General features: G+C 66.3%; 58 protein-coding genes (2 of these 58 cut by a window edge). 34 read left to right on the top strand and 24 right to left on the bottom strand.

From position 1 onward, the window contains the following. Both EPL00_RS12120 and EPL00_RS12125 read left to right on the top strand, forming a co-directional pair. A protein-coding gene (locus tag EPL00_RS12120) for a glycosyltransferase family 4 protein (RefSeq protein WP_135854429.1) crosses the window boundary here: on the top strand, positions 1-328 show its final stretch. It extends 737 nt beyond the left edge of the window; 328 of the gene's 1065 nt are visible here — the last part of the coding sequence; its start codon lies off the left edge, out of view; it ends in the stop codon at positions 326-328. A gap of 56 nt (positions 329-384) precedes the next feature. Continuing rightward, positions 385-1836, top strand: coding sequence for a sulfatase (locus EPL00_RS12125; RefSeq protein ID WP_135854430.1), 1452 nt, complete (start codon positions 385-387; stop codon positions 1834-1836). Positions 1837-1845: 9 nt separating this feature from the next. Here the strand turns inward: EPL00_RS12125 and EPL00_RS12130 are convergent, their stop codons facing one another. Next, the gene (locus tag EPL00_RS12130; RefSeq protein WP_135854431.1) at positions 1846-2412 is read right to left on the bottom strand and encodes a glycosyltransferase family 2 protein; all 567 of its coding nucleotides are present in this window, start codon (positions 2410-2412) and stop codon (positions 1846-1848) included. A 94-nt stretch (positions 2413-2506) separates the two neighbouring features. Between EPL00_RS12130 and EPL00_RS12135 the strand changes: the two genes are divergently transcribed. The 5 genes from EPL00_RS12135 to EPL00_RS12155 all read left to right on the top strand — a co-directional run bounded on the left by EPL00_RS12135 (position 2507) and on the right by EPL00_RS12155 (position 10810). Then, positions 2507-3838, top strand: coding sequence for a sulfatase-like hydrolase/transferase (locus EPL00_RS12135; RefSeq protein ID WP_135854432.1), 1332 nt, complete (start codon positions 2507-2509; stop codon positions 3836-3838). Positions 3839-3903: 65 nt separating this feature from the next. Then, on the top strand, positions 3904-4824 hold the full coding sequence (locus tag EPL00_RS12140) for an alkaline phosphatase family protein (protein ID WP_135854433.1): 921 nt from the start codon (positions 3904-3906) through the stop codon (positions 4822-4824). Then, positions 4824-6260, top strand: a complete 1437-nt coding sequence (locus EPL00_RS12145; RefSeq protein ID WP_135854434.1) for an oligosaccharide flippase family protein — start codon at positions 4824-4826, stop codon at positions 6258-6260. The genes EPL00_RS12140 and EPL00_RS12145 overlap by 1 nt, the downstream gene beginning before the upstream one ends. A gap of 128 nt (positions 6261-6388) precedes the next feature. Then, positions 6389-9559: an oligosaccharyl transferase, archaeosortase A system-associated gene (locus EPL00_RS12150; RefSeq protein WP_135854435.1), complete on the top strand. Its 3171-nt coding sequence runs from the start codon at positions 6389-6391 to the stop codon at positions 9557-9559. A 279-nt stretch (positions 9560-9838) separates the two neighbouring features. Then, positions 9839-10810 (top strand): DUF368 domain-containing protein, encoded by a 972-nt coding sequence (locus tag EPL00_RS12155; protein WP_135854436.1) that lies wholly within the window; start codon positions 9839-9841, stop codon positions 10808-10810. A gap of 43 nt (positions 10811-10853) precedes the next feature. On the opposite strand, the gene EPL00_RS12160 is transcribed toward EPL00_RS12155, so the two are convergent. Then, complete coding sequence (locus tag EPL00_RS12160) at positions 10854-11498, bottom strand: helix-turn-helix domain-containing protein (RefSeq protein WP_135854437.1); 645 nt, start codon at positions 11496-11498, stop codon at positions 10854-10856. Positions 11499-11583: 85 nt separating this feature from the next. Here EPL00_RS12160 and EPL00_RS12165 point away from each other — a divergent pair, with 85 nt between their 5' ends. Next, positions 11584-12621, top strand: a complete 1038-nt coding sequence (locus EPL00_RS12165) for an NAD-dependent epimerase/dehydratase family protein (protein ID WP_135854438.1) — start codon at positions 11584-11586, stop codon at positions 12619-12621. Positions 12622-12635: 14 nt separating this feature from the next. Here the strand turns inward: EPL00_RS12165 and EPL00_RS12170 are convergent, their stop codons facing one another. The 4 genes from EPL00_RS12170 to glpA are packed head-to-tail and all read right to left on the bottom strand — an operon-like array spanning position 12636 to position 18291. Further along, the gene (locus EPL00_RS12170) at positions 12636-13790 is read right to left on the bottom strand and encodes a Cdc6/Cdc18 family protein (protein ID WP_135854439.1); all 1155 of its coding nucleotides are present in this window, start codon (positions 13788-13790) and stop codon (positions 12636-12638) included. A gap of 6 nt (positions 13791-13796) precedes the next feature. Beyond that, the gene (locus EPL00_RS12175; protein WP_135854440.1) at positions 13797-15167 is read right to left on the bottom strand and encodes an anaerobic glycerol-3-phosphate dehydrogenase subunit C; all 1371 of its coding nucleotides are present in this window, start codon (positions 15165-15167) and stop codon (positions 13797-13799) included. Positions 15168-15173: 6 nt separating this feature from the next. Then, complete coding sequence (gene glpB / locus EPL00_RS12180; protein WP_135854441.1) at positions 15174-16538, bottom strand: glycerol-3-phosphate dehydrogenase subunit GlpB; 1365 nt, start codon at positions 16536-16538, stop codon at positions 15174-15176. Further along, a complete protein-coding gene (glpA, locus tag EPL00_RS12185; protein ID WP_135854442.1) occupies positions 16528-18291 on the bottom strand; it encodes an anaerobic glycerol-3-phosphate dehydrogenase subunit GlpA in 1764 nt (587 codons plus the stop codon). The genes glpB and glpA overlap by 11 nt, the downstream gene beginning before the upstream one ends. Before the next feature lie 242 nt (positions 18292-18533). Here glpA and glpK point away from each other — a divergent pair, with 242 nt between their 5' ends. The 5 genes from glpK to EPL00_RS12210 all read left to right on the top strand — a co-directional run bounded on the left by glpK (position 18534) and on the right by EPL00_RS12210 (position 23588). Further along, positions 18534-20078, top strand: coding sequence for a glycerol kinase GlpK (gene glpK, locus EPL00_RS12190; protein ID WP_135854443.1), 1545 nt, complete (start codon positions 18534-18536; stop codon positions 20076-20078). A 1-nt stretch (position 20079) separates the two neighbouring features. Continuing rightward, complete coding sequence (locus EPL00_RS12195; protein WP_135854444.1) at positions 20080-21237, top strand: hypothetical protein; 1158 nt, start codon at positions 20080-20082, stop codon at positions 21235-21237. A gap of 160 nt (positions 21238-21397) precedes the next feature. Continuing rightward, complete coding sequence (locus tag EPL00_RS12200) at positions 21398-21790, top strand: ArsR/SmtB family transcription factor (RefSeq protein WP_135854445.1); 393 nt, start codon at positions 21398-21400, stop codon at positions 21788-21790. Next, positions 21787-22839 carry an ACR3 family arsenite efflux transporter gene (gene arsB / locus EPL00_RS12205; RefSeq protein ID WP_135854446.1) on the top strand — a complete coding sequence of 351 codons (1053 nt, stop codon included), beginning with the start codon at positions 21787-21789 and terminating at the stop codon, positions 22837-22839. The genes EPL00_RS12200 and arsB overlap by 4 nt, the downstream gene beginning before the upstream one ends. A gap of 74 nt (positions 22840-22913) precedes the next feature. Continuing rightward, entirely contained in the window at positions 22914-23588 is a 675-nt protein-coding gene (locus EPL00_RS12210) for an HAD-IIB family hydrolase (RefSeq protein ID WP_135854447.1), read from the top strand. Between the two features lie 274 nt (positions 23589-23862). Here EPL00_RS12210 and cutA read toward each other — a convergent pair whose 3' ends face one another. Beyond that, a complete protein-coding gene (gene cutA, locus EPL00_RS12215; protein WP_135854448.1) occupies positions 23863-24192 on the bottom strand; it encodes a divalent-cation tolerance protein CutA in 330 nt (109 codons plus the stop codon). 416 nt (positions 24193-24608) lie between these two features. Here cutA and pyrB point away from each other — a divergent pair, with 416 nt between their 5' ends. The 4 genes from pyrB to EPL00_RS12235 all read left to right on the top strand — a co-directional run bounded on the left by pyrB (position 24609) and on the right by EPL00_RS12235 (position 27860). Continuing rightward, positions 24609-25523 carry an aspartate carbamoyltransferase gene (gene pyrB, locus EPL00_RS12220; RefSeq protein ID WP_135854449.1) on the top strand — a complete coding sequence of 305 codons (915 nt, stop codon included), beginning with the start codon at positions 24609-24611 and terminating at the stop codon, positions 25521-25523. Beyond that, positions 25520-25981 carry an aspartate carbamoyltransferase regulatory subunit gene (gene pyrI / locus EPL00_RS12225; protein WP_135854450.1) on the top strand — a complete coding sequence of 154 codons (462 nt, stop codon included), beginning with the start codon at positions 25520-25522 and terminating at the stop codon, positions 25979-25981. Before pyrB ends, pyrI begins: the two co-directional genes overlap by 4 nt. 194 nt (positions 25982-26175) lie before the next feature. Beyond that, positions 26176-26922: a hypothetical protein gene (locus tag EPL00_RS12230; RefSeq protein WP_135854451.1), complete on the top strand. Its 747-nt coding sequence runs from the start codon at positions 26176-26178 to the stop codon at positions 26920-26922. Positions 26923-27038: 116 nt separating this feature from the next. Beyond that, complete coding sequence (locus EPL00_RS12235; RefSeq protein ID WP_135854452.1) at positions 27039-27860, top strand: hypothetical protein; 822 nt, start codon at positions 27039-27041, stop codon at positions 27858-27860. A 36-nt stretch (positions 27861-27896) separates the two neighbouring features. Here EPL00_RS12235 and EPL00_RS12240 read toward each other — a convergent pair whose 3' ends face one another. Beyond that, entirely contained in the window at positions 27897-28214 is a 318-nt protein-coding gene (locus EPL00_RS12240) for a HalOD1 output domain-containing protein (RefSeq protein ID WP_135854453.1), read from the bottom strand. A gap of 132 nt (positions 28215-28346) precedes the next feature. Next, a complete protein-coding gene (locus tag EPL00_RS12245; RefSeq protein ID WP_135854454.1) occupies positions 28347-28910 on the bottom strand; it encodes an NUDIX domain-containing protein in 564 nt (187 codons plus the stop codon). Positions 28911-29172: 262 nt separating this feature from the next. Here EPL00_RS12245 and EPL00_RS12250 point away from each other — a divergent pair, with 262 nt between their 5' ends. The 3 genes from EPL00_RS12250 (at position 29173) to EPL00_RS12260 (ending at position 31472) form a co-directional block, all read left to right on the top strand. Next, entirely contained in the window at positions 29173-30663 is a 1491-nt protein-coding gene (locus EPL00_RS12250; protein WP_135854455.1) for an alpha/beta hydrolase, read from the top strand. A gap of 92 nt (positions 30664-30755) precedes the next feature. After that, the gene (locus EPL00_RS12255; RefSeq protein ID WP_135854456.1) at positions 30756-30944 is read left to right on the top strand and encodes a DUF1918 domain-containing protein; all 189 of its coding nucleotides are present in this window, start codon (positions 30756-30758) and stop codon (positions 30942-30944) included. Between the two features lie 102 nt (positions 30945-31046). Then, positions 31047-31472, top strand: coding sequence for an RNA-binding protein (locus tag EPL00_RS12260; protein WP_135854457.1), 426 nt, complete (start codon positions 31047-31049; stop codon positions 31470-31472). Between the two features lie 324 nt (positions 31473-31796). Here the strand turns inward: EPL00_RS12260 and EPL00_RS12265 are convergent, their stop codons facing one another. Further along, positions 31797-32387, bottom strand: a complete 591-nt coding sequence (locus EPL00_RS12265) for a DUF2391 domain-containing protein (RefSeq protein WP_135854458.1) — start codon at positions 32385-32387, stop codon at positions 31797-31799. 144 nt (positions 32388-32531) lie between these two features. On the opposite strand from EPL00_RS12265, the gene EPL00_RS12270 reads away from it, so the two are divergent. Further along, positions 32532-33305 (top strand): SDR family oxidoreductase, encoded by a 774-nt coding sequence (locus EPL00_RS12270; protein WP_135854459.1) that lies wholly within the window; start codon positions 32532-32534, stop codon positions 33303-33305. Positions 33306-33351: 46 nt separating this feature from the next. Here the strand turns inward: EPL00_RS12270 and EPL00_RS12275 are convergent, their stop codons facing one another. Further along, positions 33352-33681: a DUF7344 domain-containing protein gene (locus EPL00_RS12275; RefSeq protein ID WP_135854460.1), complete on the bottom strand. Its 330-nt coding sequence runs from the start codon at positions 33679-33681 to the stop codon at positions 33352-33354. 231 nt (positions 33682-33912) lie between these two features. Between EPL00_RS12275 and EPL00_RS12280 the strand changes: the two genes are divergently transcribed. Further along, the gene (locus EPL00_RS12280; protein WP_135854461.1) at positions 33913-34692 is read left to right on the top strand and encodes a helix-turn-helix transcriptional regulator; all 780 of its coding nucleotides are present in this window, start codon (positions 33913-33915) and stop codon (positions 34690-34692) included. Here EPL00_RS12280 and EPL00_RS12285 read toward each other — a convergent pair whose 3' ends face one another. The 5 genes from EPL00_RS12285 to EPL00_RS12305 form a co-directional block, all read right to left on the bottom strand. Continuing rightward, positions 34693-35544, bottom strand: a complete 852-nt coding sequence (locus EPL00_RS12285; RefSeq protein ID WP_135854462.1) for an enoyl-CoA hydratase/isomerase family protein — start codon at positions 35542-35544, stop codon at positions 34693-34695. Next, a complete protein-coding gene (locus EPL00_RS12290) occupies positions 35541-36428 on the bottom strand; it encodes a 3-hydroxyacyl-CoA dehydrogenase family protein (protein WP_135854685.1) in 888 nt (295 codons plus the stop codon). The genes EPL00_RS12285 and EPL00_RS12290 overlap by 4 nt, the downstream gene beginning before the upstream one ends. 83 nt (positions 36429-36511) lie before the next feature. Further along, a complete protein-coding gene (locus EPL00_RS12295) occupies positions 36512-37192 on the bottom strand; it encodes a hypothetical protein (RefSeq protein ID WP_135854463.1) in 681 nt (226 codons plus the stop codon). Positions 37193-37326: 134 nt separating this feature from the next. Continuing rightward, positions 37327-38850 carry a zinc ribbon domain-containing protein gene (locus EPL00_RS12300; protein WP_135854464.1) on the bottom strand — a complete coding sequence of 508 codons (1524 nt, stop codon included), beginning with the start codon at positions 38848-38850 and terminating at the stop codon, positions 37327-37329. Beyond that, positions 38847-40025: a thiolase domain-containing protein gene (locus EPL00_RS12305; protein WP_135854465.1), complete on the bottom strand. Its 1179-nt coding sequence runs from the start codon at positions 40023-40025 to the stop codon at positions 38847-38849. The genes EPL00_RS12300 and EPL00_RS12305 overlap by 4 nt, the downstream gene beginning before the upstream one ends. 162 nt (positions 40026-40187) lie before the next feature. Between EPL00_RS12305 and EPL00_RS24045 the strand changes: the two genes are divergently transcribed. The 3 genes from EPL00_RS24045 to paaK all read left to right on the top strand — a co-directional run bounded on the left by EPL00_RS24045 (position 40188) and on the right by paaK (position 42834). Beyond that, complete coding sequence (locus tag EPL00_RS24045) at positions 40188-40316, top strand: hypothetical protein (RefSeq protein ID WP_274380994.1); 129 nt, start codon at positions 40188-40190, stop codon at positions 40314-40316. Between the two features lies 1 nt (position 40317). Then, positions 40318-41409: a YeiH family protein gene (locus EPL00_RS12310; protein WP_135854466.1), complete on the top strand. Its 1092-nt coding sequence runs from the start codon at positions 40318-40320 to the stop codon at positions 41407-41409. 126 nt (positions 41410-41535) lie between these two features. Then, positions 41536-42834: a phenylacetate--CoA ligase PaaK gene (gene paaK, locus EPL00_RS12315; RefSeq protein WP_135854467.1), complete on the top strand. Its 1299-nt coding sequence runs from the start codon at positions 41536-41538 to the stop codon at positions 42832-42834. A 230-nt stretch (positions 42835-43064) separates the two neighbouring features. Here the strand turns inward: paaK and EPL00_RS12320 are convergent, their stop codons facing one another. Then, a complete protein-coding gene (locus tag EPL00_RS12320) occupies positions 43065-43232 on the bottom strand; it encodes a hypothetical protein (protein WP_162224210.1) in 168 nt (55 codons plus the stop codon). 85 nt (positions 43233-43317) lie between these two features. Here EPL00_RS12320 and EPL00_RS12325 point away from each other — a divergent pair, with 85 nt between their 5' ends. After that, on the top strand, positions 43318-43872 hold the full coding sequence (locus EPL00_RS12325; protein WP_135854468.1) for a flavodoxin domain-containing protein: 555 nt from the start codon (positions 43318-43320) through the stop codon (positions 43870-43872). Here EPL00_RS12325 and EPL00_RS12330 read toward each other — a convergent pair. The 3 genes from EPL00_RS12330 to paaI form a co-directional block, all read right to left on the bottom strand. Next, on the bottom strand, positions 43869-44570 hold the full coding sequence (locus tag EPL00_RS12330) for a LiaF transmembrane domain-containing protein (protein WP_135854469.1): 702 nt from the start codon (positions 44568-44570) through the stop codon (positions 43869-43871). The two genes, EPL00_RS12325 and EPL00_RS12330, sit on opposite strands and share 4 nt — an antisense overlap. 83 nt (positions 44571-44653) lie before the next feature. Next, positions 44654-46012 carry a hypothetical protein gene (locus EPL00_RS12335; RefSeq protein WP_135854470.1) on the bottom strand — a complete coding sequence of 453 codons (1359 nt, stop codon included), beginning with the start codon at positions 46010-46012 and terminating at the stop codon, positions 44654-44656. Between the two features lie 160 nt (positions 46013-46172). Continuing rightward, positions 46173-46577, bottom strand: coding sequence for a hydroxyphenylacetyl-CoA thioesterase PaaI (gene paaI / locus EPL00_RS12340; protein ID WP_135854471.1), 405 nt, complete (start codon positions 46575-46577; stop codon positions 46173-46175). Between the two features lie 144 nt (positions 46578-46721). On the opposite strand from paaI, the gene EPL00_RS12345 reads away from it, so the two are divergent. From EPL00_RS12345 to EPL00_RS12355, 3 genes are all read left to right on the top strand, one after another. Further along, the gene (locus EPL00_RS12345; protein WP_135854472.1) at positions 46722-47192 is read left to right on the top strand and encodes a MaoC/PaaZ C-terminal domain-containing protein; all 471 of its coding nucleotides are present in this window, start codon (positions 46722-46724) and stop codon (positions 47190-47192) included. A 67-nt stretch (positions 47193-47259) separates the two neighbouring features. After that, the gene (locus tag EPL00_RS12350) at positions 47260-47976 is read left to right on the top strand and encodes a CPBP family intramembrane glutamic endopeptidase (RefSeq protein WP_135854473.1); all 717 of its coding nucleotides are present in this window, start codon (positions 47260-47262) and stop codon (positions 47974-47976) included. A gap of 90 nt (positions 47977-48066) precedes the next feature. Then, on the top strand, positions 48067-48948 hold the full coding sequence (locus EPL00_RS12355) for an amidohydrolase family protein (protein ID WP_135854474.1): 882 nt from the start codon (positions 48067-48069) through the stop codon (positions 48946-48948). A gap of 214 nt (positions 48949-49162) precedes the next feature. Here the strand turns inward: EPL00_RS12355 and EPL00_RS12360 are convergent, their stop codons facing one another. Further along, positions 49163-49561: a hypothetical protein gene (locus tag EPL00_RS12360; RefSeq protein ID WP_238398190.1), complete on the bottom strand. Its 399-nt coding sequence runs from the start codon at positions 49559-49561 to the stop codon at positions 49163-49165. 100 nt (positions 49562-49661) lie between these two features. Here EPL00_RS12360 and EPL00_RS12365 point away from each other — a divergent pair, with 100 nt between their 5' ends. Beyond that, the gene (locus tag EPL00_RS12365; protein ID WP_135854475.1) at positions 49662-50027 is read left to right on the top strand and encodes a hypothetical protein; all 366 of its coding nucleotides are present in this window, start codon (positions 49662-49664) and stop codon (positions 50025-50027) included. 20 nt (positions 50028-50047) lie between these two features. Here EPL00_RS12365 and EPL00_RS12370 read toward each other — a convergent pair whose 3' ends face one another. Continuing rightward, positions 50048-50812 (bottom strand): enoyl-CoA hydratase/isomerase family protein, encoded by a 765-nt coding sequence (locus tag EPL00_RS12370; RefSeq protein ID WP_135854476.1) that lies wholly within the window; start codon positions 50810-50812, stop codon positions 50048-50050. A gap of 126 nt (positions 50813-50938) precedes the next feature. Here EPL00_RS12370 and EPL00_RS12375 point away from each other — a divergent pair, with 126 nt between their 5' ends. The 3 genes from EPL00_RS12375 (at position 50939) to EPL00_RS12385 (ending at position 52767) form a co-directional block, all read left to right on the top strand. Next, positions 50939-51325, top strand: a complete 387-nt coding sequence (locus tag EPL00_RS12375; protein ID WP_135854477.1) for a PaaI family thioesterase — start codon at positions 50939-50941, stop codon at positions 51323-51325. Positions 51326-51349: 24 nt separating this feature from the next. Next, positions 51350-51502 carry a hypothetical protein gene (locus EPL00_RS12380; protein ID WP_162224209.1) on the top strand — a complete coding sequence of 51 codons (153 nt, stop codon included), beginning with the start codon at positions 51350-51352 and terminating at the stop codon, positions 51500-51502. Between the two features lie 440 nt (positions 51503-51942). Continuing rightward, entirely contained in the window at positions 51943-52767 is an 825-nt protein-coding gene (locus tag EPL00_RS12385) for a hypothetical protein (protein WP_135854478.1), read from the top strand. A 530-nt stretch (positions 52768-53297) separates the two neighbouring features. On the opposite strand, the gene EPL00_RS12390 is transcribed toward EPL00_RS12385, so the two are convergent. Together EPL00_RS12390 and EPL00_RS12395 are read right to left on the bottom strand one after the other, a co-directional pair. After that, complete coding sequence (locus EPL00_RS12390) at positions 53298-53477, bottom strand: hypothetical protein (protein WP_135854479.1); 180 nt, start codon at positions 53475-53477, stop codon at positions 53298-53300. Positions 53478-53518: 41 nt separating this feature from the next. Continuing rightward, positions 53519-53686 (bottom strand): hypothetical protein, encoded by a 168-nt coding sequence (locus tag EPL00_RS12395; protein ID WP_162224211.1) that lies wholly within the window; start codon positions 53684-53686, stop codon positions 53519-53521. A gap of 99 nt (positions 53687-53785) precedes the next feature. Here EPL00_RS12395 and EPL00_RS12400 point away from each other — a divergent pair, with 99 nt between their 5' ends. Then, positions 53786-53913, top strand: the 5' portion of a protein-coding gene (locus EPL00_RS12400) for a hypothetical protein (protein WP_135854480.1). The gene runs 94 nt beyond the window's last position; only the first 128 of its 222 coding nucleotides appear in the window; its start codon is at positions 53786-53788; its stop codon lies beyond the right edge, outside the window.

Consider the following 53913-nt stretch of genomic DNA (forward strand, 5'->3'; position numbering starts at 1 on the left):
CGTCGCCGAGCGCGTGACGTTTCTGGGCTACGTCGCCGACGAGCGCCTGCCGGGGCTGTACGCCGGGGCCTCGGCGTATATTCTCGTCTCGTCGTTCGAGGCGTACGGCATGACCGTCGCCGAGGCGCTAACGAGTGGGACCTCCTGCATCGTCCGGACTGGAAGCGCACTCGACGACTGGGTGTCGGACCCCGGCGTTGTCGGCGTCGAGACGGTGGACCCTTCGACAATCGCGACCGCGGTCGGCGAGGCACAGGACGCCGTTCCCAGCGGCACACGAGTCCTGACTTGGGAGACCGTCGTGGACGAAATAGAGGCTCAGTACTGAGCGTGTACGACTCGAAAGCGGCGAAGTTATACCTCCAAAGCGCAACTGGCCAAGCAATGAAGCCGAACGTCCTCCTGATAGTCCTCGACAGTGTCCGGGCGGGCAACACGAGCCTGCACGGACACGAACACGAGACAACGCCGTTTCTCGAGACGTTCGCCGAGGAGGCGACGGTCTACGAGCAGGCCCGGTCGCCCGGCACGTGGAGTCTTCCGAGCCACACCAGCATGTTCACCGGCCTTCACGTGGAAGAACACGGCGTGACGCGGGCGAAACACTCTCTCCGTCCGGGTCACACGATCTTCGAGAGTCTCCGCGACGACCACGGCTACGAGACGGGCGTCTTTTCGGAGAACACGTGGATTACCGACATGGACGTGGGGCTGAAAGATGCTTTCGACACTGTCGAGGGTGCCCGAAATCTCCCGTACCCCGACGCGGTGGACCCGAGTAACTTCGTGCTGACCGAGGGACAGGGGCAGTATCTCGCGTATCTCAAGCATTGTCTCGACAGCGATTCGACCGCACAGTCGCTGGCCAACGGCGTCGTCACGAAACTTGCGTGGGACTATCCACGTTACCTCCCTGACTCGCTCACCGCGAGTACGCCCGCAGAGGTGTACGCCGACCTTTTCCTCGACTGGGAGGACGAGCGCGACGGCCCGTGGGCCGCCTGCATCAACTTCATGGACGGCCACCTCCCCTACGAACCCGACGCCGGTCACGACGGCTGGGGCGGCGAGCAACTCCGAGACCTCCAAGAGGAGATGACCGACCAAGTGTGGGAGTTCAACGGCGGGCAACGTCCGTGGTGGCAGCGCAAGGCGCTGGAAGGGCTGTACGACGGAACCATCCACCAGATGGACAACCAAATCGGTCGCGTCGTGCAGACGTTGAAGCAACGCGACGAACTCGACGACACGCTGGTCGTCGTCACGTCCGACCACGGCGAAGGGTTCGGCGAGCCGAGTCGCGTCCGACCCGGCGCACGTGTCGCGGCCCACGGCGCTGGCATCCACGAGGCGCTTCTCCACGTCCCGCTGGTCGTTCGCGCACCCGGTCAGCGCGAGAGTGAACGCGTCGATAGCGTCGCGTCGCTCACGCAGTTCCCGGAAGCGGTTCACGCCGCACTCGACGACGAGTGGGAAGACGACGCGTTCGTCCCTGACGGACCGGTCGTGGCCTCCTCGCACGGTCTCGAAGAACCGATGGAGGAGCGCGCCAAGAAGTACTGCGGCGACCTCTGGCGGTTCAACGGCGACGCGTATGCAGTGTATCGCGACGATGAGGAGTTCGTCCGCAAGGACGTAACGTGGCGCGACGAGGCGGCGTCGGTTCTCGTTTGCGACGCGAAGGCCGCGAGCAAGACGGGTACCGACGAAGCACGCGAGAGAGTCGAAGAAGTGTACGAGACTATCGAAGACCTCGGGGTACGCGACGAGAGCGAAGGGATGGGTGACGTAGACGAGGCGACGCAGAAACGACTCGAAGACCTCGGGTACGTCTGACCGCTGACCTTAGACCGGGAGCGTTCTTCGGACTTTCTGGCTGACGATTCTCGTGGCGACCGGACCGAAGACAGTCGGATGGCGGCGAGTGAGATAAGCGAGCCACTCGAAGTGTTCCGTGGTGGACATCCCGTCGCCGGTGTCCTCGTCGTAGTGCGGAACGGCCTCGCGGTCGAGTCGGACGATGGTTCCGCCGATCTTCTCGACCCTGATAGCGAAATCAGTGTCACCGCCGTGGTGTCTCGTCTCATCGAACCCGCCGACGGCGCGCCAGAGGTCCCTGTGGAAGATCATCAATCGCCCGATTATCCACCGAAGCGGCGGAAAGTCGGCGAGTCCGGCGAGCGTCCGTTCGTCGATTCTGTCGATTGTTTCGGCGACCGTCGTGCTCGGGAAGTCGATATCGTCGTCAGCGATGACGATCCAGTCGTTGCTCGCGGCTTCTACGCCAGCGTTTCGAGCGACGTTGAGGCCGTCGTCCCGACGGACGACGACTTCAGCCTCAGACGGTACCGTGTCGGTAGTATGAATCTCGTCACGGGCGGTCGGAACGACGATAGAGATGTTGTCGTACATAAATCCTCGAAGGGTCGTTAGAGTGTTTTCGTGGGAAAACTTATAACTGAACCGCAACACACTTGCGGGTCTACTGTACACGATTCAACAACGAATGACCAACATCGCTCTCGTCGTTCTCGACACTCTGCGGAAGGATGTCTTTGACGAGTACTTCGACTGGTTACCCGGTCGACGATTCGAGCATGCGTACTCAACGAGTCATCGAACCGTTCCAGCACACGCCTCGCTGTTTACGGGCAAGTACGCGAGCGAGATCGGCGTCGGTGGTGAACACGAACACCTCGACTGCGAGGAGCAGGTCTTGGCCGAGCAGCTCCAGAGCGTCGGTTACACCACTCGCGCGTTCAGTGCTAATCCCTACGTTTCACAGCAGTTCGGCTACGACCGAGGGTTCGAACACTTTGGGGGTAGTTGGCGACTCGACTCGTTTGACGACGACGTGTTCGACTGGGGCGTATTCATCGCCAACTCGCAGGACGAAGGACCGATCCGATACGCACGCGCGCTCTGGAACTGTGTCGTCTCGGACTGCGACACCCTTCAGTCGCTCGCGCACGGCGCGACGCTGAAACTCTACGACACGGGGGTCGGACCATTCGAGATGGACGATGGAGCGAAGAACGCGCTCGACGTCGTCCGGAACACGCCGTTTGGCGACGACGAGTTCTTCTTCCTGAATCTGATGGAGGCCCACGCGCCGTACAACCCGCCGTCCGAGTTCCGGACCGTTGAGGAACCCGAGTTCGACGGCATCAGCGCGACGCTCGGAGACGACAACAACGTGGACACGGACCGTCTTCGCCAGAGTTACGAAGATAGCGTCCGGTATCTCTCGGACGTTTACCGCGACATCTTCGCGGAGCTTCGAAGCGAGTTCGACTACGTAATCACGCTCGCGGACCACGGCGAACTGCTCGGCGAACACGGCGCGTGGAACCACTGTTACGGCGTCTTCCCTGAACTCACCCATGTCCCGCTAGTGGTCTCCAGCGACGAACACGAAGTCATCCGAGACCGAACGGTAGTGAGCCTCCTCGACGTCCACAGGACGGTCCTCGACCTCGCTGGCGTGTCCGGCGACTCCCGCGGCCGCGACCTGCTGGACGACCCCGAATCGGGAGCGTTCCTCGCCGAGTACCGAGGGCTGACGCCGCGGCAACTCGACCGACTCGAAGGCGAGGGGTTCGACTACGAGACGCTCACCGCCTACGACGAACCGCTCGACGGTCTCGCGGCCCCCAAGGACTACTACGGGTACGAGACCCGTGACGGATTCATCGAGACGGGGACGTCGCGGTCTTCGAATCCGTGGGAACGGCTTGACGCGCTCAGGGACGAGTTGTCCCGCGACGAAGCAAGCGGCGCTCGCGGCGACGTCTCCGACTCGGTACTTAAGCAACTGGAAGACCTCGGATACACATGAGGTTCCGAGCGTCGCCCAAATGGAATCCATCGATATTAAAAGGGGATGCCGCATAGTACCTGCAAATGACGCTCGTCGTACTCGGACTCGACGCACTCGACGCCGCCCTCGTAGACGATTTCGGCCACGACGTGTACCGGCTCTCGACCCACGGGAAGATGGAGTCGGTCGCCTACATGTTCGACGACCGACCCCACACGGGCGAGGTATGGCCGACGGTCGCTACCGGTCTCCACCCGAGCGAACACGGTATCACCGGCGGCGGCGAGAGCAGTTGGAGCAATCCCGTCGTCGAACTCGCCTCTCGGCTCATCGACCCTCTCAATCTCAAGATGGGGACCCGAAACAAGTTGGGCGACGTCGTAGAGAACGTGACCGGTGCGAGTTGGGAACTCGCCACCGTTTCTGACCCGACGTTCTTCGACGGTCCAAACCGGGTCGTCCACAACTGGCCCGGCGTCCACCGAAACGAGGAGCTTCACCGGGTGTGGGACGTTATCGAAGACGGGATCCGGAGTGGCGAGAACAACATGCCCCGCGAGGTGTACGAGCGAAAAATAAAGGGCATCGCCGCCGAGGAGTTCGGCTGGATTCGCGAGATGCTGAATCACGACTTGTCGCTGGTCGCCTCGCACATCCACGTCCTCGACGCCTTCGGTCACGCCTACTACGACGACCGAGAGAACCTCTGTGCTGTCTACGAGTGGTGTCAGGCCCATGTGCAGGAGATTCTCGACGAGATGGATGACGACGACGAGATGCTGATTCTCAGCGACCACGGCATGGAGACGACATGGACCGACGGTCAGAACGACCCCGGAACCCACTCGTGGCGCTCGTTCTCGGCGAGTACGCTCGACACCCGACCAAAGGACGTTCACGACGTGAAGTCGTGGGTTGAGGCGCACGTTGAGGACGTGACCACCGAACAGTCGGAACTCGACCTCCCGGAGGAGCAACTTCGACAGCTTGGCTACATCGAATAATGGCGGACGCAGGCGACATGAATCTCGGGCTGGAGAGCCTGAAGGGATTCGCTGGTAAAATACTCCAAGCGGTCCTCGGCTTTGCGGGGACGATAATCTTCGCCCGCGTGCTCGGCCGGAGCGACTTCGGCGGGTTCTACTTCCTGCTGTCGCTGGTCTTCATCGCCGACCGGCCGATCAGAGGATTCGGACAGGCCGTGGAGAAGCGCTATTCCGAGGCCGGAGCGCGCAAGCGCGAAATCGCTGGCGGTGCGATACTCTTGACCGCGGCGGCGCTCGTCGTCGCTGGCGTCGTCGTCTTCGCATTGCGTGACCTACTCGTCCAGAAGACGAATCTCGAGCAGGCCCCGGTAGTATTCGTGGCATTGTTCGTCGCGTTCGGCGTCTTCTACCCGGTACAGAAGATGCTTGGGGGAGAGGGGTGGATATCGAAGCAGACGTGGAACGATACACTCCGGTCGGTGCTAACCCTGCCGCTCCAACTCCTGTTCGTGTTCGCGGGGTTCGGCGCGGCAGGGATGGGCTACGGACTCGCAGCGGCGACCCTGCTCGTCGTCCCGGTCGCGCTGTACTTCCTCCGAATCAGACCGAGCGTCCCCTCGCGCTCGACCGTCGCGTCGCTCTGGTCGTACGCTCGGTACAGCACGGTAGCCGCGTTCGTCGGCAAGGCCTACGACCGGTTCGACGTGCTTCTGCTCGGGACGCTCCTGACGACGGGCGCGGTCGGAAACTACGAGGCTGCGTACAAACTCACGGTTCCAGCGACGTTCCTCGCCAGCGTCGTCGCCTCCGGACTCGCGCCCAAGGTGTCGAACCGCCACTCGAAGGAACAAGACGTGAGTATCGACGTGACAAACGGAGTCTCGTACGCTAGCCTCCTGTCGATTCCTCTATTCTTCGGTGTGCTGGCGATTCCGAGATCGCTCGTCGTGACCGCCTACGGTTCCGAGTATGCTGGGGCGGCGGTGTTCCTCGTCGGTCTCGCGCTCTACCAGTTGCTCTACTCTCAAACTTTGATGTACCAGCACGCCCTCTCGGGGCTGGACCTCCCCGACGTCAGGATGCGAATCGACATGCTAACGCTCGCATTTAACGTCGTGGCTGGCGTCGCGTTGCTTACCACCATCGGTGCCATCGGCGTCGTTGTCGCCACTATCCTCGCCGAGAGCGCGAGGTACGCCATGTCGATGCTTTCGGTCAACAGACGCATCGACGGTCTCGACGCGTTCCCCCGGACGCTCTTCGAGCAGGTGTTCGCGGCGGGCGTGATGTTCGTCATCGTTGAGGCTGGACAGCGCGCCATCGTCCTGCGGTCGTGGGTGCAACTCGGTCTCTTGGTCGGCATTGGCGCGGTCACCTACGGCGTCGTGCTACTCGTGGTCAGCCCCGGATTGCGGTTCACGCTCTCGTCGGTCTATCGGGACGCGACGAGCTGAATCCGCCACGGACCCTCGTCGAATTCGTCGCGGGCGTCCACCAATCGTCTGTGAGCAGGCAACGGGAACGACGGAAAATCGTGCTGAGATGATAAGGCTTATGCGCGTTTTCGCATTCCTTCAACTCAATGAGCCAGCAGACTGAGCAGGTCGAGGACTCGTCCGATTCCGTCGGGTCGGTCCTCGACTCGTTCGAGGACTGGTATCACGTCCCCGTACTCGCCGCAGCGCTCTCGTTCATGCTGTGGGTGCGACTCCAGTCGTACGACAAGTTCGTCCAGAACGGTGAAGTCCTGTTCGACGGGAACGACGCGTGGTATCACCTCCGGCAGGTACAGTACACGGTGAACAACTGGCCCTCCACGATGCCGTACGACCCGTGGACCTACTTCCCGTTCGGCACCAGCGTCGGCCAGTTCGGCACGCTGTACGACCAACTCGTAGCGACTGCCGCGCTTATCGTCGGCCTCGGCGACCCCTCCCAGCAGACCATCGCGACGACCCTCCTCGTCGCGCCCGCGGTCTTCGGGACGCTCGTGGCAATCCCGACGTATCTCGTCGGCAAGCGGCTCGGCGGCCGCCCCGGCGGGCTGTTCGGGGTCGTCATCCTCGCGCTACTCCCCCGCACGTTCCTCCGGCGTGGACTCGTCGGCTTCGCCGACCACAACATCGCGGAACCGCTGTTTCAGGCGTTCGCCGTGCTGGCGATGATGGTCGCGCTGACCGTCGCCGAGCGCGAGAAACCGGTGTACGAACTCCTCGCCGACGGCGACTTCGAGGCGCTCCGAAGGCCGTTCGGCTACAGCATCCTCGCCGGTATCGCCACCGCGTTCTACCTCTGGACGTGGCCGCCGGGCGTCCTGTTGGTCGGTATCTTCGCGGTCTTCTTCGGACTGAAGCTCACCGCCGACTACGCCCGCGGCGTCAGTCCCGACCATCTCGCGTTCGTCGGCGCGGTTAGCATGACCGTGACGGGGCTCCTCATGCTGGTGCCGCTCGGCACGTTCGACTTCAGCCCGACGAAGTTCTCGCCGCTCCAGCCGCTTCTCGCGTTCGCCGTCGCGTTCGGCTGTGTCTTCATGGCGTGGCTCGCCCGCCAGTGGGACGCACGCGACCTCTCGACGGCGCTCTACCCCGCGACAGTCGGCGGCATCGTCGTCGCGGTGGTCGGCGTCGTCTACGTCGCGCTCCCGTCGCTGTACAGCCTCGTCAGCAACAACCTCGTCCGAATTATCGGGTTCAGCACTGGTGCGAAGACCCGAACCATCGGCGAGGCCCAGCCGTTCCTCTCGCGGACTCAATCGCAGTTCGGCATCGCGTGGTACGACCTCATCATTCAAGAGTACGGTCTGATGCTGTTCACAGCCGTCCTCGCGGCTGTCTGGATGCTCTGGCGGACCTACCAGTCGGACGACGACCGCGCCGAGTACCTCCTCGTGCTGGTGTGGGCCGCGTTCATCACCGCGGCGGCGTTCACGCAGGTCCGGTTCAACTACTATCTGGCGGTGCCGGTCGCGGTGCTGAACGCCTACTTGGTCGGCCAAGTGATTTCGTGGGCGAAGTTCCCGAGCTTCCAGAACGTCGGCGACATCAACGGCACGCAGGTCTTCGCAATTCTGTTCGTCATCCTGCTCGTCGTTCCGGTACTCGTCATGCCCGCCAACCTCGGTACGGCCCGGTATCCCGACACACCGACGGCGATTGAGACCGGACAGGAAAGTCCGGACGACATCACCAAGTGGAAAGGGTCGCTCGACTGGATGGAGAACAGCACGCCCGCGGAGGGCGACTACGGCAACGCGAACAACGCCGACCAACTCGACTACTACGGCACCTTCGACCAGAGCAACAGCGACTACGACTACCCCGAAGGAGCCTACGGCGTGATGTCGTGGTGGGACTACGGCCACTGGATTACGGTCGAAGGCGAGCGCATCCCGAACGCCAACCCGTTCCAAGAGGGTGCCACGACCGCCGCGAACTACCTCCTCGCCCAGAACGAGTCGGAGGCCAATCAGGTCATCGAGACGCTCGGTGCTCCCAACGAGGAGACCCGATACGTGATGGTCGACTGGAAGATGGCCTCGGTGTACTCGAACGCTGGCGGGAAGTTCTTCGCGCCGCCGACGTTCAAGGAGAACGTCTCCCGGTCGGACTTCTACGAACAGGTCTACCGCCAGAGCCAGCGAGGCGGTCTTCAGCCAGCGTTCAACCTGAAGAGCCAGAACTACTACGACAGCCAGTTGGCGCGGCTCTACCTCTATCACGGCAGTCGCGTCGAAGCCCAACCCATCGTCGTGGACTGGCGCGCTCGCCAAGTCCAGACCCGGACCGGTGAGCCCGTAACCATCAAACTCTCCGAGAGCGGTCCGAACTCGACGCTCGTCCGGCGCTTCCAGACGATGGAGCAAGCCGAAGCCTTCGTCGCTAACGACTCGACCTCCCAAATCGGCGGCATCGCGAAGTTCCCGACCGAGACCGTCGAGGCGCTGAACCACTACCGCGTCGTCCACCAGAGCAACGAGTCGGGCGCGAACAACGCGCGGTGGGCACAGCGACTTCGCACGGAGATGCAACTGCTCTTGCAGGGGAACGCGATTCGCAACCCCAACGCCATCTTCCAGACCTCGCCCTCGTGGGTCAAGACCTTCGAGCGGGTCCCCGGCGCGACGGTGACGGGCACCGGCCCGGCCAACACCACGGTCACGGCGTCGGTTCGCATGTCGCCGGTCGGCCGGAACTCGTCGTTCACCTATCAGCAAGAGGCCCAGACCGGCCCGAACGGCGAGTTCACGATGACGCTGCCGTACTCCTCGACGGGCTACGAGAACTGGGGTCCGGAGAACGGATACACTAACGTCAGCGTCCGCGCGACCAGCCCCTACCAGTTCTACACGCCCCAGAACTTCGAGGAGGGCAACGTGACCTTCCACAACGCCACGGCGCAGGTGACCGAAGCGCAGGTCATCGGCGAGAGTGACGAGACCACTACGGTCGAACTGACCGAGGAGTCCGTCTCGCTCCAGCAGAATCAGAACGAATCGACGGCCGGAGGTAACGAGACGGCCCCGAACGGTACGTCCGGTGACGAGACTGCACCCGCGAACGGGACCGCGGACAACGAGACCGCGACGAACACCACCGGCGACTCGACGGCCGGGAACGCGAGCGGCAACTCGTCGAACGCGTCGCAACTGACGCCCGACGACGCACTCCCCGAGCGCGACGAGACCGTCCCGGCGCGCGCCGGACTCGTCGGCGCGTGGGCCGGTGCGCTCGTGGTCGCGGGTCGGAACTGAAAGACTTCTCGCTCTGATTTTCCGGTATCCGCCTCGATTTTGTGGTCGTGCCACCGGTCGATACCGAGCGAACTCCGGCCGCACGGGCGAGTACCGCAACCACGTCGGCACTGCGACCGCGCCGCGGACTATCGTCTGAGACATATCGACGCGTCTTTAGCACAGAATAATATTTCCGGGGGAAACCTATAGCTGTTCGAGACGTACGTGTTAATTAGTCGCACGCCGAGTCCCGAGAAAGCAAACCGTTTTCCGGCCTGTCGTCGTACTCCCGCCTCAATGCGAGAGTGGCTCTCCATCTACCTCAAAGGCGTCTTCATGGGTGCCGCCGACGCCGTGCCCGGCGTCTCCGGCGGGACAATCGCGCTGATAACCGGCATCTACGAGCGACTCGTCGGGGCCATCGCGGCCTTCGACCCGAGCGTGGTGGCCGACCTGCCCCGCGCCTACGACGCAGAGGCCCGCGGGCGCATCGCCGCGATGCTCCGCGAGATGGACGTGGCGTTTCTGTTGGTCCTCGGAACAGGCATCATGACGGCTATCGTCGGCGTGACTGGAGCGGTCGCCAGTATCTCGGACTCGTCGCCCGCGATTCTGTTCGCGTTCTTCTTCGGACTCATCGCCGCGTCGGCGTTCGTCCTCTGGAGCGAGGTCCGTCTCGACACCGGCGGGGAGAAAGCGGCCGCGGTCGTCGGATTAGTCGTCGCGTTCCTGCTCGCCAGCGAATCGACTGCCGCGGCGATTCCGCACTCTCCGCCCGTGCTGTTCGTCGTCGGCGCGATAGCCATCTGCGCGATGATTCTGCCCGGTGTCTCCGGGTCGTTCCTGCTGATCCTGTTCGGGCAGTACATCTTCATGTCGGACACGCTACACGCGTTCATCGGCGAAGCCGTCGGCGTCGTCCGCGGCGGACCGCTCGAACCCGTGGTCGGTCCTACCGTGGCGGTCGTCTCCTTCGTCGCGGGTGCGGCGGTCGGCATCCTCAGTTTCGCCCGTGTGGTGAAATGGTCGCTGTCGAACCACCGCGAGGTGACGCTGACGTTTCTCGTCGCGCTGATGGTCGGTGCGCTTCGGCTTCCGGTCGCCAAGGTCGTCACTGCGGGGGGCGCATGGCCGATGTCGCGCGTGACCGCGGTCCTGTTGGCTGCCGTCGCAGGTGTCGTTTCGGTCCTGCTGGTGGACTACTACACCGACGACCTCGATTACGTCGAGGAGGAACCGACCGCGACGCCCGCGGCGCGCAACGACTGAAAAAACACCGCTTCGCTTCCGCTCGCGTCCGCTTCTCCCGACTCTACTCCTCGAACAGCGCGTGCAGAACCGCCGACTCCGCTTTCCGGAGGTGTTCGGACGCCGTACTCGGCGCGCAGTCGAGTCGCTCGGCTACCTCCTCGTGGGTCGCGGTCCGGGGCACGTCGTAGTAGCCCGCGGCCAGCGCCGCCTCGACGGCCTCGCGCTGTCGCTCGGAGAGCATCGCATCGGGGTCTGCGGTCGGGCCGCCCACGCTGTCTATCACCACGTCTATCTCGTCGGGCGCGCCGTCGTAGAACTGTTGGAGCGTCTCGGCGGTGCCGACGACTTCGAAGGTGACGCCGCCGTCGTCGGTGTGTTCGAGCGTCGAAGTGACGACCGCACCGCCCTCGTGGTAGGCGTCGAACATCCGCCGCTGGAGCGGGGTCGTCTCGGCGCGGACGTGGGCGTAGAACGAATCCGTCCCGACCGACGTGAGGTCGTGGGCCCGCACCGCGGGGGTCCCGTCCAGTTCGGCGGCGAACTCCTCGGCGTCGCCCTCGACGTAGAAGGCGTGAGTCATCGTCTCGCCCGCGTCGTTCCAGTGGACCATCTCGGCGGCCTCGACGTAGTCGCGCTCGGCCAGCATCGTGTGGACCGGGTGGACCTCGGCCTCCGGAGCGTAGAACGTCAGGCGAACCCGGCGCATACGACCGTCCGCGCTCGCCACGCTTATAAAACCACCGCGCAGGTCCGGCAGAACCGCTACCGTCGTCCCGGCCGTCGATTCGAGCATGAACGTCTTCGTCGCAGGCGCGAGCGGCGTCCTCGGCCGACGACTCGTCGCGGAACTCGCCGAGCGCGGCCACGAGGTCGTCGGCCTGACACGGGACGAATCGGGCGATAGAACGGTCCGCGCCGAGGGGGGTGCCCCGCGGCGCGGTGACGTGCTGGACCGCGACTCGCTCCGGGCGGCCGCGGCGGACGCCGACATCGTAGTCCACGCCGCGACCGCCATCCCGACCGACGGCAAGCCGACCGACGCCGACTGGGACCGAAACGACCGCGTTCGCCGGGAGGGCGCGCGGAACCTGACCGCCGTCGCCGAGGAGGTCGGCGCGGACCGCTTCGTCCAGCAGAGCGTCGTCTGGGTCGCTCGCCGACCGGACGGTTCCGAGTTCGACGAGACCGCCGACCCGAACCCCGACCGGTCCACGCGGTCGGCGCTCGACGCCGAGCGAATCGCCGCGGAGGCGGCCGACGACGCCGGGTTCGAGACGACCGTCGTCCGGTGTGGGTTCTTCTACGCCCACGACTCGGCGCACGTCCGGTCGTTCGCCGAGCGGTCGCTCGCCGGACGGATGCCGATAGTCGGCGGCGGATTGCTCGGCCGCGGGGACGCAGAACTCTCCGTCCTGCACGCCGACGACGCGGCGCGCGCGTTCGCGGAGGCGGCGCTCGGAACCGAGACCGGTCTCTACCACGTCGTGGACGACCGACCGGTCACGACCGCCGACTTCCTGCGCGCGCTGGCCGAGCGTCTGGACGCGCCCGACCCGCGCCGGGTTCCGGGGTGGCTGGCCAAACACCTCGTCGGCGAGGAGACCGTTCGACTGCTGACGAGTCCGATGCCCACCACGGCCCGGCGGTTCCGGCGGGACTTCGACTGGGAACCCCGCTATCCGACGTACCGGGAGGGCCTCGACGCGGTAACCGAACGCTGGCGCGAGGACGGGACCCTCCGGGAGACCGCGGAGGGATTCGACTGGTGCGAGCCGGGCGAATCGTCCGATTCTCGGTCGGCGGCGCTCGCCGAGGAGCGTTCGGTCTGAAAACGAGACCCGACCTACTCCGGCCGCGCGTCGCCGTCGAACCGCCGGAACGGGAGCGTCGGGAACTGGGGTTCGGGGCGACTCGGGCGGCGGCCGCTCCCGTCGGTCGCGTCGGTCTCGACGCGTTCGAGGACACCGTGTTCGGCGAGTTCGTACAGGAATCGCTTGACGGTGCCCGCCGAGAGGTCCGACCGGTCGGCGATGGCGCTGGCGGCGTCGTCTATCGGCGGCGTCGGGTCGAGCGCCAGCAGTTCCGAGAGGACCGTCCGGCGGTTCTCGGGCAGGCCGAACACGCGCCCGAGGTGGACGCCCTCGTCGGGCACGTCGTCGATGCCCGCGTCAACGTCGCTGGCGCGGACGCGGTCGGCGTCGTCGGCGTCGGCCAGTTCCGCCGCGTTGGAGACGGCCGCCAGCGCGTCGTGGGCGTCGCCACTGGCCCACTCGGCGACGTGGCGGGCCTGCCCGTGTCTGAGCGCGTTGCTCGTCAGCGCCCGTGAGGCGCGCTCGGTCAGGATGTCCACCAGCGCGTGCTGGCGGTACGCCGGGACGTGGACGGTCGCGGCGTCCCACTCGTCGGGCACCGACCGACCGACGACGACTAATGCCACGTCCTCCTCGACGGGCGCGAGCCACTCGCGGAGTTCCGACGCCGACGGCGAGTTCTCGCTGGCGAGGTGGTCCACCGCGACGACGGCGTTCCGCGTCGGCGACGCGAACTGCTGGACGAACCGCTCGCGGAGCCGTTCGGTCCCGACGCCGCGCCGGGGGACCGACTCGTCAACGAGCGCGTCCAGCAGTCGGTGGTAGAACTGGAACTCGCTGGTCGTCCGGTAGCCGTCGGCGTGGACGAACGCCACGGTGTCGGTCGCGGTTCCGGCGCGCGTGGTCGTGCCGAGTCGCTGTTTGCGGCGGCCGAACTGGTCGTTCAGGTGGGCGAACAGCGCGTTGACCAGCGCCGACTTCCCGGCACCCTTCGGGCCGTAGACCGCGGCGTCGGGCGGGAGTCGCCGGTCGAAGACGGGGTCGAACACGTCCAGCAGGCGTTCGAGAACCGTGTCCCGACCCACCGGTTCGGCGAGGTGGACCGCGGGGTTCAGCGGTCGCCGGTCCACCAGCAGGTCGTCGTCCCGCGTGGCCTGTCGCCGAGCGATGCGTTCTTCCAAGTCCATCCGTCGTCAGTGGCTCCTCTCGCCGACCAGCGCCTCGTCTAACACTTCGAGCGGGTGGCGAATCTCGTAGCCGGTGCCGTGTTCCATCTGCATCGCGCAGGTCGGGCACTCGGTCATGCCCGTCTCCGCGTCGGTCGCTTCCATGTGGTCGAACATCTCCGAGCCGATCTTCATGGATGTTTCGTATTTTTCCTCCTTCCAGCCGTAGGTGCCCGAGATACCGGAACACGAGTCGCCCACGTCCTCGGCGTTCGCGCCAGAGAGTTCGTCGAGGAGTTCGACGGCTTGCCCGGCCAGCCCCTGATTGCGGGCGTGACACGGCGCGTGGTAAGCGAACTCCCCGGCGTCCACTTCGGCCTCGGAGAGTTCGGCCTCCAAGTCCTCGTGGAGGCGCAGATACTCCAGCGCCTCGTAGGTGTGGGCCGCGACGCTGGCGGTCCCCTCGAAGCTGAACAGTTCGGGATACTCTTGGCGGAGCGACATCGAGCAGGAGGTACACGAGGCGATAACGTCGTAGCCCTCCTCGACGAGTCCCGAGAAGTTCTCGACGTTGATTCCGGCCGCGCGCTTGGCGTCTTTCAGCATCCCGTTGGCGAACATCGGGGTGCCCGAACACCGCTGTTTCGGGACGACGACTTCGTAGCCGAAGTGTTCGAAGAGCCGCACCATCGACTTGCCGACCGCCGGGGTGTTGTAGTTCGAGTAACAGCCGTGGAAGTACGCGACCCGCTTCTCGTCGCTCCGGACCTGCGGGCCGCCGCGCTCGTCCCACCACTCCCGGAACGTCTGGTCGGCGAACTCGGGGAACTCGCGTTCCGCGGTGATGCCCAGTAGCTCCTCGTTGACCTTCTGGACCAGCGAGTTGCCCATCAGGAAGTTGGTCAGCCGCGGGACCTTGCTCCCCAACTCGGCCATCGTCCGGTAGTTCGCCAGAATTCGATTGCGAATGTACTCCCGCGAAAGCTTGTCCATCTGGTCTTCGACGTACTCGCCCCGCGCGGTGTTGTGCATCTGGCTCAGGGGCACGTCGGAGGGACACGCCGAGTCACACCGCATGCAGTTCGAACAGGACATTACCGAGTCGTCGATATCGTGGTCGTCCTTGCGCTTGAGCCGCCACTGCTCGGGGCCTTGGAACTTCGGACCGGGGAACTCGTCGTCTACCTCCGCGACCGGACAGTTCGTATCGCAGGTCGAACACTTGTAACAGTCGTCGCTCCCCGGCCGGAGGTCCATGTCCTCGCTCTCGGGGAACACCTGCACCGGCTCGAACTCGTCGTCCGCGACCGTCTCCTCTTCGCGCACATCGTTGGGGTCACTCGCTCCGTCTACGCTACTCGCGTCGTTCGCGTCCGTCGGCTGTTCTGCGTCACTCATAGAAAATCACCTCGTCACCTCACTGGCCGCGCTCCGTCCGGCCGCGACGCCGGTGGCGAGCGAGACGCCGCTCCCGGACTTCTCCGCGGCGAAGTCGTAGCCGCCCAGCACCGCCCCGGCGGCCCGCAGGTTCGCGAACTCCTCGTCTCCCTCCCGGTCGAGGGGTCGCAGGTCGTCGTCGGTCGCCACGCCGAACTGCGCGAAGGGGTGGTCGCCGAAGGCGTCGTCGGCGAACCAGTCGTAGCGGTCCGCCGAGTGGGCCACGTAGCAGTCGAAGATTGGCTCCTCGACGCCCTCGCGGTCCGAGTCGATGCCCTTGCCCACCAACCCGCCGGTCGCCAGCACGAACTGGTCGGCGTGGAACGGAATCGTCGCGCCGTTGCGCTCGACGCGGACCGCGGCGATTCGGTCGTCGGCCGCGCTCGCCGCCGTCTCGTAGTCCACCACCGGGTTCCCCGTAGTGAAGCGTACGCCCGCCTCCCGGCAGGCCGACAGGAGCGCGCCTTCGAGGCGCATCCCCGGCAGGCTCGGCGGTCCCATCGGGACCTCGAAGACGGCCGCGCCGAGTTCGGATTCGAGGTCCGCGCGGACTTCCGCCGGGTCGTGCTGGCCCAAAATCGCGGGGAACCCGACGCGCTCCTCGCCCCGGAGGAGCGGTTTCACGGTCTCCGCGAGCGCCGTGCGAGCGGGTAGTTCGGTCGTGTAGCCGTCTCCCTCGACCGCGACGCGCTCGTTCGCGTCGAGCGCGTCGGCGAGGCGCGTAATCTTGGCGTCCACCCGGAAGTCGCCGGGGAACGAAATCGTCGCTCCCCGCGCGGTGAACGGGACGCCGGTCGATTCGAGGTGGTCGGCGGCCAGCGGCGCGTCGAAGTCCGTGACGGTCTCGAAGCCCACGAGGAGAACACTTCGGTCGTCGCTGGCCAGTCCGGCCGCGGCGGTCGCGGGGTAGCGCGCGGTCGGCTTGACCGACCCGCCGTGGGTCGGGACCAAGGCGTTGCGGTCGGTGTGGCCGCCCCGATAGCGGTCGCCGACCACCTCGTCGAAGAGCGCGAGCGCGTCGCGGACGCCCTCGACGCCGACGGTGCTGTAGGGATGGGAGTCGGGCAGGTCGGGAATCGTCTCGAAGGGGTCGGCGACCGGGCCGTCCTTACTCGACGCCGACGCTTCTTCCGACTCCTCGTCGCTGTCGGCGGCGTCGGCCGCCGACCGGGGCGGGTATCCCAACACGTCCACCAGTCCGCTCGCGCTCCGGAGCGTCGAGTCCTTGTGCGAGAGGAGTCGGACCTCGGCACCGTCGCGGGCGGCCGCGAGCGCGGCGGTCATGCCCGCGATACCGCCGCCGATGACGGTCACGTCGTCCTCAATCGCCATGTCGCCCTCCGTCGGTGACGCCCGTGGCGTCCGCGGTGTCGGTGTCCGCCCGACTCGATGCGCCCGACTCGCCCGCGTCGAACGCGTCGAAGTCGAACGATTCGGTCTCCTCGTCGCGCTGGCCGTCGGCCACCGGGTCGCGGTCCCGGTTCATCGTCGTCGCGTGGAGCGCGTAGTTCAGCGCGGCCTGCGAGAGCTGTTCGCCCCAGAGGGCGTGGCGCTCGCCCTTCCAGCGCTCCTCGAACAGTTCGTCGAGCGCGGCGTAGGCCTTCGGTTCGTCGAACTCGGGGTGGAGTTCGCTGGCCATCCGGTGACAGCAGAACCCGCCCTGACAGTTGCCCATCGAGGCGCGGGTCCGGATGCGGACCGCGTTGAGGTCGGTGCCCGACTGGTCGATGGCGTCCCGCACTTCCGCGCGGGTGACGGCCTCGCAGTCACAGACGACCGGGTTCGGGTCTGCCGACGACAGCACGTCGTCGGCCCTCGACCCGAGACGTTGGGCGCTCCGGCGCGCGACCGGCGAGCGCAGGCCGAAGCGGTCCATCCCGGCGTCCAAGACCGACTCGTCCTCGCTTCCGGGCAGGGGCACGTCGGCGGTACGACACGCCGCGGAGACGCCCAACTGCTCGCAGACGTGGTCGCTTATCTCCTCGGCCATCATCCGGTAGGTGGTGAACTTTCCGCCGACGATGGAAGTGAGTCCGCGCAGGTCGTCGCGGTCCTCGTGGTCCAGCAGGAAGTAATCGCGGGTGATGTCTGTCGGGTCGGCACTGCCGACCTCCGGCGGTTCGTACAGCGGCCGGACGCCCCAGAACGACCGGACCGTCCGGGCCTCTTCGAGGATGGGGACCAGTCGCTTCAACTCGTCTATCATCAAGTCCACTTCCCATCGCTCCTCGGGGTAGTCCTCGGGGTCGGCGACCTCCTCGTCGGTCGTGCCGAGGATGGCCGTCGTCTCGTGGGGCACCACGATGTCGGCGTCGCCCTTCGGCCTGCATCGGTTGATAACGGTGTCCACTTGGCGGCAGTTCATCACGACCATTACGCCCTTAGAGGGTCGGACCTCGATGTCCACGCCCGCCATCTCGCCGATCTGCCCGGCCCACGCGCCGGTCGCGTTGACGACGTAGTCGGCGCGAATCTCTTCGGTCTCCCCCGCCTTCCCGTGGGTGCGCTTGCCGGGACCGCTGTCGTGGCGGACTTTTACGCCGGTCACGCGGTCCGAATCGCCCAGCAGGTCCACGACCTCGGCGTGGGTCTCGATGCGTCCGCCGTGGTTTTCGGCACTGATGGCGTTGGCCACGCAGAGTCGAAACGGGTCGATAGCGCCGTCCGGGACCCGAATTGCGCGCTTCACGTCCTTGGTCAGGTAGGGTTCCTCCTCGCGGGCCTCCTCGGCGCTGAGGACTTCCGCGGGGATGCCACACTCCCGACACCCCTCCAACTTCTCTTCGAAGTACTCGTCGGGGTCGCCCTCCAACTGGACGAACTGGCCGCCGGTCTCCTCGACGCAGTGGCTCGCGATGTCCCGAAGGACGCGGTTCTCCTCGATGCACTCCTCGGCGCTCGCTCGGTCCGAGACCGCGTAGCGACCGCCGCTGTGGAGGAGTCCGTGCATCCGCCCGGTCGTCCCGTGGGTCAAGTTCCCCTTCTCGACGAGCGTCACGTCCACTCCTCGCATCGCCAAGTCCCGTGCGATGCCGGTGCCCGTGGAACCCCCGCCGACGACGAGAACGTCCGTAGTAGCTGTCATTCCTTTTCTCGAAACTCGCACCCACGACACTTTACTTTACCGCCATTCCATATTTCGCGGTAAATGATTTCTCCAACGTCGAATTTGAGCTATTTCTAGACGATGTACTCCGATAGAGAGCGTTTCTGCGAAAGTTTTATAATGAAAGTCAATATTGTTTACCAGTAGAGCGGCACCGTGCGTAAACTACTCACGATGCCGCGAACGCGGTAGTGGTTGACGGTAACTACGGTAACTCATCCATGACTCAGGAAACATACGTCGGCGCGATAGATCAGGGGACGACCGGTACTCGGTTCATGGTCTTCGACCACGGCGGCCAAGTCGTCGCCAACTCCTACGAGACGCACGAACAGATGTACCCCGAACCCGGCTGGGTCGAACACGACCCGGTCGAAATCTGGGAGAACACCAAGTCGGTCGTCCGGTCGGCGCTCGAAGACGCCGGACTGACCGCGGACCAACTCGCGGCCATCGGCGTGACCAACCAGCGCGAGACGACGCTGCTGTGGGACCGGGACACCGGCAAATCGGTCCACAACGCCATCGTCTGGCAGGACCGACGGACGACCGACCGGGTCGAGGAGCTAGAAGAACAAGGAAAGGTAGACGAAATCCGAGCCAAGACCGGTCTCGAAGCCGACGCCTACTTCTCGGCGACCAAAGCCGAGTGGTTGCTGGACAACGCCGACCCCATCAAGACCCAGCGCGCTCGTCCGGCCGACCTGAAGTCGCGGGCGGCCGAGGGCGAAATCATGTTCGGCACCATCGACTCGTGGCTCATCTACAATCTCACCGGGAACCACATCACCGACGTTACCAACGCCTCCCGGACGATGCTGTTCGACATCCACGAGATGGACTGGGACGACGACCTCCTGCGGGAGTTCGACGTACCCGAGGAGTGCCTGCCGGAGGTCCGGCCCTCCAGCGACGAGGACTACTACGGCACGACCGACCCCGACGGGTTCCTCGGCGCGGAGGTTCCGGTCGCGGGCGCGCTCGGCGACCAGCAGGCCGCGCTGTTCGGCCAGACCTGCTTCGACGCGGGCGACGCGAAGAACACCTACGGCACGGGGAGTTTCTTCCTGATGAACACGGGCAACGAGGCGGTGGACAGCGACCACGGCCTGCTCACGACGGTCGGGTTCCAGCGCTCGGGCGAACCCGTCCAGTACGCCCTCGAAGGAGCCATCTTCGTCACGGGCGCGGCCATCGAGTGGCTCGAAGACATGACGCTCATCGAGGACGCCGCCGAGTCCGAGACGCTGGCCCGGAGCGTCGATTCGACCGACGGCGTCTACGTCGTCCCGGCGTTCACCGGTCTCGGCGCACCCCACTGGGACCAGCGCGCTCGGGGCACCATCGTCGGGATGACCCGCGGGACGCGACGCGAACACGTCGTGCGCGCGACGCTCGAATCCATCGCCTACCAGACCCGCGACGTGGCCGAGGCGATGGTCGCCGACAGCGACATCGAGATGGAGAGCCTGAAGGTGGACGGCGGTGCCGTCAAGAACAACTTCCTCTGTCAGCTCCAGTCCGACATCATCGGCACCGAAATCGCCCGCCCCGAGGTGGACGAGACGACCGCGCTCGGCTCGGCCTACGCGGCGGGACTCGCGGTCGGCTACTGGGACGACCCCGACGAACTCCGCAAGAACTGGCGCGTGGACCGCGAGTTCGAACCGGAGATGAACCGCGACGAGGCCGACGAGATGTACGAGCGGTGGGACGACGCCGTCGAGCGCGCGACCGACTGGGCGCGCGACGGGGGGGAAACGTAAGATGGCTTGGGCCGACCTGTGGGCGGTCGAGATGCTACTGGCGGCGTTCGCGGGCGGCGCGTTCGGCGCGGCGCTCGGGGCGCTCCCGGCGTTCATCTTCACCGGTTTCATGGTCATCGCGGGCGAGGCGGCCAACGTCATCGGCAAAACCGTCGCTGGCGCGTCCGACGCGGGCGTGGCGGGCGAACTCGCGGCGGTCGGTATCACCGGCTCAATCGCGTTCGGACCGGTGTTCTCCCCGGCCATCAGCTTCGCCGGCGGTGCGGCCGCGGCCGCCTACGCCGCCAAGAAGGGCTACATGGAGTCGGGCTTCGACTACCACAACGCCAAGGACATCGCGTTCGCGCAGGGCACCAAGCCCGACGTGCTGGCGGTCGGCGGCGCGTTCGGTATCGTCGGCTACTGGCTGACCGTGGCCTCCTCGACGGCCGGAATGCCCTACGACCCAATCGCGATGGGCGTCGTGCTGTCGGCTGTCATCCACCGCGTCGTCCTCGGCTACGACCTCATCGGCGACACCAGCGGCGGCATCCTCAACATGAAGCCGTTCGAGGACGGCGACCGGCGGGTCATCGGCGAGGCCGCGACCGGTGACGGCGACGGCGGGCGGGAACCCGTCGCGGACGGCGGCGAGCCTCGGACCGACGGTGGGACCGCGGAAGGCCGGTTCGTCGTCGAACCGTGGCTTCCCCACCAGTACAAGTGGGCGAACGTGGCGATGATCGGCCTCGTCGTGGGCATCCTCGCGGCGTTCACCGCCTACACTACTGGCAGTCCGTTCCTCGCGTTCGGCATCAGCGCGGCGAGTCTGGTCTTCCTCAACTGCGGCGTCGAAAAGATTCCCGTGACCCACCACATCAGCCTGCCCGCCAGCACCGCGGCGCTGGCGCTGGCTCCGGCCGGAATGGCGGTCTCGACGGCCCCGCCCGCGGAGGTCGCGGCCGCGATTCCGCTCTCCTCGGCGCTCGTGGTCGGCGGGGTCTTCGGCGTCGTCTGCGCGCTCGTCGGCGAACTCGTCCAGCGCATCTTCTACGCACACGCCGACACTCACTTCGACCCGCCTGCCGCGGCCATCGTGGTCGGCACGTTCCTCATCGCCGTGTTGGCCATCGTCGGCGTCTTCCCCCAGAGCGTCTGGGTGCCGACGCTCGGCCTCTGAGCGGTCGAACCGACCGCTCCGGCGGACGTTTCGTCTTTCTTCGGACTTCGACCTCGATTCAGCGTAGTGATGACTCCCCGCGCGGCCCGCCGTCACGTCTGCTATCTGAACGCGAGTTCACACCGCAACGTCTATTTGAATCTCGGCTCAATCTGCCGGTATGACGGACACGACGGACCGACTCCGCCGCCTCCTCGCCGACGACCTCGGCGAGTGTCGCGACGCGGACGTGGACCGACGGCTCTCGGAACTCGATTCGCTCGCCGACGACGCATTCGCGGACGACCCGGCCCGACCGGTGTTCGCCGTCCTCGGCGACGAGACGCGCTACCGACTCGCCCGCGCCCTCGCCACCGCGGACGACGAACTCTGCGTCTGTGAACTCGAACCGCTGGTGGACGTGAGTGAGAGCGCGGTCAGTCACGCGCTCTCGGACCTCGTGGACGCCGGACTCGCCAGTCGCCGGAAAGACGGTAACTGGCGCTACTACGACGCGACCGACCTCGCCGCGGAACTGCTGGCGGTCGCCGACGCCGAGGAGGGCGATACATGAGCGACGACATCGGCCTCCTCGACCGGTATCTCACGGTCTGGATTGGACTGGCGATGCTGGCGGGCGTCGGCCTCGGCTACGCGGTGCCGGGCGTCGCGGACCTCCTGAACGCGGTGACGTTCAACGGGACGAGTCTCCCCATCGCCGTCGGCCTCTTCGTGATGATCTACCCCATCATGGCCGAAATCGACTACGGGCGCATCCCGAAGGTGACCCGAACCGCCCGGAAGGAGATCGGACTGACGCTCGCGTTCAACTGGCTCGTCGCGCCGTTCGTGATGTACGGCCTCGCGGTCTTCTTTCTCGGTGGCCACCCCGAGTTCGTCACCGGTCTCATCATCGTCGGCATCGCGCCGTGTATCGCCATGGTGTTGGTCTGGAACGAACTCGCGGCCGGGAACCAAGAGATGTGTGCGGTCTGCGTCGGGGTCAACAGCCTCCTGCAAATCGTGCTGTTCGTCCCCTACGCCTTCGTGTTCCTGACCGTCTTCCGCGGGACCGGAGTGGACGTTTCCGTCTCGCTCATCGCCCAGACCGTGCTGGTCTTCCTCGGCCTGCCGCTCCTGCTGGGCTATCTCACCCAGCAGGTCGCGTTCCGAACCGTGGGCGAAGCGGCCTACTACGAGCGTATCGTCCCGCGCATCAGTCCGCTCGGACTGCTCGGCCTGCTGTTCACCGTCGTTGTGATGTTCGCGCTCAAAGGCGAGTACATCGTGAACAACCCCGAACAGATCGGTCTCATCGCGGTGCCGCTGTTCGTCTTCTTCGCCGGGATGTGGGCGCTCGCGTACGGCGCGTCCGCCGCGCTCGGGTTCAGCTACGCCGAGGGAATCAGTGTCGCGTTCACGGCCTCCTCGAACAACTTCGAGTTGGCTATCGCGGTCGCCGTCGCGGTGTTCGGCATCACGAGCAACGTCGCGCTCGCCACGGTCGTCGGGCCGCTCATCGAGGTCCCGGTGATGCTCGCGCTCGTCCGCGTCGCGCTGGCGACGCGGGACCGACTCTTCCCTGAAGCACAGGGACTAGGCGACGTGGCCTACTCGGACTGAGAGCGCGTCGCGGCCGAGTCGCTGTCGAACGTCCGAACGACCGCTTTTTGTGGGCCGCGCCCCGACGCTACGGCATGGTTCCGCCGCTCGTCCTCGACATCGACGGCACGATGACCCGGCCCGACGACTCCGTAGACCCGCGATTCTTCGACGTGCTTCCCGAGTGGGACGCGCCGGTCGTCCTCGCCACCGGGAAGGCGTTTCCCTACCCTGTGGCGCTCTGTCACTTCATGTACGTCGAGCAGAACGTCATCGCCGAGAACGGCGGCGTCGTCCTCTCGGGCGAGGAGCTAACGACGAACGGCGACGGCGAGGCCGCGCGCCGGGTCGCCGAGGAGTACGTCGCAGCGGGCCACGACCTCGGGTGGGGTTCGGCCGACCTCACGAACCGGTGGCGAGAGACCGAAATTGCGGTCGCCCGCGACCAACCGCTCGGGCCGCTCGAAGAACTCGCGGCCGAACACGGGCTGGAGGTCGTGGACACGGGCTTCGCGTACCACGTCAAGTCGCCCAGCATCGAGAAGGGCATCGGCCTGAAGTCGGTCGCGAGGCTCCTCGACCGCGACCCCGACGAGTTCGTAGCCATCGGCGATTCGGAGAACGACGTGTCCACCTTCGGCGTCGCTGGCGAGTCCTACGCGGTCGCCAACGCCGACGCCAAGGCCCAACGCGCCGCGGACGTGGTACTGGACGAGTCGTACTCCGAGGGCACGCTCCGCGTGCTGGACGACCTTCGAGAGCGCGCCTGAACGGCGTCGGACTCAGCGAGGCGGCTCGTCTTTTGACTCGGCGCGTGCGGCGCGGGCCTCGTGCCCGCGCCCACCGCGCGAGGGAGCGGCCGCGGATGCGGCCGCGAGGCTGGGGAGGCGTGAGGCGCGCGGCCGCTGTCGCGGTGCGGTGGCGGTCGCGGTGACTCCCGTTTGTTGGCGACAGTTCGCCGTGCGGTCGCGATGCGGTCGGCGTCTGCTGTGCGGTCTCGTCGGGGTCGCCAGTAGCTACCGCTCCGCGACGCTCCGTCGCGTCTTACTCACCGTCCGAATACGGTCCCGCGGAAGCGACCTCCTCGTCGCGCCACGCCGCGAACGAGTCCAGCACGTCGCCCTCCTCGAACCGCTCGATGCAGGGCACGTCGTAGGGGTGTAGCTCCTTGACCCGCGCTTCGAGTCGGTCGTAGCCCGCGTCGGTGGTCTTGGCCAACAGGAGTACCTCGTCGTCCCGGTGGACCTCGCCTTCCCACCGGTAGACCGACGAGCAGGAGACGCTGTTGACGCAGGCCGCGAGGCGCTCCTCGACGAGCGTTTCGGCGATTTGCGATTCCGCTTCGGGTGGTGCCGTGATGTAGACGGTCGGCATGCCTGTCGTTCCGTCGCCGAGACCGTTAAGATTCGGCCATTGGCTCCGTCCTCTCGGATTAGTCGGACTAGTAGTCACGGGGTGGGGCGGCGTACGTGGGTCCGCCGCCGAGCGACACTGCTGACCGACTCGCCAGCTATCTGCCCGCGACCGCTCGCTCGGGTCGCGCAACTTCCGCGACCAGAGCGACACGTCCGGCCGAGGTTCGTCGCGGCTTCGGACTTAAGCCCTCGGGGCGGACTCCTCGGTCGTCGTGCTGGCCGGTCGGGTGTCAGTCCTTCGACGAGGTACGCCTCTGCACTCTATGGAAATATTTCCGTTTTAATGCATAGCTACGGATGTTCGAGTGACCACTCACTCGGCCTTCGAATCTCACTCCGAGAGATTCAAGACGCGTCCGCTATCCTACTCTACCAATGCGGGACGACCACCTCATAACTGCGAAACAGCTCTCTCGGGAGGACGTAGAGTCGGTCCTCGACCGGGCGGCGGAGTTCGACGCCGACCCCGCCGCGTTCGGGGACCGCCACGAGGAGTCGATACTGGGACTGTGCTTCTTCGAGCCGAGTACCCGGACGAAGATGAGCTTCGAGACCGCCATCAAGCGCCTCGGGGGCGACACGGTGGACATGGGCACCGTCGAGTCCTCGTCGGTCAAGAAGGGCGAGAGTCTGGCCGACACCGCCCGCGTCATCGAGGGGTACGCCGACGCGCTCGTGTTGCGCCATCCGAGTCAGGGCGCGGCCAAGATGGTCGAGGAGTTCGTGGACGTGCCCCTGCTCAACGCGGGCGACGGCGCGGGCCACCACCCGACCCAGACCCTGCTCGACCTCTACACGATTCGGGAGAACGCCGGGCTGGACGACTTGACCATCGGCATCATGGGCGACTTGAAGTACGGCCGCACCGTCCACTCGCTGGCTCACGCGCTGACGAACTTCGACGCCGACCAGCACTTCATCAGCCCCGAGAGTCTGCAACTGCCCCGGAGCGTGCGCTACGACCTCCACGAGGAGGGCGCGATGGTCCGGGAACACACGGAACTGGACGAGATTCTGCCCTCGCTCGACGTGCTCTATGTCACGCGCATCCAGCGCGAGCGGTTCCCCGACGAGAACGAGTATCAGGAGATAGCGGGCGAGTACGGCATCGACCTCGACACGCTCGAACCGGCGAAAGACGACCTGACCGTGATGCATCCGCTCCCCCGCGTGGACGAAATCGCGCCCGAGGTGGACGACACCGACTACGCGACCTACTTCGAGCAGGCTCACAACGGCGTGCCGGTCAGGATGGCACTCCTCGACCAGATGCTGGAGGGAGGACAATGAGCGACCACCAACTCCGCGTCAGCAAGATTCCGAAGGGGACCGTCATCGACCACATCCGCGCCGGGCAGGCGCTCAACGTCCTCGCCATCCTCGGCATCGACGGCGAGTCGGGCGACGCCGTCAGCGTCGGGATGAACGTCCCGAGCGACCGGATGGGCCACAAGGACATCGTGAAAGTCGAGGGCCGCGAGTTGAGCCAAGACGAGGTGGACGTGCTGTCGCTCATCGCGCCCGAGGCGACCATCAACATCATCCGGGAGTACGAAGTCGCCGAGAAGCAGTATCTCGAACGCCCCGAGCGCGTGGTCGGCGTCCTCTCCTGTCCGAACCACAACTGCATCACGAACCAGAACGAGCCGGTCGAGACGAAGTTCGACGTGTTGGACGACGGCGTGCGCTGTGAGTACTGCGAGACCATCGTCCGCGAGGACCTCGCGGCTCACATCGCCGTCGAGTAGCGCAAGCGATTCGGGGAACGATTCGCGGGACGACACCGCGGTGACGGCCCGCGACTCGACCACGTGCCGACCCCGATTCACGGTCGTGAATCGGGATAAGTGGCGACTACTTTGCACGAAACGTTTCGTTACGAGACAAAACGGACAGAACAGTCGTTTTCGTTTATTTCCGGCCTCGGAGTAGCCCTTCGGAGATGAACGCTCGACCACTTCCCGCCGTCGCGCTCGCACTCGCGGTCCTGCTCGCCGGGGTCGGACCGGTCGTCGGCCTCGGGACCGACGCCGCCCCGTCCGCTCGGTCAGCGCCGAACGCTACTGCGCCCGCGTCCGCTCCGTCGAACGCGACCGCGTCCGACGCCGACGACTCGTTCGCTCAGTACAAGGTGTCGCTGAACAACGTGACGGTTCGGACGTGGCTGATACGCAACTCGACGGTGCTGAACGCGACGGTCGAGAACGTCGTGGTCCGGAACGCCACGACCGAGAACGGGAGTCGGGCGAACGTCACGCTCTCGAACGTCTCTGTCGGTCGGTTCGCGCTCGACCGCGCTCGGATGCAGAACGTCACCGCCCGGAAACTGGTCATCCGGAACAAGTCCATCCTCGACGTGCCCGGCGGGAGCTTCTTCGACCCGAACGTCGAGAACCGGACCATCGACCGCCAGTGGACGAAAAACGACACCGTCTCGGGCGTGGTCATCGACCGCCTCGTCGTGGACGCGGCCATCCTCTGTGGTAACGCGTCGCTCGGCCAGCGCGCGACGGGGAACTCCTCGGTCGCGCCCGGAGCGGGCGACGAGCGACCCGACATCACCGTCGAGAACGGCACGGTCGGCGAGGCGCTGGTCATCCGAGGAGCGGCCTCGAACTGGTCGGTCGAGTCGGTGAACCAGCCCGCGCCGACGAACGCGACGTTGCCGCAGGGGTGCAGTCGCGGATAAGGGGTGTAGTCGTAGAGAGGGAGACAGTCGCGGGCGGGTGACGCAGTCCCGGCTGGGAGAGAGACGCGACCGCCCGAGAGCGAACCACTTACCCGCGCAGACGACCAACCGCGGGTATGTACGGCGTCGTCACGCGCAACGAGGAGGAACTCGACTGGTCGGAGTTCGACCGCGGCTTCTTCGAGGTCAAGGACGTGACCGGCAGGTCGGCCGAACCCCTCGCCGGGGCGGTGAACATGGTGTCGTGTTTCGGGGACAACGCCGCCGTCGAGGCCGACCCCGACCTCGCGGCGGTCAGCGACGCGGGCGAACTCGCCACCCGCGAGCGCCGCTACTTCGACTGGGCGTACGTCTGTCCGACCCGCGAGGACTACCGGGAGGGCGTCCTCGAAATCGTCTCCGACTGCGCCGAAGCGAACCCCGACGTTCGCCTCGACGACGTGGGGTTCCCGCGCGCGGAGTACTGTCACTGCGAGCGATGCGACGAGCGGTTCGCGGCCAGCGACTTCGAGGACCGCTTCGAGTGGCGCGCGGACGTGATAACCGAGTTCACGGCCGCGGCCGCCGACCGGATTCCCGGCACGACCTACTTCACGCTCTACCCCGACCCGTATCCGGGCCACCTCTACGAGCGGTCGGGACTCGACGTGGACGCCCTCGCCGAATACGTAGACGAGTTCGTCGTCCCCCTCTACGACATGGCCTACGAGACGACCTACTGGCTCGAAACTATCGCCAGCGGCTTCGAGGACGCGCTGGACGCACCCTTCAGCGTCGAACTCTACGCGGTCGACGTGGACGTGGACAACCTCATTCACGCCGCGGAGGTCGCCGACGAGTACGCCGAGAACGTCTACTTCGGCTACGACGCCAGCAACGCGCGGGCCGCGCTCCGGCGCAAGCGGGCCGAGTCCCGCGAGGGCGTCTCCCACGAGTAGCGCGCCCGAGAGCGGACACGGGCCACGAAGGGTCTCTCACGTCCGAGGGTGAATCTCCACGTCCCCGTCCGCCTCGACCACGACCCGGTGGTCGGCCAGTCGGAACTCGACGCGCCCCGACTCGCGGACGCGCCCGCCGGGCGTCCGCGCGAAGAGGTCGTCCACCGCCTCGGCGTCCACCGAGTGCTGTAGGGGTTCCATCTCCGAGGGGTCGCACTCCTCGACGGCGGCGACGGCGTTTACCGTCACTTCGCTCGGCGACTCCTCGCTCGGGTCGTACGTCGTCGTGTAGCAGTCGTTCGTCTCGTCGTAGTCGAGTCTTCCGTCGGTCGGTAACAGTGTTTCGTCGCTCATGTGTTCTCCCACGACACCGACCGTAGAGTGCGCCCCTCACTGTCGATGTCAGGTCTCGAAATTAACGCACGACTCCCGTCGTCGTAATGTTCCGCGCTCAAAATTAATGGCCTCCGTCGCTTGCATACCGACTTACTCCAGCGCGAACTCGCGCCACGCCCGCAGGTCCTCGCGGTCGCGGGTGTTCTCGGGCAGGTCCCGGAACCAGTCGGCGTCAGTGACCTCGCCGTCGGGGTCTTCCGGTTCCGGCGTCACGTCGTCCTCGACGCGGGCCTCGAACAGGGGGAGGACGCCCCACGTCGCGTAGTCGTCGCACTGGACCTCGACCCGGACGTTCATCGCCAGTCCGTCGTAACTGGCTTCGACGCCAGCCTCCTCGGCGAGTTCGCGCTCGGCGGCCCGCCGAAACGACTCGTCGGGGTCGGGTTCCCCGCCGGGGACGACCCACATGTCCACGCCCGCGTGCCAGACCAACAGGAGTTCGCCCGACGGTCGGTAGACGACCGAGTGTGCGCCGTAGGGCGCGCCGAACTCCGCGATTCGCTCCGCGAGCGTGCGGAACCGCGAGCGCGAGACCCGGCGACTGTGGCGGCGTTCGAGGAAGTCGTCGTAGCCGTCGGTCAGGCGATGGTGGGCCTGTTCGGCGCGCTGGTTCGCTCGGGTGGCGAGATACCACAGGTCGTCAACTGTGGTCATCGGAGCGTCGTGCGGACGAAATCGACTGACAGCGAGCGGGTCGAACCGCGGGAGAGGGCGAGCGCAAAGTCATACTCCGTGGGTTGTCCGGCCGACCGAATAAGCCTTCGGTCGGCCGAACCGACGCCGGACTCGTCTCCCGGCCGACAGCTCCACCGCCAGTTTTAATATCGAGTGTAAAGAGTACTTTACTGTAAAGGGAGCTTTACGACAAACGACCTTTACGCAGCGACCCCGCTGACGACTCCACGGCTTTCCACCCATGACACGACTCGACCGACGCAACGTCCTGACCGCTGTCGGCACGGGCCTGACCGCACTGCTGGCTGGCTGTCAGGGCGCTGGCGACGCCACCGACACGACTGCATCGACCGAGACCTCCACCCCCGCGACGACTACACCGTCCGAGACCACGACGACCGACGAGACGACCAGCGACGCCTCCGACCCCGAGGAGCTACGACGCCGGGCGAAGGAGTTCGTGGGCCTCCTCGCCGACGGCTCCTTCGAGGAGGCCCACGGTCGGTTCGACGCGAACATGGCCGACCAGCTTTCCGTCCAGCAACTCCAGCAGGTCTGGTCCGGGCTGAAGTCCCAAATCGGTAGCTTCAGCACGCTCACGGCCCTAGAGGTTGGGTCGGAGAATGGCTACGATGTCGTGACCGGAATCGCGGAGTTCGACCGCGGCCGCCGAGAGGTCATCCTGTATTTCGGCGGCGACGCCATCGCCGGGTTCCGGATTCAGCGCGTGACCGAGGAGTGGACCTCGCCCGCGTACGCCGACCAGTCGTCGTTCACCGAGCGGTCGGTTTCGCTCTCCGCGACCGACGCCTGCACGCTGGAGGGGACCCTGACCCTGCCGAACGGCGTCGAGCGCGCGCCGGGCGTCCTCCTCGTCCACGGGTCTGGTCCGATAGACCGCGACGGCACTTTCGGCCCGAACAAGGTCTACAAGGACCTCGCGTGGGGGCTGGCCTCCCGCGGCGTGGCGGTCCTCCGCTACGACAAGCGCACCGCCGCCTGCGACGTAAACCTCGCGGAGATAACCATCGACGAGGTGGTGACCAACGACGCACTCACCGCCGTCGAGGAGCTTCGCAAGACCGACCTCGTGACGGACGACGACGTGGTGGTCGCGGGCCACAGCCTCGGGGGAACCCTCGCACCGCGCATCGCCGCCCGCGACGGGAACCTCGCTGGCGTCGTCATGCTTGCGCCGCTGGCCCGGTCGGCGAGCGACGCTATCATCGACCAGAACCGGTACCTCGCGGAACTGGACGGAACCGTCACCGACGCCGAGGAGGAACAACTGAACCGCTCGCGGCGAATCGCCGAACAGATACGCAGTCTCGACTTCCCCGACGACGAGGTGGTCCACCTCGGGGGCGACGAGTACTGGCGCACGCTCGCGGAGTACGACCACCTCCAGACGGCGAGCGACCTCGCGATTCCGCGACTGCTCCTGTTCGGCGAGCGCGACTATCAGGTCACGGTCGAGGAGGACCTCCCCCGCTGGAGAGACGCGCTCGACGGCGAGTCGAACGCCACGCTCCGGCGGTACGACCGCCTCAATCACCTGTTCATGCCCGGTAGCGGGAAGCCGAACGCCGAGGAGTACTTCGAGCGCAACCACGTCGCCGAGCGCGTCGTGACCGACTTCGCGGCGTTCGTCGGTGACGCGACGGGCGTCGAAGTCGGCGTCGGTGGGACTGCAACGACCGGCGCGGATAGCACTGGCACCACCACCGAGTGAGAGTCGGTGCGGGGGTCCGGCCGCCGGTCGGCCGACCTGCGGCCCGACGCCGAACCGGGTCGTTTTTACCATCAGCGAGGCTACGACGACCTATGAGCTTCGAGGAAGACGACCACGTCATCCTGCACGACGAGCACAGCGAGTACGACGGCGAAGAGGGCCAGATTACACAGGTCATGGACACGATGTTCGGCGACAGCACCTACACCGTCAGCTTCGAGGACGGACAGGAGACCGGCATCCCCGAGGACTCGCTGGAAGCCGTCGAAGACGAAGAGTAACGCCGACCCCGCGTTTTCCGGACTGCCAGACGACGAACAGCGCGCTCGCCGTCCCGTGCGAACGAAACGCCTTTTTCCGTCCGGGGGGTCTACCTCCTCTCGATGGCCGAAGTTCCGTTCCACTACATCGACCTGCGGGCGTTCTGCTACGCGACCGAGGACGACAAGCGCGTCGAGCAGGCCCTGCGGACCTACCTCCCCGACGAGTTCGAAATCGAGCGCGCGACCAGCGAGGGCCACCACGGCGACCGCATCCTCGTTCTCTCGGCGCGCGTCGAGAACGCCGACGAGATGCGCCACGTCCTCTCGAAGGTGGCCGAACTGCCCGACGCCGAGGAGTTGCTGGACGAACTCGACGACCGCGTGGACGACAACTGCTCGCTGTTCCTCCGACTCGACAAGCAGGCGGCCTACCGCGGCGGGGCCGAACTGGGCGAGGGAATCACGTTCCGCGCCAAAGTCGAGGCCTACCCCGCCAAGAAGGAGGCCGCCGTCGAGAACGCCCGCGAGGCGCTGGCGTCGCTCTGAAGGCCGAAAGGAAGAGTGGCAGTTCGCCCGAGTCAGTGCGCCGTGAACCCGTCTATCGTCCCGTCACAGTCGGGACAGGAGACCAGTTCCGAACCGGTCGATTTACCGCCGAGTGGTTCGCCGTTCCGCCGCGTCTGAGTCTTCGCTTGCCGATTCAGGTCCGAACCGCAGTGTGGACATTCTATCATACGTCTCACCAGAAGTTCTGTGTGAACAGGTACCAATACCCGCACGACACAGATATACTTTGTGTTGTCTGATTGTACACTTGACAAATCCTCCGGGCCGCGGCGGACGACGACGAGCGACCGCGACTCGCGTCCGTCACGACCCCGGAAGGATGTCGCCGAGCGCCGCGCCGACGGCCATCGGGACGAACGTGACCGTCGTCTGGCAGAGCGCGAGCCACGGCGTCGTCCAGTCGATGCGGCCCCACCCGGTCATCAGGAGCGTCGCGCTCAGAAACGAGATGGTGAGGACGCCGACGAGTCGGCGAGGGACCACGCCGAAGAACGGCTGGTAGATTTCGACCTGCTGAATCTCCGCGACGTAGAGGACGCCGACGACCAGTCCCACCGTCGCGAATAGGGTGGCGACCAGCAGGGCGGGGTGGGTCGCGAGGTGCGCCCCGATTTCCAAGGTGCCGCCCTCCGCGAGCATCGGAACCCCGATGAGGACGCTCCCGACCGCCGCCTCCGCGGCGTCGTGGCGGTCGAACCCCCGGATGACCCGACCGAACGCGCTCGGGGTCGAGACCCGGCGCGCGACCCGCATCGTCTCGCGGACCTGCTCTAACTCCTCGGGGTCGTCCACGGTCTCCTCGAGCGTTTCGAGTTCGTCCAGCAGGTCGTCGAGTTCGGGGTCCTCCCCCGGATTCGACTCGCCGCCGGAACGCTCGCGCTGGGGGTCGCTCATGTCCGTCGCATGACGCCCGCAGGTGATAAACGTCGAGGTCCGAAGCGCCGAGGTCCAAACCGCGAAGTCCGAGCCCCCGACCTCCGAGACTCGTCGCGTTCGCCAGACCCAAACGCCAAGGTCCCGGCGGGCGGTGGTTGCGGTATGCCAGCAGCACTCGTCACCGGCTCCTCGCGGGGCATCGGTCGGGCAGTCGCCGAACGGTTCGCACGCGACGGCTACGACGTGGCGATCAACTACGTCTCCAGCGCCCAGCAGGCGCGAGCGGTCGCCGAGTCTATCGAGCGGGAGACCCAACGCGACGCAATCGCGGTCCGGGCCGACGTGGGCGACCCCGAGGAGGCCGCGGACCTCGTGGACGCCGCCGTCGAGGCCTTCGGCGGACTGTCCCACGTGGTGAACAACGCGGGTATCGACCAGCACGTCTACACCGAGAAGCTGTCGCCCGAGGACTTCGACGGCGTGATGGACACCAACGTCAACGGCGCGTTCAACGTGACGAAGGCCGCCCTGCCGCACCTCCGCGAGGCGGCCGACGGAGAGGCGGCGAGCGAGGAGGCCGACGCCGACCCCGCGCCGACGCCCTCGGTCACGAACGTCTCCTCGATTCTGGCCCACACCGGCGCGCCGGTCGAGTGTCACTACGCCGCCTCGAAAGCCGGGATTCTGGGGCTGACCAAGAGCCACGCCGGGGACTTCGCGCCCGAGATTCGGGTCAACGCCATCGCGCCCGGTCACGTCGAGACCGACATGACCGCCGACCGGACCGAGGCGGAGAAAGAGGCGGAGATGGCCGAGATACCGGTCGAGCGGTTCGGCCAACCGCGGGACATCGCCGACGCCGCGGCCTACCTCCGGGACGCCGGGTTCGTCACGGGCGAGACGCTAAACGTCAACGGCGGGGAACTGATGCGGTAGGGAGTCTGCGTCGCGCCGCGCCGGGCGACTCCTCGCGTCGCCGCGCTCAGAGTTCGAGATACCGGTCGGCCCAGTCGGGGCGCGGTCGGGCCTCGACGGCGTTCTCGTCGGCGTCGTAGCGCACGAGTCCGGCCTCGTCCAGTTTCGGCAGGTGGACGTGGTGGAGTTTGATTTCGACGCTGGAGTCGGACTCGTCGGCGAGTCGGTCGCCCAACTCCGAGAGCGCGACCGGCCCCTCGTCGGGGTCGAGCGCGCGGAGCGCGCGCCGCCGGAGCGAGTCGCCGAGCAGACTCCACAGTCGCTCGGGCGTGAGGTCGGTCGCCGGGGACTCGGGGGTGATTCGGGGCGGTGTCGAACCGTCTCGATTTCCTATCATGAGGTACCACAGCGAGTTCACCGAATCAAGGGGCCCGGCGTATTTGATTGTACTCGACCGGACACGATTCGGCGTCGGACTCGCGTCCGAGTGCGGTACCGACGTTTCGAGGGTCGAAACGCGTCCGAATCCTCGAAACAACTCCCGACGAGACGCTCCGCAAAGCGGTGCCGAAACGAATACGTCGCTCGCGTTGGAATACACGATAGTCACACAACTGCGAACTACTACATGACCGACGAACCCGACTCCGACCTCCGCGAGTGTATCTCGACGGTGGTCAAGCGCACGGCGTTTCTGGACCGGCTCGCCGACGAACCGACGAGCAAGCGCGACCTGCGCGACGAGTTGGACCTCTCGCGTTCGACGGTCTACAAGGCGGTTCGTGAACTCGAAGCCCTCGGACTCGTGACCGAAACCGACGCGGGCGTGGCGCTCACGCTGGTCGGTCGTCTCCTCGCCGAGGAGTGCCGGGCGTTCGAGTCGCGCGCGGCCGCCGTCACCGACGCCGCGTCGCTCCTGTCGGCGCTCCCCGCCGACGTGCCGGTGACGACCGACTTGCTCGTCGGGGCCGAGACGGTCCGCGGCGAGCGCCACGCGCCGACCGGCCCGGTCGAACACATTGACGAGGTGGTGCGCCGGACCGACCGCGTGGTCGGGTTCACGCCGGTCGTCCTCCCGCAGTACGTGGACATGGTTCACGAGGAGGTCGTCGCCGACGACCTGACCGCCGACCTCGTGTTGGAGGCCCCGGTCGTAGAGTACCTGCGGGAGAACCACGACGAGCGCCTTCGAGAGGCGCTGGCCAGTGGGAACCTCTCGGTCCGTCGGACCGGCGAGACACTGCCGTTCGGACTCGTCGTCGCCGAGGGCGAGGGGTTGGTCCTCATCGTCTACGACGAGACCGGGGACCTCCGTGGCGTCCTGCTGAACGACACCGAAGCCGCGCTCGACTGGGGGACGGAGCTGTTCCGGACCTACTGGGAGCGGGCGGGCGACGAGTCGGGGTGACTACGTCCCTTCCCACTCGGGGTCGCGGTCCTCGAAGAAGGCGTCGATGCCCTCGTTCTTGTCCTCGGAGGCGAACAGGTGGGCGAACAGTTCGGCCTCGTACTCGATGCCCTGCTCCAACTCCATCCGACTGCTGGCCTTCACGGCCTTCTTCGCGAATTCGAGTGCGAGGGGACTCTTCTCGGCCATCGATTCCGCGAGGTCGTAGACGCGCTCCTCGAACTCCGCTTCGTCGTGAACCTCGTCCACGAGTCCGATGTCGCGGGCTTCTCCCGCGTCGATGAGTTCGCCCGAGAGAATCAGCTTCATCGCTTGGCCCTCGCCGACGAGTCGGGGGAGTCGCTGAGTGCCGCCGCCGCCGGGCATGATGCCGAGGTTGATTTCGGGTTGGCCCAACTTCGCTCCCTCGCGGGCGATGCGCGTGTCGCAGGCCTGCGCGAGTTCACAACCGCCGCCGAGCGCGTGGCCGTTGATAGCGCCGATAACCGGCTGTTCGAGGTCGTCCACGTACTCGTAGACTCTGGGGCGCTTGCTCGCCTCGCGCTGTTCGAGCGGGCCGCGCTCGCGCAGTTCCGTCACGTCCGCGCCCGCGACGAACGCGCCCGACTCGTCCGAGCCGGTGAGAACGACCACGCGCACGTCGCTGGCCTCGATGGCGTCCAGCATGTCCTTCAACTCGGCGCGCAGTTGGGCGTTCAAGGCGTTGCGGGCGTCGGGCCGCGAGAGCGTGACGGTGGCGACGTGTTCGACGCGCTCGCCGACCGACACCTCGACCGTCTCGCACTCCGCGCCGACCGCTTCGGGACTGCCGGGCGCGGCGTCGCCGTTCTCGCGTTCGCTCCCGTCGCTCATTCGTCGTCACCCCAGTCGCCGGAGGTGCCCACGATTTCGCCGTCCTCCCAGACGTAGAACCCCTCGCCGGTCTTCTTGCCGAGTTTCCCGGCCCGGACCTTCCGGCGCAGAATCTGGGGCGGGCGGAACCGCTCGCCCAACTCGTCGCGGAGGTGTTCGAGGATGTCCAGTCGCACGTCCAGCCCCACCACGTCGCCCAGTTCCACCGGTCCCATCGGGTGATTGTAGCCCAGTTCCATCGACTGGTCGATATCGCGCGGGCTGGCGACGCCCTCCTCGACCATCCGCATCGCCTCGACGCCCAAGGCGACCCCGAGGCGCGACGAGGCGAACCCGGCGGTGTCCTGCACTTCGATGCCGGTCTTGCCGACGTTCTCCACGAATTCCGTGACGAACTCGACGGTCTCGTCGTCGGTCTGCTCGCCGACGACGATTTCGACCAACTGCATGATGTGGACTGGGTTGAAAAAGTGCAGGCCGATTCCCCGACCGGGGTCGTCGAGCGCCGAGACGATTTCGGTGACGGGGAGCGACGAGGTGTTCGACGCGATGACGGCGTCGTCGGGCGCGGCCGCCTCGACCTCCTCGAAGGTCTGTTTCTTGAGGTCCACGTCCTCGGGGACCGCCTCGACCACGAGGTCGGCCTCGGCGACGGCCGCCGCGAGGTCGGTCGTGCCAGAGATGCGCGAGAGCGTCGCGGCCTTCTGGTCGCCCGACACCTTGTCGCGCTCGACGCCGCCCTGTAGGTTCTCCTCGATGGCGTCGATGCCCTCGTCCACGAGGCTCTCCTCGATGTCCCGAATCGTCACGCTGTGTCCGGCCATCGCCGAGACTTGGGCGATGCCGTGGCCCATCGTCCCGGCTCCCAACACGGCGACTTGCAGGTCGTTCATGTCGGATAGAACGGCGTTCGGCGTGGGGTTAAGCGTTTATCTCTCGGGCGTGGTCTCCTCGTCTAGCGTCGGAGTCAAGTCTCGCGCGACCACCGCCCCCGGAGCAACCCGAGTCCGACGGCGACCGCCGCCACCTGCCCGACGGTCGCCTGCCACTCGGGGGGCGCGCCGCGAGGAGCCCGCTCCTCGGCGAGGTAGTAGTAGGTCCCGTTCGCCCGGACGGTCCTGTGGGCCGCGTCGAGCGGTTCGCCGCGCGTGCGGACCTCCTCGCCGTCGAGCGCCCGCTGGCCTTTCTCCGAGAGGTCGCCGGGCGCGACAGAGATGTTCCGCAGTATTTCGGGCGGCGTGACCTCCTCCAGCGCGTAGGTCACGCGGTACCGGTCGTCGGAAATCTCGGTCCGGTTTATCCGCCAGCGGTAGAACGGCTTGCCGGTCCCGCTGTCCTCCACGATGACGTACTTCGTGTCGAACTCGTACGCGCGGGAGAGGAGTCCGGTCTGGTTCACGACCACCGGCCCGTTCTGGGCGACGCGGGCCGCGAGGACGCACTGCCTGCCGAAGTCGTCGAAGTCGTCGCAGGCCAGCCCCTCGATTTGGCCGGTCGCCCACAGCGTCCCGGTGACGTGGTCGGTGTACTGGACCTCCTCGGCCTCGTACTCGTAGGTCGTCGCTCCCGCGTCGGGCAACAGCCAGAACGGACTCGCCACGAGCGCCAGCGCGACGACGAGGCGGAGGTGGGAGGACCACTCGGACACGTCCACAGGTTACGCTCGGGTGGCAAGTGCTTTTTCACTCCGGCGGTCTCACCGGGTTCGGGTGCCTATTCCGTTCTCAAAGAAATATTATTAGGCTTTTCGGGACTGTGTAGATTGTTCGAGGTCTTCCTCGGTCACTGCGTTCCCTGCGGCCGAACTTTGAATCCGTACCGAGTCACGCCCTCCTGCGTGTAGATGCGCCGCATCGTCGTCTCCACGCCGTCGCCGATTTCGACGCTTTCGGGGTCCGCGGCGACGACCTGCGCGGGGACGCTGGCCTCGCCGCCCTCGGGACCCCGCAAGGCCACGACGGCCACCCCGAAGTCGCCCGACTGGGCCTGCTGTTCGGCGAACTCCGGCGGAGCCCCGCCTTGCGAGATGACGGTCGCGGCCTCGACGCGGCCCTCGCCGGTCAGCGCCACCTCGTCGTACTCCTCCACGAGCGTCTTGCAGTCGTTGCAGGCACCCTCCGGCGGGAAGTTGAGTGCGCCGCAGTCGGGACACCGACCGGCGACGAGTCGATGGCGCTGGTCGAGCGTGCGCTTCCACGAGGGCACGCTGACGTAGGCTCCGCCGCCGTCCGGCGGTCCCGACGTGAGTTCCCCGCGCTTGCGCAGGTACTCGGCGTAGCTGACTCGCTCGCCCTCGGAGAGCGCGAGGTCGGCGGCGACGACGGCGCTCTCGTCGCCGTCGCCACCCTCACCGCCATCCCCGCGGGTCTCGACCAGCAGGGCGTCCGCGCCCGCGCCGCTCCCGAACGAGGCGGCCAGAATCCGCTCGTCGCCGTCGGCCAGCGCGGCGGCGAGCGAGAGCGGCACGCTCGCCGCGCCCGTGTCGCCCAACTCGTGGACGGTCGCGCACCGCTGAATCCGGTCGGTCTCGACGCCGAGCGCGCCCGCCGCGCGGTAGGGCAGCTTGCCGTTCGGCGCTTGGACCGCGGCGGCGTCGATTTCGCCGCCGTCGTACTCCAACTGCTCGACCGCTCCGGCCAGCGTCTCGGTGAACGCCTGTCGTTCGTATCCGGTCGCACCGAGTCCTTCGACCGTCTCCGAGCCAGCGCGCCGGAAGCGCGTGCCGGGGAACTCCTCGGCGTACTCGGCGCGCGCGGTGACTTCGCCCGCTCCCGATTCGGAGAGGAGCAACGCGGCCGCGCCCGCTCCGGCGGCGTGGTCCTCGGCGCTGTCGGGTTCTCCTCGGGGGCAGTCGGCGGCGACGACGAGGCCGACCTCCTCGCGCTCCCCGGACGCCTCGCTACCCCACGGTCCGGCCGACAGTGAGGCATCGAGCGCCCGCGTCCCGGCGCGCGTACTCCCCGTGAAGACGTGGCGAGTCGCGTCGGCCGGAACCCCGAGCATCCCGCCGAGTCGGGCCGAGAGGTCTTCCTCCGCAAGCGGGGGCGTCGTGGACGCAAACGCGAGAAACGCCACGTCCGACCCGTCGCGGTCGGCGGCGTCCAGCGCCCGCGTCGCGGCCTCGTAGGCCATCGTCGCCGCGTCCTCGTCGGCGTCCGGCACCGCCTTCGACTGGACGCCCGCGGCGTGGAACTGCCCCCACGCGGCCTCGAACTCCTCGGCCGAGACGCGGAATCGGGGCGCGTAGGCTCCGACCGCTTCGATTGCGGGTTGCTCCTCGGGCGGGGTGGATTCGCGGTCGCTCATGCCTCGACCTCCCGTTCTTTTTCGAGTACGTGAACCACGGCGGCCCCGCCGCTCCCGCCGACGTTGTGCGTCAGGCCGCGGGTCGCGCCCTCGACCTGCCGATTTCCGGCGTCGCCCGAGAGTTGCTTGAAGGCTTCGGCGACCTGTCCCGCACCGGTCGCGCCGATTGGGTGGCCCTTCGACTTCAGCCCCCCGGAGGAGTTCACCGGCAACTCGCCGTCGAGCGCGGTCGTCCCGGACTCGACCAACTGGCCGCCCTCGCCGGGGGCACAGAAGCCCAAGTCCTCGTAGGCCAGAATCTCGGCGATGGAGAAACAATCGTGGACCTCCGCGAAGTCGAGGTCGTCGGGCGAGACCCCGGCGCGGTCGTAGGCCGTCTCCGCGGCGCGCCGGGAGGCTTCGATGCCGGTGTAGCTGTCGCGCTGGAACAGGCCCACCGCGTCGCTCGCCGCGCCGACGCCCGCGACGCGAATCGGGTCGTCGGTGTACTCGCCGACGACCTCCTCGCTCGCTATCAGTGCGACGGCGGCCCCGTCGGTCGTCGGACAGCAGTGATAGAGCGTCAGCGGGTCGGCGACGGTCTGGGCGGTCTCGGCGTCTTCGAGCGAACACTCGAAGCCCAGTTGTGCGTGAGGATTCTTCGCGCCGTTGCGGTGGTTCTTCACCGCGACGTGCGAGAGTTGTTCGGTGGTGGTGCCGTACTCGGCCATGTGGGCGTCGGCCATCTGGGCGTAGACGCCCGCGAAGGTGGTCCCCGAGAGGCGTTCCCACTCGGTCTCGCCCGAGACGCCGAGCCAGTACTTCGTCGCGTCGCCGGACGCGTCGGTCATGATTTCGACGCCGCCAGCAAGCACCACGTCGGCCATCCCCGAGCGGACCGCTTGGACGGCCTGCCGGACGGCGTAGCCCGACGCGGCGCAGGCGTTCTCGACGCGCGTGGTCGGGATGCCGTGGAGGCCGACGTGTTCGGTCACGGCCGGGCCGGAGAGTCCCAACTGGCGACCGCCGACGCCGAGGGTGCCGACGACCGCCTCGTCTACCTCCTCGGGGTCCATCCCCGCGGGCACCGACTCGCGGGCCGCCTCGAACGCGCTGGTGAATAGCGACCGGTAGCTTTCGTCGGGGAACGACCCGAAGTCGGTCTGGGCCGCGCCGACGAGGTAGGCGTCTCGCATGTACACCACGTGACGGTCTCGGTGGAAATAATTGCCGTTGTCGGCCGGTTTCGGTCGCCGCCGGATTTCGGGTGGCCGTCCGGTCGGGGCGTCTCGCGCCGACGCCCGCCGCTCGCCGAACCCGAAAGCATAACGGCGGGCGGACCGGCAGTTCGGAACGAGATGGTAGGTGCGGGGGCACTGCGGACGTTCGGCGAGCGACCGAGGAGACCGGCGGCCGACCTCGACCGGGGGTGGCGAGCGACCGCGGTCGGCCATCGCGTCGCCCCGGCGGTGCGGGTCGCGGCGTAGGATGGCCCCGAAAGCCCCGAATCGCTCGGCCCTGCTGGATTCGCTCGGCGACCTGCTCCCCGGTCTCGCGCTCCTCGTCGCGCTCGCGCTCGTCGCCCGCGGTCTCGCCGCGTTCGTCCCGGTTCCCGCGCTCCTGCTCGCCGTGCTGGTCGGCGGACTCCTCGCCAACACCGTCGGCGTCCCCGACCGCTTCGAGTCGGGCGTCGGGACCTACAATTTCTGGCTGGAGGTCGGTATCGTCCTGATGGGCGTCCGGGTCTCGCTCGACGCGCTGGTCGAAGCGGGGCCGACTCTGCTCGTCACGGTCGTCGGCGTGGTCGGGTTCACACTCGTCGTCGCGGAACTCCTCGCACGCGGGTTCGACCTCCAGCGTCGCCTCGGGTCGCTGGTCGCGGCGGGCGCGAGCGTCTGCGGCGTCTCGGCGGTCGTCGCGGTCGCGGGAGCGATTCGGGCCGACGAGGAACACGTCGCCTACGCGACCAGCACGATACTGGTCTTCGACGCGCTCACGCTCTTTACCTACCCCGCGGTCGGCCACGCGCTCGGACTGGCCGACCGGGTGTTCGGCGTCTGGGCGGGACTGACGATGTTCAGCACCGGCCCCGTGACGGCCGCCGGGTTCGCCTACTCGGAGGTCGCCGGACAGTGGGCGACCGTGGCGAAGTTGACCCGCAACGTCCTGCTGGGCGGACTGGTCGTGGCGTACTCAGTGGTCTACGCCGGGTCGGGTTCGGGCGACGAATCGGCCGTCGGGTCGGGTTCGGACGACGAATCGGCCGTCGGGTCGCCGTCGGGCGACGGTTCCGCGTCGGCGGTGTCGTTCCTCCGGAGCCTCTGGGACGGCTTCCCGACGTTCGTCCTCGGGTTCCTCGCGCTGGTCGTGCTGGCCAGCGCGGGCGTCTTCACCGACCCGCAACTCGCCCGCATCGAGGAGGCCTATCGCGCGGCGTTCCTCGTCGCCTTCGCGGGCCTCGGCACGAGCGTCGCGCTCGGCGACCTGCGCGAGACCGGGGTTCGCCCGCTGGCGGTCCTCGCGCTCACGCTCGCGGTCGTGAGCGCGGTCGTGCTGGTCGTCGTCCGAGTCGTCTTCTGACGCGACGCGGGAGTGGCCGGTTCGCGCGCGGTAATCGAACTTCCGGCGGTCACGACGCCGAGGTTCCGCGACGACGCCTCCACCGACCAAACAGTTTAGACCCTCTCTTGCGAATGATTATTCGACATGGTCTACAACGACGTAGAGAGCCTCCCCCGCGAGGAGTTGCGCGATTTGCAGAGCGAGCGACTCGCCGAGACCGTCGAGTACGCCTACGAGAACGTCGAGTTCTACCGCGAGGCGCTGGAGGAGGCGGGCCTCTCGCCCGAGGATATCGAGAGCGTCGAGGACATCTCGAAGCTCCCGTTCACGACGAAGGAGGACTTCCGCGACGAGTACCCCGACGGCCTCTTCGCGGTCGAACACGACGAGGTCAGCCGGATTCACGCTTCGTCGGGCACCACGGGCAAGCCCAAAATCGTGAGCTACACCGACGAGGACTTGGGCGTCTGGCGGGAGGTCATGGCTCGGTCGCTGTACGCGGCGGGCGTCCGCCCCGACCACGTCGTCCAGAACGCCTACGGCTACGGCCTGTTCACGGGCGGTCTGGGATTCCACGACGGCGTGGAGGAACTGGGGGCCTGCGTCATCCCGACCGGCGGCGGCAACACCGCCCGCCAGTTGGACATGTTGCAGGACATGGAGAGCGACGTACTGTCGGCCACGCCCTCCTACTGCCTCTATCTGGCGGAGGCCGCCGAGGAGCGCGGCATCGACCCGAGGGACCTCCCGCTCTCGACGGTCATCATCGGCGCGGAACCGTTCACCGACCCCATGCGCGAGGAGATAGAGGAGGCCCTCGACGTGACCGCAGTGGACGTGTACGGTCTGTCGGAAATCATCGGACCGGGCGTCTCCATCGAGTGCGAGGAGGTCCAGCACGGCCTGCACGTCTGGGAGGACCACTTCTACCCCGAGGTCGTGGACCCTCGGACCGGCGAACCGCTCCCCGAGGGCGAGGAGGGCGAACTCGTCCTGACGAGTCTGACGAAGGAGGCCCTGCCGGTCCTCCGGTACCGCACGGGCGACATGACCTCGCTGACTTACGACGAGTGCGACTGCGGGCGCACCGTGGTCCGGATGGACAACGTGACCGGGCGCACCGACGACCTCCTCATCGTCCGCGGGGTGAACGTCTACCCGAGCCAAATCGAGGAGGTGATGGTGGACATCGAGGACGTGGCTCCGCACTACCGCATCGACCTCTACCGCCGCGGGAACTTGGACCGGATGGAACTCACCGTCGAGTACCACGAGGAGTACGAGGGGACCCACGACGAACTCGAACGACGCATCCGCGAGAAACTGGAGGAGACCTTGGAGGTCAAGCCCGACGAAATCGAGGTCGTCGGACCGGGCGTCGTGGACCGGACCGAGGTCGGAAAGGTCAAGCGCGTGTTCGACCACCGAGGAGACGACGAGTGAGACGGTAGGCGCGTCGTCGTTCTCGTTCTTCTCGCCGTTCCGAAGGCTCCGGACCGCTCAGTACGAAACGGCGTTTCCCCGAGCGTGACTGCCGGAATATCCGAGAAGACCTTTTAGAAAGCCCCCGCCCGCTCGCGGTCGCTCGGCGACATCTCCGCCGCTCCCTGCGGTCGCTCCGGAGAGGGGTCGCCGAGACGACCACGGCCTCCGGCCGCGAGCGGGCGGCCCCTTTATCCACCCCGTCGGTTGCGTCGCCGAGCGTCTGTCGCGTCGCCGAGCGTCTGTCGGTGGTTCGTCGCGGGGAGTGCGCTCCTCGTCCGCCCCAACCTCCTGCGGTCCTCGTCCCTCGCGCAGATGGGGGCGACGACCGCGAGCGTCGCGGCAGTATCGCTTTTCACCGACGACGTTGGGTTCCGGGGTGGTGAGACCGATGTTCGACAGGTCCGAAATCACGGCCGAAACCACAACCGGAGGAGACCGCTGATGGCGCGCGTCGCGCTCCTCTACGGGACCACCGAGGGACAGACCGCGACCATCGCCGAGCGAATCGCCGACGTGTTGGCCGACGCGGGCCACGAGCCGACCCTGATTCACGCCAAGCACCTGCCCGAGGAGTTCTCGCTCGCGGACTACGACGCCGCGGTGGTCGGGGCGTCGCTCCACTACGGGAAACACCAGAAGTACGTCCGGCGGTTCGTCCGCGAGCGCGCCGACGAACTGAACGGGATGCCCTCGGCGTTCTTCTCGGTCAGCCTCGCCGCGGCGGCCGGGACCGACGAGGGCTGGCGGGAGGCCCGCGGAAAGCTCGAAGACCTCCTCGGCGAGACCGGCTGGGACCCCGACGCGACCGCGGTCGTGCCCGGCGCGCTCAAGTACAGCGAGTACGGCGTCCTCAAGCGGTTCCTGATGAAACGAATCTCCAAGAAGACGGGCGGGGACACCGACGCGTCCCGCGACTACGAGTACACCGACTGGGACGAGGTAGAGGGCTTCGCGGCCGATTTCGGCGAGTCGCTGGCCGAGGCGGCGAACAGTTAGTCGGTCACGCTGATGCCGCCGAAAGCGACGAACCCCGTCACCACGAGGTCCACCTCGTCGTGTTCCTCGTCGCGGCGCGGGCGGTCGTCCTCGGCCGCGCCGAACACCGGAATCGCGTCGATGCGGACGTTCCAGTCGCGCGGGACCACCACGTCCACGCCGCCGAACAGCGCGGTCGCCGAGACCTGCGCCGGGCGGTCGGAAATTCGGGCGTCCCGGAGGTCGAGTTCCGCGCCGCCGAACACCGCGGTCAGGTCCCCGCCCGCGAACGACTTCGATGTCGAACGCTTCTCGTTGCCGCCGAAGAACGCGAGGGCGGAGACGTACTCGTCGGCGACCGTGTGGACGCGAGCGCGGTAGCGCGCCAGCACGACCGAGAGTCCGAAGACGATGACGAACACGGGCCAGAGCGGCGCGAGGTCGGCGACCTCGACGATTCCGAGCGCGACCAGTTGCGCCCCGCCAGCGACGAGGACGATTATCGCCGGTCCCGCGACGTTCCGGAACTCGCTGGCGACCATCGCGTACACCGCCACGAGGACGAACAGCGAGGGGACGTAGGTCAACAGCGAGTCGGTTTCGAAGAGACCGGTCGTGTCCAGCAGAAGCAACACGCCCAGCAGGACGACGAGCGCGCCGAAGATGGTCTGGCTGGTCGGTCTGCGTCCGAGGTTTCTAGATCGAGTTTCCGTGGCCATGCTCCTAGTACGACGAGTGGAGAGATAACCGTATCCGAAGCCTCTCAAATCCCGAGAATCAGGACCTCTCGACGCGATTGTCTCTACTTGACGGCGAACCTGACGCGATACCGGACGGTCGAGCCATCGGTTCTGCCCCGACCCGTCACACCGAACGACCCCGCCACGACGTACTCGCCCGGCGGCAGGTCGGCCGGGACCGCGTACTCCTCGGCGACCGACTCGCCGGGCGCGAGCGTCGAAACCAGCGCCACCTCCTCGGTCGCCGTCACGTCCCGGCCTGCGGTTCGAACGCGGTTGCTGGCGGCGTAGGCGTCGGTCCAGAGGAGATGCCGGGACTTCTCGCCGTCTTCCGCGGAGCGACACCGGACGACGCCGAAGGGTCGCGGCGGACCGCTGGCGAGTCGCACCTCGCCGCCGCTTCCGGTTCCGTCGCCACCCCCGCTCGCGTCGCTCCCCTCGTGGCGGGCCGCGAGTCGAAGTCGCCCCTCGCGGACCTCGGCCTCGACCGAGACCGGGACCTCACCGTCGGACTCCACGTAACTCGTGTAGAACGTGCCGTCGAGCGCGACGTACCGGTGGTCCCGGAGCGCGTCCAGCAGGCCCGCGGGCGCGCGGTCGAACCCGTACGCCCCGCGCGCCCGGCCAGCGCGCCGGACGAGTTCGCGGGTGCGTTCCGGGGCCGCGTCGGCGCGCCAGACCGCGCCGCCGACCGCCGCCGAGACGGGGACCTCGGTCGCCGAGAGTTCGGCGGGCGGGCCAGCGTCGTCCACCTCGACGGCGAAATCGAGGAGGTCGCCGTGGTAGCGCGCGGCGTCGTAGTTCTCGAAGAACGCCCGGAGCGCGGGCCAGACGTAGCTCAACTCGACGCCCTCCCGGCGGGCGATTCGCAGGAGACCCGTGGCGACGTACTCGTCGCGGGTGACGGCGCGCTCGTACTCGGCGTAGGTCGCAATCGCGCCCGTCACGTCGCGCTCGGCGACGGTCTCGGCCGTGACGCGGTAGGTCGGCAGGGTGTCGTCGAGCCGGTAGTAGGTGCCCGACCGCTCCACGAACGGGGTCGCGCTGGCGAACTCGCAGAGCCACTCCGGCGGGTCGCGGGTCCGGTAGGTGCCGTCTATCGCGCTGGCCGCGACCTCCCGCTCGCGGGGCGAGAGGTCCGAGAACGGCGTAACTCGTCCGCGGGGGTCGTCGCCGAGGTCGTTCAGTCGGACCACGCGGTCGAACGTCTCGGCGCGCCGGACCGACAGCGCGCGGTCGGTCGCGGCCGGTCGGGTCTCGTCCGGCGCGGCCGAGTCTCCGCGGTTCGCCGCGCCGCGGTTCGTCGCGCCGGGGTCCGTCCCGCCGTCGCTCCCGCTCGACGCCCGGAGCGAACCGAGGAGTCCGGCGGTTCCCGTCGCCGTCGCGGCGACCGCGAGGCCGAGGAACGGGCGGCGTCGCATACCGGTGGATGACACTCGGGGTTCAAAAGTATGCAGGAATTAAAATAGGCTTGTCGGGGCGGCGACTCCGGCGGCGGGTCTGCGCTCCGGAGTCGAACCATCGGCGCTCGTCGGACCGCGGATGAACGGCGACGCCACCGTCCGGGGAAAACGGCGGAGGCTACTTTTCGCCGGGGCGGTACACTCGGCCGCGGAACGCCGCGACTTCGTCGTCGCGCTCGTCGGTGACGGCGACGCGGTAGGACGCGGTTCGGCCGCGCTCGTGGACGCGCTCGGCTTCGGCGGTCAGCGTCTCGCCGACTTCGACCGCCTCGAAGTAGGAGATGTTGGTCTCCAGCGCGAGCGCGGTGTCGCCCTCGCCGTTCGACGCGGCCGCGAACGCGGCGTCCGCCAGCGAGTAGACGGCTCCGCCGTGGGGCGTCCCGTGGAAGTTCAGCAGGTCCTCGGTGACGGTCAGTTGGGTGGTCGCGGTGCCGGGTTCGAGGTCGGTCAACTCGACGCCCAACGTCTCGCAGAAGGGGTCCGAGGCGATTCGTTCGCGGCGTTCGTCGGGAATTTCGGCCATGGGCGCAGTTCGCGCGACGGGCACTTAGTGTTCGACTTCGGCGACCGACTCGACTCGTCTCGATTGCTCACCGTCGTCGGTCCTCTCTGACTCCTCCACGAAAGATACCATAGAATTTTGTCGCCGACGAGCGAACCCCGAAATATGCCGTACAGCTACACGCCTCACCACTTCGAGGACTTCGAGGAGGGACAGACCTTCGAGAGCGTCGGCCGGACCGTCACCGAGTACGACTTCGTCCAGCACTCGGCGTTCGCGGGCGACTGGACCGAACTCCACACCAACAAGGAGTACGCCGAGGACGAGTACTTCGGCGAGCGCGTGGCCCACGGCCCCATGACGTTCGTCCTCGCCACGGGGTTCGTCTACCGCACCGGCATCTTGGAGCGGACCGTGCTGGCGTTCCTCGGGATGAACTACATGGACATCCCGAACCCGGTCCACATGGACGACACCGTCTCGCTGGACATGGAAGTCGTGGAGACGAAGGAGATTTCGAGCCGAGACGACTCCGGGATGGTCGTCATCGACACGACGATGACGAATCAGGAGGACACCGTGGTCTTCGAGGGCGACATGAAGTTCCTCATCAAGAAGGACGAGGGCGACGAGTAGGCCGATTCCGCTCCTCCTGCGGCGACTAATCGAAATAGTTTTGTAATAATTATTTTACTATCGAGTCATGGACTACTCGTCAGCGCGGCGTGGCGAATCATCCGACGTGGCATCCCTCGAAGGCCGCTCGCTCGTCGCGGTCGGGGCCGTCCTCGCGGTGATGCCCGTCACCCTTCTCGTCTTCGCCGTCGTCGGCGGACTCACCGGAACCGGACCGAACGAGTTCGACCTCCCGAGCGTCTTCCTGCTGTACGGCCTCGCCAACCTCGCCGTCCTCGGCGGGGCGTACGCGGTCCTCTCGCCCGCCGAGCGACGGGCGGCGTTTCCCCTCCGGCGACCGACCGGCCGCGAACTGCTCGCCGTCGCCGCCGCCTTCGTCGTCGGTCTCGGCGTCTTCGAGGTCACGACCGCGGTCACGTCCTCGTTCGGCTACGAGGTGAGCGGCCTCTCGTACTCGCTGTCGGACCCCGCGACGCTCGCCGCCGTGGTCGTCGGTCCCGTCCTGCTCGGGCCGTGGGTCGAGGAGTTGCTCTACCGAGGGTTGCTCCTCGGCGGCCTGCTCGCTCGTGGCTGGTCCCCGCTCGCGGCGGCCGCGGGAACGATTCTGGTCTTCGGCGCGATTCACGTCCCGTTCTTCGGGGTGGCGGGCGGCGTCTTCGTCACGGTCTGGAGCCTCCTCCCGACCGCGCTTCGGCTCCGGTACGGCGACCTCACCGGCCCGAGCCTGTTGCACGCGGCGAACAACGCCTTCTCGTATCTGGTCGTCGTCGCGCTCGGGATGTGAGTTTTCGCGTCCGGACGCGATTCCGAGCCGTCGTCGCTCCGACCACCACCCTTCGCACGATTTTTCACTACAGTTCCCGAACACCACTCCATGCCCAAACTCGACGTAGTTCGAGACCATCCCGACGAGAATCCCATCATCGACACCCACTGCCACCAACCCACCGAGGAGTTCCTGCACGACGCCGGTGGGCTGATGATGGAGGACGCCGCCGAGAAGTTCGGCTCGTCAATCGAGACCGACACCTACGACAACCTCATCGAGGAGTACCACGAGGTCGGCATCGGCAAGACCGTCCTGCTGGGGTGGGACGCCGAGACCAACACCGGCAACCCGCCGGTACCTAACGACTACGTCGCGGAGGTGCGCGACGAGTACGACGACTTCTTCGTCGGGTTCGCCAGCGTGGACCCGCTGAAAGACGACTGCGTGGAAGAGGCCGAGCGCGCGGTCAAGGACCTCGGTCTCTCCGGGTTCAAGTTCCAGCAAATCGCGCAGGGCTTCGACCCGAGCGACCCCGAACACGAGGAGCTGTTTTCGACCATCGAGGACCTCGGGGTCCCGGTCGTCTTCCACGGCGGCAACTCCACGCTCGGGGCTGGCGCGCCCGGCGGTCGCGGGCTGAAAATCAAGTACGGCAACCCGATGCTGATAGACGACGTGGCGGCCGAGCATCCCGACCTCCAGATTCTCCTCGCGCATCCCGCGTTCCCGTGGGAGAAAGAGCAGTTGGCCATCTGCCAGCAGAAGGGCAACGTCTACATGGACCTCTCGGGGTGGATGCCCCGGTACATCGACGACCAAGTGTTGCACTACGCCAAGACGCTCCTGCAGGACAAGGTGATGTTCGGTACGGACTACCCGATGATAGAACCGGCACCGTGGCTGGAGCAGTTCGAAGAACTCGACTTCCCCGACGAGGTTCAGCGCAAGATTCTCTGGGAGAACGCAGAACAGTTCCTCGGACTCTGACTCGCGGGAACGCACTTTCGAGGTTGGTTTCAGAACGATACGACTGCTGCGTCGAACTCAGCACTCCAGAGTCGGGAACTCCTCGCACGTACAGAACGGAACCACGCTGATTTCGAATGCCATATTTTGTCACCTCCGTACGTATTTGATATATCGCATGTTTAAATTATTTTTTGCTAGATAGAGGTACATTAACACGGCCACCGCCCCGACTCTACTCGCCGTCGTCGGCCTCCACGAGGGTCGTCTCGTCACCGCTCGCGTGGCGAATCTCGACCGCGTGGCGAGTGTGGCGCGCGTGGGTCTCGGCCCATCGCGTCGCGGCGTCGCTGGCGAGTCGTTCGGCCTCCTCGGGACAGTGACGACAGACGGCCCGCCACGTCGCTATCTCGTCGGGGAAGTGGCCGGTGTGCCGGCGGTGGTCGAGCGCGAACTGCTCGACGGCGTGGTTGCCCACGCCCAAGTCCGCGAACTCGTCGGCGAGGTCCCACTCGCGGTCGCACCGCTCGCAGGTCACGATGGGGGCGTCGAACTCGTCGTTCGTCGCCGGGCCGCCGGTCGGTCCGTCGCCCGGTAGCGGGTCGTCGGTCGGGCCGTCGCGTCCGTCTGCCATACCCCACCGTAGCGAGGCCAGCCATTTGAGTGTCGTCCCCGAGACCGAATCGAAAGACGAGAACGAAAGCGCATTTGTTCCCCGAAAAACACGTTCGGGTGTGGTACTCGACGCATTTCGCTCTCGGGGTTTCTCGGTGGGTCGTCTGCTGGTCACGCTCCCGTTGGTGGCACTACTGGCCGCCGCCGTACTCTACGGAGACCCCGACCCGTCGTCGCTGGCGTTCGTACTCACGACAGTCGTCTTTCTCGCTGTGAGTGCCGTCCGCCGATTCCGAACCCACGACGCGTGGCCGGTCGTCCACACTGGCATGCTGTTCGTGTGGGGCCTCGCGCTCTTTTTCGTCGGCGGCGACCCGCGCTCGTACGGGTTGCTCCTCGTCGTCGTCGGACTGGTCGGTGCCGCCGTCGAGACGTACAACTACCGCCACGGAACGTCCTACGGTCAGATTTCGCGGTCGGAGTGACGACGTTTGGGGCCGCCGCCTCACTCGAACTCGGGGTCCCGACCCTCCAAGAAGGCCGCGACGCCCTCCTCGTGTTCGGGCGTGTCGTAGGCCAGCGACTGGACGTGGTTCTCGTAGTCGATGGCCTCCTGCCAGCCCCGGCCCAAGTTCTCGTGGATGGCGCGCTTGGCCAGTCCGATGGTCGTCGTCGGGCGCTCGCGGAGCGTGTCCAGCAGGTCCGCGACGCGCTCGTCCAGTTCGTCGTCGGGGACCGCCTCGTTGACGAGTCCGAGTTCGGCGGCCTCGTCCGCGCTGAAGAACTCCCCGGTGAACGCGAGGCGCTTGGCGGCGCGCAGGCCGACGAGATGGGGCAAGAGGAACGACCCGCCGGTGTCGGGAATCAGGCCGACGCGGACGAACGCGCAACTGAACGTCGCCGACTCGACGGCGTAGGCGAAGTCGCTGACCGCCGCGATGGCCAGTCCCGCGCCCACGGCGTCGCCGTTCACCTTGGCGACGATGGGCACCTTCGCCGACATGGCCTCCTCGACCACGCGGCCGAACGTCTCCGTGACGCGCTCGTAAGCCTGTTCGGTGGTCTCCTCGCGCTCGGCCATCGACTCGATGTCTCCGCCCGCGCTGAACACGCCGCTCTCGCCGGTCAGGACCAGCGCGTCGAACTCGTCGGCGTCGGTGTCGGATATGATATCGGCCAACTCCTCGGCGGTATCGGTGGTGAAGGCGTTCATCACTTCGGGTCGGTCGAACGTGACGGTTCGGACGCCGTCCTCCTCGGCAATTTCCATACGCCCACCGTCCGGCGCTACCGAAATAAGGCTACCCCACTGTCGGGCGGGCCGACCGCTTTTCGCGTCGCGTAGCGGCTCGGACAACGAGTATTTTTAAGCCGCTCGCCGCCCCAAATCGACCGCATGGACGTAGAGAACTTCTTCGAGGAGATGCCGTTCGCCGACCTGCTGGGCGTCGAAGTCACCGAAGTCGAAGACGGTCACGCCGAGGGCCGGGTCGAGATGCGCGAGGAGTTGTCGTGGAACGCCGACCGCCAGATGGCCCACGGCGGCGTCACCTTCACCCTCGCGGACACGGTGGGCGGCGCGGCGCTGGTCTCGCTGGTGGACCAACCGGTGCCGACCATCGACATGCGCATCGACTACCTCGAAGCCGGGACCGGCGACCTGCGCGCCGAGGCCGACGTGGTGCGCTGTGGGAGCGACGTGGGCGTCGTGGACGTGGCAGTCTATGCAGAAGACGGAGACGCGCAGGTCGCCGACGCGCGCGGCGTCTACAAGACCGGATAAGCGCGGATTGTTTTGCCCGCCACCATGCGACTCCTCCACTACTCCGATTTGGAAAACGTCTACGACCGCCCCGAGCGCGCGGGCAGACTTGCGGGCTGTATCGACGCGCTCCGTGACGACGAGACTGTCGTGGTCGGTACCGGCGACGACCACTTCGGCGTAAGACGTATTCGTTGAGCAGTCGCGCGACGAAGATTCTGGGGCCTATATTTCTCCTTCGAGAGGAATATCTAGAAAGACAGTGACTACCGCTGCGTCTCCTCCACTTTGCGGAACGCAGAGCATCGGGCTCTACCCGTGTAGTACCCTGTTCAGGGGACGGGAGTCGCTTCATTGAGCAGATCGGCGACTGTCTTGACCGCTTCATCGCAGGGACAGACTCGTTTAGCGGGATGTTCGGGTACGAGGCCTCATCGTGGCGTAGACTGGACGCCGTGCGTGGCAAAACTCTACTGACCGACTGCGCCGCTTGGCGGTTGTCGGCAAAGCCACTATCCAACGAGTGGTAGGTCAACTACTTCAGTCCCCCGCGACTATATATTCCAAAGTAATATCATATAATATTAAATATTTAGAACTAGCGAATAAAAATAAGTGCCATTACCAGAGTTTCAAAAATGCAGATGAAAAAAGATGATACAAGCGGAATGAATCGACGAAGGATGCTGTCGGCAACGGGAACTGCTCTTGCAGGGTTGAGCGTCGGCACCGCGAGCGTGCGAGCCGGTGGGAAGTCCTCGAGCAACGGCAAAAGTTTGTACGACATCGGGTTGTCCCTTCGGGATAAACACGACTGGAGTAACTCCGAATGGCGCTCGTTCCTGAGCAAAAAAGGAATGGACCATACGCATTCGAGCGTAGAAATCCCGGTTTCGAAAGGCGGCACAGAACGGAACGATCCCGGAACGCAGAAGATGGACCAGTCGAAGCTCCGGTTCTACCTGACTTACACCTACTCGCCAGACATCACCCAACCGCAATACGACGCGATAGACTTCGAGTGGGAGTTCGTGTACGGCGACGAACTACCCTACGGAGAGAGTCCATACGACCTCTGTACCATCGAGTGGGAACAGGGCAAGTACAACTACGGCGGGCTCTATTACGACAACGATTGGTGTCGGGAAGTGAAAAACGGGGACACGTCCGGTGTCACTGGTGCTGCGGTTGAGTACGACGATGGCGCACACACGAACTACATAATCGGAGATGCGGTCAACAACGACCCCGACAACTACAATCAGGCGTCGTACATGGGATTGTCTGTTGAGCAGGAGTCGGGCAGTGCGAGCGACAACGACATCGACTTCGATTACTGGCACTCGTGGGAGAACACCTACTTTAATGTCAGTATCGGAACCGGCGGTGTGTCAGTCTCACCCCAGAGTGGAACCAACTGGTGGAGCGAGTCGAAAGTCGTGCAGGTGGAGGATATCGACTAACTAGAGAGTACCGACGGACATTGAGCCACTTCGAAACAGACGAAGTGGCGGCGCGTTTTTTAGATCGTCGTATTTATGCATTAAGAAGTAGCTGGCCAAACGTCAAGCGACGGCTATCGCTGACCGAACTGATACGCTTTTGCACACGAATCCCGGGAAACGTGGATTCGATTCGACAATGAAAGTTCCGCGTTTCTGACTCGTATCTATTCCGCCCCGCCGACACGAATACGGAGGGGAGCTGTTTGGAATATATGAACTTCGGGTCGGCCGGTTGGCGTCATTGGGTGCCGGACGACGATGAGAGCCACAGAATAACCCAGCATGGGATTGGGAACTGACTTCTTCGAAACGGTCAATATATACTCGGCGAGCGATGCGAAGGTGTCGTTGGCGCGCGGGTCGTCCGACCGGGCTTGAGCGGCCGAGTAGTCTACGAAGTCAAACTGGCCGAAGAATAACCCAAATCATTTTGTCTATTTTATAGACAGTGTTTCCTTGCCAATAGAATCAGTTAGGTTGTGCATAGCTCACTCGCTCGTCGTCTCGGTGGCGCGCCAGAGCGCGTTGAACCCGAGGAGGAACGCCGCGCCGCCGCCCACGACCACGCCGAGAGTACCGCCGTTCTGGAGTATCAGGACGGCCAACAAGAACGCGACGACTTCGAGCATCCGGTGAACGTCGGTGAGCATCGTGTCTGCGTCGGTCATGGTCGGGTCGTGAGAGACGACCCTCAAGAAAAGGTCGGTTTCTACAGTGCCCGAATAATGGAGTTCCCGACTAGCAGGAGTATGGCGACGCCTCCTGCGACTAAACCAAAGAACCCCTGACTGAGAGCGACCACCGCTAGCAAGAGCGCTATCAGTTCGAGCGTCTGGTGGATGTCCGTGAGTTGCTGAACGATTTCGTCGTCGGCCATCATTCGAGCGTGTCGGCTACGTCACAAATTCGATTTGGTTCCGCGCGAGTTGCCCCGTGTTCCGCAAGCTACTTTCCACCGACCCGACAGGAATTTGGCATGGACGACGCCCTCCGAATTCGACTTGACGCTATCATCCTCCTCCTGGTCGTCGTCGCCACCCTGCTCGCGCTGACGCTCGCTGCTGTCGGCGGCGGTGAATGGCTCGTATTCGCCTTTCTCCTCGG

Source organism: Halorussus salinus (genome assembly GCF_004765815.2).
Taxonomy (GTDB): Archaea; Halobacteriota; Halobacteria; order Halobacteriales; family Haladaptataceae; genus Halorussus; species Halorussus salinus.

Bases quoted from the DNA above. Each gene is read 5' to 3' on its own strand.
- EPL00_RS12170 (WP_135854439.1), bottom strand. From the start codon at position 13,790: ATGGACTTGGAAGAACGCATCGCTCGGCGACAGGCCACGCGGGACGAC.
- EPL00_RS12250 (WP_135854455.1), top strand. From the start codon at position 29,173: ATGACACGACTCGACCGACGCAACGTCCTGACCGCTGTCGGCACGGGC.
- cutA (WP_135854448.1), bottom strand. From the start codon at position 24,192: ATGCCGACCGTCTACATCACGGCACCACCCGAAGCGGAATCGCAAATC.
- arsB (WP_135854446.1), top strand. From the start codon at position 21,787: ATGAGCGACGACATCGGCCTCCTCGACCGGTATCTCACGGTCTGGATT.
- glpB (WP_135854441.1), bottom strand. From the start codon at position 16,538: ATGGCGATTGAGGACGACGTGACCGTCATCGGCGGCGGTATCGCGGGC.
- EPL00_RS12300 (WP_135854464.1), bottom strand. From the start codon at position 38,850: ATGAGCGACCGCGAATCCACCCCGCCCGAGGAGCAACCCGCAATCGAA.
- EPL00_RS12125 (WP_135854430.1), top strand. From the start codon at position 385: ATGAAGCCGAACGTCCTCCTGATAGTCCTCGACAGTGTCCGGGCGGGC.
- EPL00_RS12395 (WP_162224211.1), bottom strand. From the start codon at position 53,686: ATGGCCGACGACGAAATCGTTCAGCAACTCACGGACATCCACCAGACG.
- EPL00_RS12345 (WP_135854472.1), top strand. From the start codon at position 46,722: ATGCCGTACAGCTACACGCCTCACCACTTCGAGGACTTCGAGGAGGGA.
- EPL00_RS12305 (WP_135854465.1), bottom strand. From the start codon at position 40,025: ATGCGAGACGCCTACCTCGTCGGCGCGGCCCAGACCGACTTCGGGTCG.
- EPL00_RS12175 (WP_135854440.1), bottom strand. From the start codon at position 15,167: ATGAGTGACGCAGAACAGCCGACGGACGCGAACGACGCGAGTAGCGTA.
- EPL00_RS12330 (WP_135854469.1), bottom strand. From the start codon at position 44,570: ATGGCCACGGAAACTCGATCTAGAAACCTCGGACGCAGACCGACCAGC.
- EPL00_RS12160 (WP_135854437.1), bottom strand. From the start codon at position 11,498: ATGCGCCGGGTTCGCCTGACGTTCTACGCTCCGGAGGCCGAGGTCCAC.
- EPL00_RS12135 (WP_135854432.1), top strand. From the start codon at position 2,507: ATGACCAACATCGCTCTCGTCGTTCTCGACACTCTGCGGAAGGATGTC.
- EPL00_RS12240 (WP_135854453.1), bottom strand. From the start codon at position 28,214: ATGAGCGACGAAACACTGTTACCGACCGACGGAAGACTCGACTACGAC.
- EPL00_RS12380 (WP_162224209.1), top strand. From the start codon at position 51,350: ATGCGACTCCTCCACTACTCCGATTTGGAAAACGTCTACGACCGCCCC.
- EPL00_RS12145 (WP_135854434.1), top strand. From the start codon at position 4,824: ATGGCGGACGCAGGCGACATGAATCTCGGGCTGGAGAGCCTGAAGGGA.
- EPL00_RS12280 (WP_135854461.1), top strand. From the start codon at position 33,913: ATGACCGACGAACCCGACTCCGACCTCCGCGAGTGTATCTCGACGGTG.
- paaI (WP_135854471.1), bottom strand. From the start codon at position 46,577: ATGGCCGAAATTCCCGACGAACGCCGCGAACGAATCGCCTCGGACCCC.
- EPL00_RS12260 (WP_135854457.1), top strand. From the start codon at position 31,047: ATGGCCGAAGTTCCGTTCCACTACATCGACCTGCGGGCGTTCTGCTAC.
- EPL00_RS12165 (WP_135854438.1), top strand. From the start codon at position 11,584: ATGAACGTCTTCGTCGCAGGCGCGAGCGGCGTCCTCGGCCGACGACTC.
- EPL00_RS12155 (WP_135854436.1), top strand. From the start codon at position 9,839: ATGCGAGAGTGGCTCTCCATCTACCTCAAAGGCGTCTTCATGGGTGCC.
- EPL00_RS12285 (WP_135854462.1), bottom strand. From the start codon at position 35,544: ATGAGCGACGGGAGCGAACGCGAGAACGGCGACGCCGCGCCCGGCAGT.
- EPL00_RS12130 (WP_135854431.1), bottom strand. From the start codon at position 2,412: ATGTACGACAACATCTCTATCGTCGTTCCGACCGCCCGTGACGAGATT.
- EPL00_RS12385 (WP_135854478.1), top strand. From the start codon at position 51,943: ATGCAGATGAAAAAAGATGATACAAGCGGAATGAATCGACGAAGGATG.
- EPL00_RS12210 (WP_135854447.1), top strand. From the start codon at position 22,914: ATGGTTCCGCCGCTCGTCCTCGACATCGACGGCACGATGACCCGGCCC.
- EPL00_RS12360 (WP_238398190.1), bottom strand. From the start codon at position 49,561: ATGGCAGACGGACGCGACGGCCCGACCGACGACCCGCTACCGGGCGAC.
- EPL00_RS12310 (WP_135854466.1), top strand. From the start codon at position 40,318: ATGGCCCCGAAAGCCCCGAATCGCTCGGCCCTGCTGGATTCGCTCGGC.
- EPL00_RS12275 (WP_135854460.1), bottom strand. From the start codon at position 33,681: ATGATAGGAAATCGAGACGGTTCGACACCGCCCCGAATCACCCCCGAG.
- EPL00_RS12245 (WP_135854454.1), bottom strand. From the start codon at position 28,910: ATGACCACAGTTGACGACCTGTGGTATCTCGCCACCCGAGCGAACCAG.
- pyrB (WP_135854449.1), top strand. From the start codon at position 24,609: ATGCGGGACGACCACCTCATAACTGCGAAACAGCTCTCTCGGGAGGAC.
- pyrI (WP_135854450.1), top strand. From the start codon at position 25,520: ATGAGCGACCACCAACTCCGCGTCAGCAAGATTCCGAAGGGGACCGTC.
- EPL00_RS12150 (WP_135854435.1), top strand. From the start codon at position 6,389: ATGAGCCAGCAGACTGAGCAGGTCGAGGACTCGTCCGATTCCGTCGGG.
- EPL00_RS12255 (WP_135854456.1), top strand. From the start codon at position 30,756: ATGAGCTTCGAGGAAGACGACCACGTCATCCTGCACGACGAGCACAGC.
- EPL00_RS12350 (WP_135854473.1), top strand. From the start codon at position 47,260: ATGGACTACTCGTCAGCGCGGCGTGGCGAATCATCCGACGTGGCATCC.
- EPL00_RS12390 (WP_135854479.1), bottom strand. From the start codon at position 53,477: ATGACCGACGCAGACACGATGCTCACCGACGTTCACCGGATGCTCGAA.
- EPL00_RS12355 (WP_135854474.1), top strand. From the start codon at position 48,067: ATGCCCAAACTCGACGTAGTTCGAGACCATCCCGACGAGAATCCCATC.
- EPL00_RS12200 (WP_135854445.1), top strand. From the start codon at position 21,398: ATGACGGACACGACGGACCGACTCCGCCGCCTCCTCGCCGACGACCTC.
- EPL00_RS12195 (WP_135854444.1), top strand. From the start codon at position 20,080: ATGGCTTGGGCCGACCTGTGGGCGGTCGAGATGCTACTGGCGGCGTTC.
- EPL00_RS12270 (WP_135854459.1), top strand. From the start codon at position 32,532: ATGCCAGCAGCACTCGTCACCGGCTCCTCGCGGGGCATCGGTCGGGCA.
- EPL00_RS12325 (WP_135854468.1), top strand. From the start codon at position 43,318: ATGGCGCGCGTCGCGCTCCTCTACGGGACCACCGAGGGACAGACCGCG.
- EPL00_RS12335 (WP_135854470.1), bottom strand. From the start codon at position 46,012: ATGCGACGCCGCCCGTTCCTCGGCCTCGCGGTCGCCGCGACGGCGACG.
- glpA (WP_135854442.1), bottom strand. From the start codon at position 18,291: ATGACAGCTACTACGGACGTTCTCGTCGTCGGCGGGGGTTCCACGGGC.
- paaK (WP_135854467.1), top strand. From the start codon at position 41,536: ATGGTCTACAACGACGTAGAGAGCCTCCCCCGCGAGGAGTTGCGCGAT.
- EPL00_RS12140 (WP_135854433.1), top strand. From the start codon at position 3,904: ATGACGCTCGTCGTACTCGGACTCGACGCACTCGACGCCGCCCTCGTA.
- EPL00_RS12370 (WP_135854476.1), bottom strand. From the start codon at position 50,812: ATGGAAATTGCCGAGGAGGACGGCGTCCGAACCGTCACGTTCGACCGA.
- EPL00_RS12375 (WP_135854477.1), top strand. From the start codon at position 50,939: ATGGACGTAGAGAACTTCTTCGAGGAGATGCCGTTCGCCGACCTGCTG.
- glpK (WP_135854443.1), top strand. From the start codon at position 18,534: ATGACTCAGGAAACATACGTCGGCGCGATAGATCAGGGGACGACCGGT.
- EPL00_RS24045 (WP_274380994.1), top strand. From the start codon at position 40,188: ATGGTAGGTGCGGGGGCACTGCGGACGTTCGGCGAGCGACCGAGGAGA.
- EPL00_RS12235 (WP_135854452.1), top strand. From the start codon at position 27,039: ATGTACGGCGTCGTCACGCGCAACGAGGAGGAACTCGACTGGTCGGAG.
- EPL00_RS12230 (WP_135854451.1), top strand. From the start codon at position 26,176: ATGAACGCTCGACCACTTCCCGCCGTCGCGCTCGCACTCGCGGTCCTG.
- EPL00_RS12265 (WP_135854458.1), bottom strand. From the start codon at position 32,387: ATGAGCGACCCCCAGCGCGAGCGTTCCGGCGGCGAGTCGAATCCGGGG.